Origin of the sequence: Streptomyces sp. NPDC051940 (assembly GCF_040680895.1) — a bacterium.
Lineage (GTDB): Bacteria > Actinomycetota > Actinomycetes > Streptomycetales > Streptomycetaceae > Streptomyces.
Genome location: NZ_JBFAXR010000006.1, coordinates 56,967 through 114,218 on the forward strand (window position 1 = coordinate 56,967; position 57,252 = coordinate 114,218).

Annotated in this window: 47 protein-coding genes and 1 pseudogene (2 of these 48 running past the window's edge); 23 read left to right on the forward strand and 25 right to left on the reverse strand. The window is 73.4% G+C overall.

Annotated features, from left to right (window positions below; all coding sequences use genetic code 11):
* Together AB0M28_RS04540 and AB0M28_RS04545 are read left to right on the forward strand one after the other, a co-directional pair.
* Positions 1-183 carry the 3' end of an AlkA N-terminal domain-containing protein gene (locus AB0M28_RS04540; protein WP_365397606.1) on the forward strand. The gene continues 1,293 nt to the left of window position 1, outside the view, so only the last 183 of its 1,476 coding nucleotides appear in the window; the start codon falls outside the window, past its left edge; its stop codon occupies positions 181-183.
* Between the two features lie 5 nt (positions 184-188).
* Positions 189-701: a methylated-DNA--[protein]-cysteine S-methyltransferase gene (locus AB0M28_RS04545; protein ID WP_365397609.1), complete on the forward strand. Its 513-nt coding sequence runs from the start codon at positions 189-191 to the stop codon at positions 699-701.
* 55 nt (positions 702-756) lie between these two features.
* Here the strand turns inward: AB0M28_RS04545 and AB0M28_RS04550 are convergent, their stop codons facing one another.
* The 3 genes from AB0M28_RS04550 to AB0M28_RS04560 form a co-directional block, all read right to left on the reverse strand.
* Entirely contained in the window at positions 757-2,100 is a 1,344-nt protein-coding gene (locus AB0M28_RS04550) for a hypothetical protein (protein WP_365397794.1), read from the reverse strand.
* 204 nt (positions 2,101-2,304) lie between these two features.
* The gene (locus AB0M28_RS04555; RefSeq protein WP_365397612.1) at positions 2,305-3,117 is read right to left on the reverse strand and encodes a nucleotidyltransferase domain-containing protein; all 813 of its coding nucleotides are present in this window, start codon (positions 3,115-3,117) and stop codon (positions 2,305-2,307) included.
* A 68-nt stretch (positions 3,118-3,185) separates the two neighbouring features.
* The gene (locus AB0M28_RS04560) at positions 3,186-4,928 is read right to left on the reverse strand and encodes a BCCT family transporter (RefSeq protein ID WP_365397615.1); all 1,743 of its coding nucleotides are present in this window, start codon (positions 4,926-4,928) and stop codon (positions 3,186-3,188) included.
* Between the two features lie 123 nt (positions 4,929-5,051).
* Here AB0M28_RS04560 and AB0M28_RS04565 point away from each other — a divergent pair, with 123 nt between their 5' ends.
* Positions 5,052-6,224 carry a glycerate kinase gene (locus AB0M28_RS04565; protein WP_365397618.1) on the forward strand — a complete coding sequence of 391 codons (1,173 nt, stop codon included), beginning with the start codon at positions 5,052-5,054 and terminating at the stop codon, positions 6,222-6,224.
* Positions 6,225-6,792: 568 nt separating this feature from the next.
* Here AB0M28_RS04565 and AB0M28_RS04570 read toward each other — a convergent pair.
* The gene (locus tag AB0M28_RS04570; RefSeq protein ID WP_365397621.1) at positions 6,793-7,986 is read right to left on the reverse strand and encodes a helix-turn-helix domain-containing protein; all 1,194 of its coding nucleotides are present in this window, start codon (positions 7,984-7,986) and stop codon (positions 6,793-6,795) included.
* 192 nt (positions 7,987-8,178) lie between these two features.
* Between AB0M28_RS04570 and AB0M28_RS04575 the strand changes: the two genes are divergently transcribed.
* The 5 genes from AB0M28_RS04575 to AB0M28_RS04595 all read left to right on the forward strand — a co-directional run bounded on the left by AB0M28_RS04575 (position 8,179) and on the right by AB0M28_RS04595 (position 13,366).
* Positions 8,179-8,994, forward strand: a complete 816-nt coding sequence (locus AB0M28_RS04575; RefSeq protein WP_365397623.1) for an ABC transporter ATP-binding protein — start codon at positions 8,179-8,181, stop codon at positions 8,992-8,994.
* 134 nt (positions 8,995-9,128) lie between these two features.
* Positions 9,129-10,013 carry an ABC transporter ATP-binding protein gene (locus AB0M28_RS04580; protein WP_365397797.1) on the forward strand — a complete coding sequence of 295 codons (885 nt, stop codon included), beginning with the start codon at positions 9,129-9,131 and terminating at the stop codon, positions 10,011-10,013.
* Entirely contained in the window at positions 10,010-10,900 is an 891-nt protein-coding gene (locus AB0M28_RS04585; RefSeq protein ID WP_365397627.1) for a branched-chain amino acid ABC transporter permease, read from the forward strand. The genes AB0M28_RS04580 and AB0M28_RS04585 overlap by 4 nt, the downstream gene beginning before the upstream one ends.
* Before the next feature lie 61 nt (positions 10,901-10,961).
* Positions 10,962-12,050 carry a branched-chain amino acid ABC transporter permease gene (locus tag AB0M28_RS04590; RefSeq protein ID WP_365397800.1) on the forward strand — a complete coding sequence of 363 codons (1,089 nt, stop codon included), beginning with the start codon at positions 10,962-10,964 and terminating at the stop codon, positions 12,048-12,050.
* Positions 12,051-12,073: 23 nt separating this feature from the next.
* Complete coding sequence (locus AB0M28_RS04595) at positions 12,074-13,366, forward strand: ABC transporter substrate-binding protein (RefSeq protein WP_365397630.1); 1,293 nt, start codon at positions 12,074-12,076, stop codon at positions 13,364-13,366.
* 392 nt (positions 13,367-13,758) lie between these two features.
* Here AB0M28_RS04595 and AB0M28_RS04600 read toward each other — a convergent pair whose 3' ends face one another.
* Entirely contained in the window at positions 13,759-15,180 is a 1,422-nt protein-coding gene (locus AB0M28_RS04600) for an NAD(P)/FAD-dependent oxidoreductase (protein WP_365397633.1), read from the reverse strand.
* A gap of 222 nt (positions 15,181-15,402) precedes the next feature.
* Positions 15,403-16,575 carry an ROK family protein gene (locus tag AB0M28_RS04605; RefSeq protein WP_365397636.1) on the reverse strand — a complete coding sequence of 391 codons (1,173 nt, stop codon included), beginning with the start codon at positions 16,573-16,575 and terminating at the stop codon, positions 15,403-15,405.
* Between the two features lie 125 nt (positions 16,576-16,700).
* Between AB0M28_RS04605 and AB0M28_RS04610 the strand changes: the two genes are divergently transcribed.
* From AB0M28_RS04610 to AB0M28_RS04635, 6 genes are all read left to right on the forward strand, one after another.
* Positions 16,701-18,059, forward strand: a complete 1,359-nt coding sequence (locus AB0M28_RS04610) for a glycoside hydrolase family 36 protein (RefSeq protein WP_365397639.1) — start codon at positions 16,701-16,703, stop codon at positions 18,057-18,059.
* Positions 18,056-18,994 carry a sugar ABC transporter permease gene (locus AB0M28_RS04615; protein WP_365397642.1) on the forward strand — a complete coding sequence of 313 codons (939 nt, stop codon included), beginning with the start codon at positions 18,056-18,058 and terminating at the stop codon, positions 18,992-18,994. Before AB0M28_RS04610 ends, AB0M28_RS04615 begins: the two co-directional genes overlap by 4 nt.
* Before the next feature lie 9 nt (positions 18,995-19,003).
* Positions 19,004-19,810, forward strand: coding sequence for a carbohydrate ABC transporter permease (locus AB0M28_RS04620; protein ID WP_365397645.1), 807 nt, complete (start codon positions 19,004-19,006; stop codon positions 19,808-19,810).
* A 10-nt stretch (positions 19,811-19,820) separates the two neighbouring features.
* Entirely contained in the window at positions 19,821-21,140 is a 1,320-nt protein-coding gene (locus AB0M28_RS04625) for a sugar ABC transporter substrate-binding protein (protein ID WP_365397648.1), read from the forward strand.
* Between the two features lie 17 nt (positions 21,141-21,157).
* Positions 21,158-22,693, forward strand: coding sequence for an alkaline phosphatase D family protein (locus AB0M28_RS04630; RefSeq protein WP_365397651.1), 1,536 nt, complete (start codon positions 21,158-21,160; stop codon positions 22,691-22,693).
* A gap of 61 nt (positions 22,694-22,754) precedes the next feature.
* Positions 22,755-24,353, forward strand: coding sequence for a beta-N-acetylhexosaminidase (locus AB0M28_RS04635; RefSeq protein WP_365397654.1), 1,599 nt, complete (start codon positions 22,755-22,757; stop codon positions 24,351-24,353).
* 268 nt (positions 24,354-24,621) lie between these two features.
* On the opposite strand, the pseudogene AB0M28_RS04640 reads toward AB0M28_RS04635, so the two are convergent.
* From AB0M28_RS04640 to AB0M28_RS04685, 10 genes and pseudogenes are all read right to left on the reverse strand, one after another.
* A pseudogene (locus AB0M28_RS04640) lies at positions 24,622-24,861 on the reverse strand (LacI family transcriptional regulator); the annotation flags it as partial.
* A 66-nt stretch (positions 24,862-24,927) separates the two neighbouring features.
* Complete coding sequence (locus tag AB0M28_RS04645; protein WP_365397656.1) at positions 24,928-26,268, reverse strand: aldehyde dehydrogenase family protein; 1,341 nt, start codon at positions 26,266-26,268, stop codon at positions 24,928-24,930.
* A gap of 32 nt (positions 26,269-26,300) precedes the next feature.
* Entirely contained in the window at positions 26,301-28,028 is a 1,728-nt protein-coding gene (locus AB0M28_RS04650) for an asparagine synthase-related protein (protein ID WP_365397659.1), read from the reverse strand.
* 81 nt (positions 28,029-28,109) lie between these two features.
* Positions 28,110-28,631 carry a hypothetical protein gene (locus AB0M28_RS04655; protein ID WP_365397662.1) on the reverse strand — a complete coding sequence of 174 codons (522 nt, stop codon included), beginning with the start codon at positions 28,629-28,631 and terminating at the stop codon, positions 28,110-28,112.
* The gene (locus AB0M28_RS04660) at positions 28,631-29,470 is read right to left on the reverse strand and encodes a hypothetical protein (protein WP_365397665.1); all 840 of its coding nucleotides are present in this window, start codon (positions 29,468-29,470) and stop codon (positions 28,631-28,633) included. The genes AB0M28_RS04655 and AB0M28_RS04660 overlap by 1 nt, the downstream gene beginning before the upstream one ends.
* Positions 29,467-30,483, reverse strand: coding sequence for a hypothetical protein (locus AB0M28_RS04665; RefSeq protein ID WP_365397668.1), 1,017 nt, complete (start codon positions 30,481-30,483; stop codon positions 29,467-29,469). Before AB0M28_RS04665 ends, AB0M28_RS04660 begins: the two co-directional genes overlap by 4 nt.
* Positions 30,480-31,145, reverse strand: coding sequence for a cupin domain-containing protein (locus tag AB0M28_RS04670; protein WP_365397671.1), 666 nt, complete (start codon positions 31,143-31,145; stop codon positions 30,480-30,482). Before AB0M28_RS04670 ends, AB0M28_RS04665 begins: the two co-directional genes overlap by 4 nt.
* A gap of 162 nt (positions 31,146-31,307) precedes the next feature.
* The gene (locus AB0M28_RS04675; RefSeq protein WP_365397674.1) at positions 31,308-32,138 is read right to left on the reverse strand and encodes an inositol monophosphatase; all 831 of its coding nucleotides are present in this window, start codon (positions 32,136-32,138) and stop codon (positions 31,308-31,310) included.
* A gap of 76 nt (positions 32,139-32,214) precedes the next feature.
* Positions 32,215-34,014, reverse strand: a complete 1,800-nt coding sequence (locus tag AB0M28_RS04680; RefSeq protein WP_365397677.1) for a gamma-glutamyltransferase — start codon at positions 34,012-34,014, stop codon at positions 32,215-32,217.
* A 22-nt stretch (positions 34,015-34,036) separates the two neighbouring features.
* A complete protein-coding gene (locus AB0M28_RS04685; RefSeq protein WP_365397680.1) occupies positions 34,037-34,669 on the reverse strand; it encodes a hypothetical protein in 633 nt (210 codons plus the stop codon).
* Positions 34,670-34,727: 58 nt separating this feature from the next.
* Between AB0M28_RS04685 and AB0M28_RS04690 the strand changes: the two genes are divergently transcribed.
* The gene (locus AB0M28_RS04690) at positions 34,728-35,804 is read left to right on the forward strand and encodes an ADP-ribosylglycohydrolase family protein (RefSeq protein WP_365397683.1); all 1,077 of its coding nucleotides are present in this window, start codon (positions 34,728-34,730) and stop codon (positions 35,802-35,804) included.
* Positions 35,801-36,334 (forward strand): AAA family ATPase, encoded by a 534-nt coding sequence (locus AB0M28_RS04695; RefSeq protein ID WP_365397686.1) that lies wholly within the window; start codon positions 35,801-35,803, stop codon positions 36,332-36,334. The genes AB0M28_RS04690 and AB0M28_RS04695 overlap by 4 nt, the downstream gene beginning before the upstream one ends.
* Here AB0M28_RS04695 and AB0M28_RS04700 read toward each other — a convergent pair.
* Positions 36,318-36,701: a hypothetical protein gene (locus tag AB0M28_RS04700; protein WP_365397689.1), complete on the reverse strand. Its 384-nt coding sequence runs from the start codon at positions 36,699-36,701 to the stop codon at positions 36,318-36,320. The genes AB0M28_RS04695 and AB0M28_RS04700 overlap by 17 nt on opposite strands.
* A gap of 107 nt (positions 36,702-36,808) precedes the next feature.
* Here AB0M28_RS04700 and AB0M28_RS04705 point away from each other — a divergent pair, with 107 nt between their 5' ends.
* Complete coding sequence (locus tag AB0M28_RS04705) at positions 36,809-37,534, forward strand: Sir2 family NAD-dependent protein deacetylase (protein ID WP_365397692.1); 726 nt, start codon at positions 36,809-36,811, stop codon at positions 37,532-37,534.
* Between the two features lie 130 nt (positions 37,535-37,664).
* Positions 37,665-39,278 carry a hypothetical protein gene (locus AB0M28_RS04710; protein WP_365397695.1) on the forward strand — a complete coding sequence of 538 codons (1,614 nt, stop codon included), beginning with the start codon at positions 37,665-37,667 and terminating at the stop codon, positions 39,276-39,278.
* A gap of 44 nt (positions 39,279-39,322) precedes the next feature.
* On the opposite strand, the gene AB0M28_RS04715 is transcribed toward AB0M28_RS04710, so the two are convergent.
* From AB0M28_RS04715 to AB0M28_RS04735, 5 genes are all read right to left on the reverse strand, one after another.
* Positions 39,323-40,900, reverse strand: coding sequence for an Hsp70 family protein (locus AB0M28_RS04715; protein ID WP_365397698.1), 1,578 nt, complete (start codon positions 40,898-40,900; stop codon positions 39,323-39,325).
* Positions 40,897-43,071 carry a hypothetical protein gene (locus AB0M28_RS04720; protein ID WP_365397701.1) on the reverse strand — a complete coding sequence of 725 codons (2,175 nt, stop codon included), beginning with the start codon at positions 43,069-43,071 and terminating at the stop codon, positions 40,897-40,899. Before AB0M28_RS04720 ends, AB0M28_RS04715 begins: the two co-directional genes overlap by 4 nt.
* On the reverse strand, positions 43,068-45,335 hold the full coding sequence (locus tag AB0M28_RS04725) for a hypothetical protein (RefSeq protein WP_365397704.1): 2,268 nt from the start codon (positions 45,333-45,335) through the stop codon (positions 43,068-43,070). Before AB0M28_RS04725 ends, AB0M28_RS04720 begins: the two co-directional genes overlap by 4 nt.
* 26 nt (positions 45,336-45,361) lie before the next feature.
* Positions 45,362-46,912 carry an NCS1 family nucleobase:cation symporter-1 gene (locus AB0M28_RS04730; RefSeq protein WP_365397707.1) on the reverse strand — a complete coding sequence of 517 codons (1,551 nt, stop codon included), beginning with the start codon at positions 46,910-46,912 and terminating at the stop codon, positions 45,362-45,364.
* A gap of 131 nt (positions 46,913-47,043) precedes the next feature.
* Entirely contained in the window at positions 47,044-48,048 is a 1,005-nt protein-coding gene (locus AB0M28_RS04735; RefSeq protein WP_365397710.1) for a TIGR03842 family LLM class F420-dependent oxidoreductase, read from the reverse strand.
* Between the two features lie 322 nt (positions 48,049-48,370).
* On the opposite strand from AB0M28_RS04735, the gene AB0M28_RS04740 reads away from it, so the two are divergent.
* Positions 48,371-48,856 carry a hypothetical protein gene (locus tag AB0M28_RS04740; RefSeq protein WP_365397712.1) on the forward strand — a complete coding sequence of 162 codons (486 nt, stop codon included), beginning with the start codon at positions 48,371-48,373 and terminating at the stop codon, positions 48,854-48,856.
* Here the strand turns inward: AB0M28_RS04740 and AB0M28_RS04745 are convergent.
* The 3 genes from AB0M28_RS04745 to AB0M28_RS04755 form a co-directional block, all read right to left on the reverse strand.
* Entirely contained in the window at positions 48,840-49,271 is a 432-nt protein-coding gene (locus AB0M28_RS04745; RefSeq protein ID WP_365397715.1) for a hypothetical protein, read from the reverse strand. The genes AB0M28_RS04740 and AB0M28_RS04745 overlap by 17 nt on opposite strands.
* 192 nt (positions 49,272-49,463) lie before the next feature.
* Positions 49,464-50,711 carry a cation:proton antiporter gene (locus AB0M28_RS04750; RefSeq protein WP_365397718.1) on the reverse strand — a complete coding sequence of 416 codons (1,248 nt, stop codon included), beginning with the start codon at positions 50,709-50,711 and terminating at the stop codon, positions 49,464-49,466.
* 213 nt (positions 50,712-50,924) lie between these two features.
* Positions 50,925-51,458 carry a VOC family protein gene (locus AB0M28_RS04755; RefSeq protein ID WP_365397721.1) on the reverse strand — a complete coding sequence of 178 codons (534 nt, stop codon included), beginning with the start codon at positions 51,456-51,458 and terminating at the stop codon, positions 50,925-50,927.
* Positions 51,459-51,500: 42 nt separating this feature from the next.
* On the opposite strand from AB0M28_RS04755, the gene AB0M28_RS04760 reads away from it, so the two are divergent.
* The 4 genes from AB0M28_RS04760 to AB0M28_RS04775 all read left to right on the forward strand — a co-directional run.
* Complete coding sequence (locus AB0M28_RS04760; protein WP_365397724.1) at positions 51,501-52,166, forward strand: helix-turn-helix domain-containing protein; 666 nt, start codon at positions 51,501-51,503, stop codon at positions 52,164-52,166.
* Positions 52,167-52,279: 113 nt separating this feature from the next.
* Entirely contained in the window at positions 52,280-52,918 is a 639-nt protein-coding gene (locus tag AB0M28_RS04765) for a hypothetical protein (RefSeq protein WP_365397727.1), read from the forward strand.
* An 82-nt stretch (positions 52,919-53,000) separates the two neighbouring features.
* A complete protein-coding gene (locus AB0M28_RS04770; RefSeq protein WP_365397730.1) occupies positions 53,001-55,034 on the forward strand; it encodes a flotillin family protein in 2,034 nt (677 codons plus the stop codon).
* Positions 55,035-55,109: 75 nt separating this feature from the next.
* Positions 55,110-57,252, forward strand: partial view of a DNA repair ATPase gene (locus AB0M28_RS04775; protein WP_365397733.1) — the start only. 2,678 nt of this gene lie beyond the right edge of the window; the window shows 2,143 of its 4,821 coding nt (coding positions 1-2,143); the start codon lies at positions 55,110-55,112; its stop codon lies beyond the right edge, outside the window.

The window sequence follows — 57,252 nt, forward strand, 5'->3', positions numbered from 1 at the left end:
GACCCCGACGCGTTCCTGGCCTCCGACCTCGGCGTACGGAAGGCGGCCGGCGCCCTCGGCCTGCCCGCCGCGCCCGCGGCCCTGACCCGCCACGCGGCGGTCTGGCAGCCGTGGCGCGCCTACGCGGTCCAGTACCTCTGGGCCACCGACGACCATCCGATCAACCTCATGCCCCAGGAGTGACCCGCATGCGCACGTACACCGTCATCGACAGCCCCGTCGGCCCGCTGACCATGGTCGCCGTCGACGGCGAGCTCGCCGGCCTGTACATGACCGACCAGAACGGCCGCCCCGCCGACGAGGACTTCGGCGTCGCGGGCGACCCCGCCGACGCGCCCTTCCCCGAGGCCGCGGAGCAGCTGCGCGCGTACTTCGCCGGCGAGCTGACGGAGTTCGACCTGCCGCTGAGGCTCGACGGCACCCCGTTCCAGCAGCGCGTCTGGGCGGAGCTGTGCCGGATCCCGTACGGCGAGACCGTCTCGTACGCCGAACTGGCCGAGCGCATCGGCAAGCCGACCGCGTCGCGCGCGGTCGGCCTGGCCAACGGCCGCAACCCCGTGAGCATCATCGTCCCCTGCCACCGCGTGATCGGCTCGAACGGCAGCCTCACCGGCTACGCGTGGGGCGTCGAGCGCAAGCGCTACCTGCTGGGCTTCGAGGCGACGGGCACGGCCCCGGAGCCGGCCGACGCGCTGTTCTGAGCCGCGACCGCGAGGGACCGCCGGGCATCCTGCCGCCCGGCGGTCCCTGCCACGTTCAGGGGGCGATGCCCACGCCCGCCACACGGCTCCACTCGCGCTCCTGCGCCGCCGTCATGGCCGGCCAGGCGAGCCCACCCGGCCGCGCGGCGACGCGCGAGGCGTACGGGGCCGGGGCGAACCCGGTGTCGTAGAAGCAGCCCGTGCCGTACCCGCGGTCGTACGCCGGGCACCGGGCGGCGACGGACGCCGCGGTGGGCCTGCGCCCGCCGCGCACCCAGGCGTCGAGGGCGGCGATGGAGGCCGCGTACTCGGAGTCGCTGAGCGCGCTGTGCTCGTGCTCGTCGGTGAACGTCTGCACCAGGTGCCGGTCCCGGCCCGCGCCCTCCAGGGCGGCCCGGTAGGCCGCCTCGTGCTCGACGAAAGCCGTCGGGTCGTCCATCGCGTGGAGGGTGAGGACGGGGATGTCCACCTTGCCGGTCAGATCGCTGTCGTACGACAGGTCGCGCACGGCGGCCGGGTCGGCGGCGAAGCGCTCGACGCCCGCGTTGAGCGCGGCGTCGTCGTGGGAGCCCGTGTACTGGACGCCCTCGTTGGAGAAGGGGTTGCGGCCGCCGAGGCGCCCGCTCACGATGTCGCGGAACGTGAAGGTCGCGAACCGCAGATGGGACTCGAGCGTGCGCTCCGGGATCCTCGTCACGGCGAGGATGTCGTCGAGGTTGCGCTGCTGCAGCGCCGTACGATCGCCGGGCGCGGAGGCGAAGCCCGTGCACTCCTGGAGGCGGGCGCGCAGACCGGTGCTCGTCAGGGTGGAGTCCGGGCGCAGGCCCTGCCACAGCGGGTACTGCGGCTCGGTGGGCCGGGGGTGGTTGCGGCAGTAGTACTGGTAGACGACCCGCAGGTCCACCCGGTAGTCGTAGCCGCGCGAACCCCCGCCCAGCACACCGTTGGTGAGCAGCGCCCCGTCGTACGGGCCGGCGTCGCCGCCGTAGACCTCCACGACCTTGGCGGCGACGTTCCCGCCCCACGACTGGCCGTGCACGTAGGTGTGCCCGGGCCGGCCGAACGCCTCGGTGAACACGCGCCGCACGCTCTCCGTGTCCGCCGCGGCCATCCGCGTGCCGTATCCGCCGCGGCGGTACGACGAGCCGGCCCAGGCGTAGCCCTGGTCGACCATGACCGACCAGCGGCCGAGGTCCTCGACGCTGCGCGCCGGATCGGAGGCGTCGCCGAGGTCGGGGCCGCCGTGGGCGTGGACGACGAGGGAGCCGTTCCAGTGGGTGGGGACGGCGATCGCGTAGAAGGCGCCGTTCGCGTCCCGGCCGGTGTAGCAGGTCGCCTTGCCGGTGAGGGTCTCCGGGCAGGCGGCGGCCTCCGGCCCCTGCGGGGCGGCGGGCGTCACGCCGGTGAGGCCGGCGGCGGCGAGTGCGGCGACGCCCGCCGCGATCACCCCGCGCACGGTCCGCCGTCGTCGTGTCCCCGTCTGCCGTGGTGGTGTCGGCCTGTTCAAGGTTCCGCTCCCTTCCCGTCGGCGGCGCGTACTCGCGCCGCGCGCAGGGATGCTAGGAACGGGTCGGCCGGCGGGCCATGGCTGGATCGTTTGTGGTCATAGTGTTCGCGGGTTCCGGTCGGCCGTGGGGGCGCCGAGGGCCTCCACCTCGGCCACGAGGTCCCGGGCCGCGGCCGGCGAGAGGGTGCTGAGGGCCGCGGCGGCGCGGGCGGCGAAGTCCGGTGGGGCGGCGGGCAGGGCGGCCGCGGCCGTCAGCGCGCCCTTCTCGTTGAGGCACCAGACGCCCGCGTGGGCGTGCAGGGCCTGGGTGAGCAGGCCGACGCAGCGCGAGAGGCAGAGGCTGACGTACAGCGTGTCGTGGGGCGCCTTCGCCGCCACGGTGAGGGAGAAGCCGGCCTCCCAGAGCGTGCCGGCGTACAGGCCGGTGCGCAGGGCCTGCGGGTAGTCGGCCGTCTCGGCGCGCAGGGCGGTGAGTTCGCCCGTGGGGTCCGCCAGGATCCGGCCCAGGGCCACCTCGCCGGCGTACACCGGGGAGAAGAAGCCGAGGGGGTGGCCGGGCTGGGTGCCGGTCTCGTAGCGGCCGGCGCGGCAGTCGTCCCAGACGGAGCGGACGCGGTCGGTGTCGCGGAGGATGAAGTCGACCGACTCGCCGTCGCGGGTACGGAGCCAGGCGCCGCCGTTGACCCAGGGGCCCCAGCCGCCGGGGCCGGCGACGTCGGTCTCCTCGCCGGTGATGCTGGTGGCGAGGCGGCGCAGGGCGGCCAGGTCGAGGGGCTCGCGGTAGTAGACGCCGAGGTCCCAGTCGGAGTCCGGGCGGTGGGTGCCCCGGGCGCGGCTGCCGCCGAGCAGGACGGCCACCACGCCGTCCACCTCGACCAGTTCCTGCGCGATGGCGGTGATGTCCGGCATGGCCCGCGAGTCTAGGTGATCACGCCGCGGGGGGCGTGCGCAGGGGGTGCGGGAGGCGTGCCGGGCGCTCAGGTGCGCGGGCCGTCCTGCGGGTCGGGTCCGTTGCCCCGCTCGCGGCTGCCCGCGGCCGCGCGCCGCAGCCGGTAGTGGCGGGAGGTGCCGTTGCCGGTGCCGCCGTGTTCGGACATCGCCTCGCCGACCATCACCCGTACCGCGTCGCGCAGACCGTGCTCCGGGTGCCCGCGCTTCGGGCCCAGGCCCGGGTCCTCGCTCATGTCCTTGAACATGGAGACGCACAGGGCGAGCATCACGAGTACGAAGGGCAGCGCGACCAGGATCGTCGCCGTCTGCAGTCCGGTGAGGCCGCCGGCCACCAGCAGCACCGCGGCCACCGAGCCCATCAGCACGCCCCAGAGGATCGTGATCGACTTCTGCGGGTGCAGCGCGCCGCGGCTGCTCAGGGAACCCATCACCAGCGACGCCGAGTCGGCGCTGGTGACGAAGTACGTCATGACGAGGACCATCGCGATGACCGAGGTGATGGCGCCGAGGGGCAGCGCCTTGAGCAGTTCGAAGAGCGCGGCCTCCGCGCCGTCGTCCACGGCGCTCGCCATGTCCGCCGTGCCCTGCTGGTCCAGCCGGATCGCGCTGCCGCCCATCACGCAGAACCAGATCATCGTCGCCCCGCTGGGCACCAGCAGCACGCCGATCAGGAACTCGCGGATGGACCGGCCGCGGGAGATCCGCGCCAGGAACGTGCCGACGAACGGCGCCCACGACAGCCACCACGCCCAGTAGAAGATCGTCCAGGAGCCCAGCCAGTCCGGGTCGGTGTAGGCGCCGGTCCGGGTGGACATCGGGATCAGCTCGAAGAGGTAGTTGCCGAGCGAGGCCGGGATCGAGTTGAGGACGTACACGGTCGGGCCGAAGAGGAAGACGAAGAGCATCAGCAGGGCGGCGAGCAGGATGTTCAGCGTGCTCAGCCACTTCACGCCCTTGTGCAGGCCGGTGAACGCGGAGACGACGAACGCGGCCGTCAGCGCGATGATGATGATCACCTGGACGGTCGTGCTCGTGTCGATGTCCGCGGTGATGTCCAGCCCCTCGGCGACCTGGAGGGCGCCCAGGCCGAGGCTCGTCGCCGTACCGAAGACGGTGGCGAAGACCGCGAGCAGGTCGATGCAGCGGCCCGGCCAGCCGTCGGCCGCCCTGATGCCGATGAGCGGGGTGAAGGCGGCGCTGAGCCGGTTGCCGCGGCCCTTGCGGAAGCTGGAGTACGCCAGCGCGAGCGCGGCCACGCCGTAGATGGCCCAGGGGTGCAGGGTCCAGTGGAAGAACGAGTACTCCATGGCCGTCGCCGCGGCCGCGTCCGTCTGCGGCTTCGCGCCGGAGGCCGGGGGCGGGTCGACGTAGTGGGTGAGGGGCTCGCCGACGCCGAAGAACATCAGACCGATGCCCATGCCGGCGCTGAACATCATGGCGATCCAGGCCAGATTGCTGAACTCCGGCCGCTCCTCGTCCTTGCCCAGGCGGAGCCTGCCGTAGCGGGAGACGGCGACGACGACGAGGAGGACGAGGAAGATGTCGGCGGCCACGACGAAGAGCCAGCCGAAGTTCCGCAGCACCCAGTCGAGGGCGGTGGACGACGCGCTGTCCAGCGAGTCGTTGGCGAAGGCGCCCCAGGCCACGACGGCCAGGACGGCGACGACGCCGATCGTGAGCACTGCCGTGTCGGGCTGGGCTGGAGGGCCCTCGGGGCTGCCCGGGCCGGGCGTACCGGACCTGGGGGGATCGGTGTCGACGGTGCTCATAGCGGACACAATAGGGGCGCTTGATCACCATCTGTCCGTTTTCTTCGGCCAAGGTGGTGATCACGAGGATGGGCAGCGGGGCGGGTGTGCGGATAGGGTCGCAGCGGCGCGACTGCCTGTTCGATGTGCAAGGGGTACGAAGTGACGGACGGAGCAGTGGATCCGCGGCGTGTGCTGATCGCCGCGGACAAGTTCAAGGGCTCGCTGACGGCGGTGCAGGTCGCCGAGCGGGTGGCAGCGGGGCTGCGGAGCGTACGGCCGGACGTCGTCGTCGAGGCGCTGCCCGTCGCGGACGGCGGCGACGGCACGGTCGCGGCGGCGGTGGCCGCGGGCTTCTCGCGGCGCGAGCTGGTGGTGACCGGGCCGGTCGGTGAGCCGGTGACGGCGGCGTGGGCGCTGCGCGGCGACACGGCGGTGGTGGAGATGGCGGAGGCGTCCGGGCTGCAGCTGCTGCCGCCCGACCGGCTCGCGCCGCTGACGTCCACGACGTACGGCAGCGGGGAGCTGCTGCGGGCCGCGCTCGACGCGGGGGCGCGGACGATCGTCTTCGGCGTGGGGGGCTCCGCGACGACGGACGGGGGCGCGGGCATGCTCTGCGCGCTGGGCGCGCGGCTCCTCTCCTCGGCGGGTGCGCCCGTCGGGCCCGGGGGTGGGGCGCTTTCCTCTTCCTCGCTGGCGTCGGCGGATCTCTCGGGGCTCGATCCCCGGTTCGGCTCGGTGGATCTGATCCTGGCCAGCGATGTCGACAATCCCCTGACGGGGCCGAAGGGGGCGGCCGCGGTGTACGGCCCCCAGAAGGGGGCGACGCCGGCGGACGTCGCCGCGCTGGACGCGGCGCTGGCGCATTACGCGTCGGTGCTCTCGGGGGCTGTCGGCCCCCGGGCGCTGTCCCTGGCCGATCACCCCGGCGCGGGGGCGGCGGGCGGGATCGGCTACGGCGCGCTCGTCGCGCTCGGCGCGCGCTTCCGTCCCGGGATCGAGGTCCTCCTCGAGGTCCTGGGCTTCGCCCCGGCCCTTGCGCGGGCGTCGCTGGTCATCACGGGCGAGGGCTCGCTGGACGCGCAGACCCTGCACGGGAAGGCGCCGGCGGGGGTCGCGGCGGCGGCCCGCGCGGCGGGCAAGCGGGTGGTCGCGGTGTGCGGGCGGCTCGCGCTCTCCCCGGACGCGCTCGCTTCCGCGGGGATCGCTCGGGCGTACGCGCTGGCGGACCTCGAGCCGGACGCGGCTCGGTCGATGGCGTCGGCGGGGCCGCTGCTTGAGCGCGTGGCGGCGCGGCTGGGGAGGGACTGGCTCTGACGTGGTGGGCCCTCGTCACCTGCGGGGGCTGCGCGCGCTTGGCGGGCCTCGTCGCGGGCGGGCGGTTCGGGCCCCTGGCCCTGATGCCTGGTCGCGGTTTGTCGGCGCTGCGCGCCTCGTCCTCAAACGCCGGACGGGCTGCACGTCCCGTCACGCTGCGGGGGCTCCGCCCCCGGCCCCCCTTCGCGGGCTGCGCCCGCATCGCGCCTGCGGCGCTCGTCCTCAAACGCCGGACGGGCTGGCAATGCGACCCCCACCCCCGCGCCTGGCCACCCTCGCATCGGCGCTGCGCGCCTCGTCCTCAAGCGCCGGACGGGCTGGGGTGCGGCCTCGCACCCGGGCGCCAGGGCCCGGCGCAAACCGGTGCCGGCCCCGGGAGCGTCGGCTGCGGTCACCCGGTAGACCCCGCACGGGCGGGTGGGCGGGACATCAACCCGCGCCGAAGGCGCGGGGCCGACGCGGCACGCAACCCAACCGCACGCGCGGGGCCGGCGCGGCGCGCAACCCAACCGCACCGTGGCGCGGCGGCGCGGCGCGAGTGGGCATCCGGGACGTGGCGCGGGAGCGCCTACGTCGTGCCTGGGGGGAGGCGGCTCGCGTCCAGGGCCAGGGTCATTTCCACGAGGTCGCGCGGGCGCGACAGCGAGCGGTGGGTGAGCTGTTCGAGGCGGCGGAGGCGGTTGAAGACCGTGTTGCGGTGGCAGTACAGCCGCGTCGCCGCGCGCGCCGCGGAGCCGCCGCACTCCAGCCACGCGTCCAGCGTCTCCAGCAGGACCGCCCGGTCCATCGCCTCCAGCGCGTCGAGCCCGCGGAACACATCGTCGACGAGGAGCCCCGCCAGCTCCGGCTGGTCGACCACGAGGGCAGCGGGGAGCCGGCGGTCCAGCCGGACCAGCCCCGTCTCACCGGGCCCGAGCGTGCGGAGCGCAAGCTCCGCGAGGCGGCGGGCCCGGCCCAGCTCCGCCAGCCCGCCGACCACCGGGGAGATCCCGCCGGGGCCGCAGCAGCGGGCCGCCACATGGGCCACCAGGTCCGTCAGGCCCGAGGACTCGCCGAGGGCCGCCACGCCGACCTCCCCGTCCGCCCGCATCCGCCACAGCAGCCGCACCCCGTCGCAGTCGGTCACCCGGGTGTGGCCGCGGTCCTCGGCGCGCAGCACGAGCACGGCGTAACGCCCCTGCTCGGGGAGGTCGAGCGCGGCCGCCGCACGGCGGACGAGACCCGCCTCCGACTCCCCCGCGAGCAGCGCGTCGAGCAGCGCCTGGATGCGCTCGTCGGTGCGGCGCAGCAGCTCGCGCTCCGTCGTGCGGTAGGAGTCCGTGACCCGCGCCGTCTGGTCGTCGACACCCGCCCACACCGTCACCGCCGTGTGCCCGAGCAGCGACAGCGCGCCGGGGTCGCGGTCGGCGACGATGTCGAGCAGCTCGTGCCAGACGAGGTAGCCGGCGTGCCGGTACGCGAAGAGCAGGAGGTCCAGGGGCAGCCCCTGTTCCGCGCGCCGGCGGCCGAGTTCGGCCGCGTACGCGAGGTCCCGGCGCTGCGCGTCGCGCGGCGCGGTGAGCGCCGCGATGCCGTGCCGCAGCGCCTCGCAGATCTGCCCCCAGTGCTCCTCGCGGGGCACGGCAAGGTCGTACTGCGGTGAGTGCTCCGCCAGTTCGGCGAGGAGGCGGTCGGCGAGCTCGGGCACGCGGTGCGCCAGCTCCTTGGAGGCGCTGACGAGCACGGCCCATTCCTGGTCCGTACGTGGTCTGTGCAGGGCCATGGCCGTCAAGATGGCAGGCGTTGTGCCCGTGCACAACCGTTTGGTATGCCCGGTGGTCATCGGCAGCGATTCCGGTGCGCGGCGTGGACTGCGCGCCCGCACGGTGCTGTTCTCTGGCCCACGGCACTGCGGACCAGCGCAGGCCGTCATCGACCGTTCACGCGTACAGCACCACCCATGGAAGGAGAGCCGGTGGCGGCTGCCTCGCTCCAGGTGAGTGAACTCACCGTCGGCTACGGCCCAGTTCAGGCTTTGGAGGGCGTGTCGCTCGACGTGCCCGAGGGGACGGTCGTCGCCGTCCTCGGCGGTAACGGGGCCGGAAAGACGACCCTGATGCGCGCCGTCTCGCGCACCCTCGCCTTCCAGGGAGGTTCGATCCGCGGCGGGACGGTGGCCCTCGGCGGCCGCCGGCTCGACCGGCTGTCCCCGGACCAGGTGGTGAAGGCGGGGGTGGTGCAGGTCCCGGAGGGCCGCCGGGTGTTCGCCCGGATGTCCGTCGCCGACAACCTGCGCGCCGGCGCCCTCGGCGCGTCCGGCGGCCGGCGCGCGGCCGCGGCCGCGCTGGACCGGGTGCACGAGCTCTTCCCCGTACTCGAGGAGCGCGCCGGTCAGCCGGCCGGTCTGCTCTCCGGCGGGGAGCAGCAGATGCTGGCGCTCGGCCGGGCCCTGATGGGCCGGCCCCGGCTGCTCCTCCTCGACGAGCCGTCGCTGGGCCTCGCCCCATTGATGGCGGAGCGCATCGCCGGTGCGGTGCGGGAGATCAACGCCCAGGGCACCTCGGTGCTGCTGGTCGAGCAGAACGCCGCGCTGGCGCTGGGCGTGGCGAGCCACGCGTACGTACTGGAGGTGGGCCGGGTGACGCTGGCCGGCTCCGCCGCCGAGCTGACCGGGTCCGACGAGGTACGGCACCGCTATCTCGGTGTCGTGGACGAGACGGCCGCGGCCGACGCGGAGCAGGCGGTCAGCGCCTCCGCCTCGGCACCGGCGCTGCGGAGGTGGGTGCCGTGACCCCGGATCTTCCCCGGGCGGACCACGCCCAGGACCGTCCAGTGCCGGACAAGGCCCAGGATCGTCCGGGGCCGGACAAGGCCCCGGACCACCCCCGCCCGGACGAGCCCCCGCCGCCGCTCGCGGTCGACGGGCTGACCGTGCGGTTCGCCGGACTGCTGGCCCTGGACGACGTGTCGTTCACCGTGGCGCCGGGCAGCCTGCACGCGCTGATCGGCCCGAACGGCGCCGGCAAGTCCACGACGCTGAACGTCCTGTCCGGCGTCTACCGGGCGACCGCCGGCAGCGTACGTCTCGGCAGCGCGGAGCTGACGGGGCTGGCCCCGCACCTCATCGCGGAGCTGGGCCTGGCCCGTACCTTCCAGAACCTGGTGATCTCCCCGTTCGCGACCGTCGAGGACACCCTGCTGCTAGGCCGCCACCGGCTGACCCGCACCGGGTTCGTCGCCGCGGGGCTGCGGCTGCCGTCCGCGGCCCGCGAGGCGCGCCGGCATCGCGAACGCGTCCGGGAGATCGCCGCGTTCACCGGGCTGGAGCCGTATCTGGGGCAGCCCGCGGCGGCCCTGCCGTACGGGCTGCGCAAGCTCGTCGAGCTGGCCCGCGCGCTGTGCATGGAGCCGCGGCTGCTGCTCCTCGACGAGCCGGTGGCGGGCATGACCTCCGCCGAACGGCGGCGCACCGCCTCGGTGATCGCCCGCGTACGCGAGAGCCTCGGCATCTCGATCGTGCTGGTGGAGCACGACATGGGCGTCGTGATGCGGCTGGCCGACGCGGTGACGGTGCTCGACTTCGGGCGCTGCATCGCCGACGGCCCGCCGGCCGCCGTACAGCGGGACCCGGACGTCATCCGGGCGTATCTGGGGTCGTCTCCGGAGCAGACGCCCGGAGCGGATGCCGGTGACGGCGGCGGTGCCGGCGCCCCTGCCGACGCCCCTGCCGGTGACGACACCGCTGACGTACCGAAGCAGTCCGCCCCCTCCACCTCGTCCGCCGACTCGCCCAAGGGGGTGCGTTCATGACCACCTTTCTGGAGCTCCTGATCAACGGGGTCTCCCTGGGCGCCGTCTACGCCCTGATCGCCCTCGGCTTCGTGGTCATCTTCAAGGCCACGGAAGTCGTCAACTTCGCCCACGCCTCGCTGCTGCTGGCCGGCGGCTTCATCGCCGCCACCCTCAGCGACGACCTCGGCTTCTGGGGCGGACTGGCGGTCGGCGTGGCGGGCGCGGCGACGGTGGGGGCGCTCATCGAGTTCCTCGTCATCCGCCGCTACCGGGGCCAGGACCACAGCGTGCTGGCGATCGTCACGATCGGCGTGGACATCCTGCTGCTCACCGAACTCACCCGCCGCATCGGTACGGACGTGCTGACGCTCGGCGACCCGTGGGGCAACAAGGTCGTCACCCTGGGCTCGGTCGCCGTCCCGCAGACCCGGCTGGCGGCGCTGGTCGCCGCCACGCTGATCATCACCCTGTTCCTGCTGGCGTTCACGTACACCTCCTGGGGGGTCGCGATGCGCGCGGCGGCCGAGGACCGGGAGACGGCGGCGCTGATGGGCGTGCGACTCGGCCGGGTGTCGCTGGCGGCGTGGGCCGTGGCCGGTTCGCTGGCGACGGTGGCCGCGCTGTTCCTCACCGTGTTCCCGACGCCGGGGCTCGCCGCGGCGACGTCCTTCGCGGCGTTCAAGGCGTTCCCCGCGGCGATCATCGGCGGTCTGGACTCGACGACGGGCGCGCTCGCCGGCGGGCTGATCGTCGGTGTCACGGAGGCGATGGTGACCGGGTACCAGAGCGATCTGGACTTCCTGGGCCGCGGGATCGGCGAGGTGGCGCCGTATCTGGTGATGCTGCTGGTGCTGCTGTGGCGGCCGGCGGGGTTGTTCGGGACGAGGGAGCTGAGCCGTGTCTGACGTGATCGACTCCCCGGGCGGGGCGGGCTCCCCGAAAGTAGCGACCGACTCCCCCGATGCTGTGACGAAGCGCCGGATTCCCGGCGGGTCGCGGCTGTGGCTGGGCGCGGCGGCGATGCTGGTCCTGCTGGCGCTGCCGTTCTACCTCGACCGGTTCTGGCTGCAGAGCGGGCTGTTCGCGATGGCCGCCGCCATCGGTGCCATCGGGCTGAACATGCTGACCGGCGCCACCGGCCAGCTCTCCCTCGGGCACGCGTTCTTCCTGGCGGTCGGCGCGTACGCCTACTGCGCCCTGTCCGGCACCGGCGACGACGGGCTCACCGGCCTCGGGCTGCCGACCCTCGTCGCGATGGCCGGCGCGGTGCTGGTCGCCGGGGCAGCGGGCGGGCTGCTGAGCCCGATCGCGGGCCGGCTGCGCGGGGCGTACCTGGGCATCGCCACGCTGGCGCTGATCTTCATCGGCCAGCACGTGCTCTTCAACGCCCGCGATCTGACCGGCGGTTACAACGGCCGCGACGTGCCGGCCCTGAACGTCTTCGGGCTGAGGTTCGACGACGAGGAACTGAACGTCCTGGGCATCCCGTTCCAGTCGATGGAGAAGCTCTGGTACGCCGGGCTGGTGCTGCTCGCGCTCAGCGCGGTGTTCGCGCACGGCGTGCTGCGCGACCGGCCGGGACGGGCGATGAACGCCATCCGGGACCACCGGATCGCCGCCGGGGTGATGGGCGTGCCGGTCGCGCGGCTGCGGGCGCAGGTGTTCGTGCTGTCGTCGATGTACGCCGGACTGGCCGGCGTACTGCTCGCGATGGTCTTCCAGCGCACCGTGCCGGAGTACTTCGGTTTCGTCCTGTCGCTGGAGTACCTCGCGATGATCGTCATCGGCGGCCTCGGCTCGGTCGAGGGCGCCGTGCTCGGCGCGGCGTTCGTCTCGCTCATGCCGCAGCTGCTCGACCGCTACAGCGACGCGCTCCCGCTGGTCTCCGCCCCCGGTACGGGCGGCGTGGCCCCGGGCGAGGCGTCCCGCTATCTCTACGGTGCCGCCGTGGTCGCGGTGGTGCTCTTCCTGCCCGGCGGGCTGACCAGGCTGCGGATCGGCGGTCTGCTCCAGAAGGCCCGTGGCCCCCGCCGTCCCGTCGGCGAACCCTCGTAACCCTCGTGAGAAGGAGCACCTCCATGCAGAATCCCTTCCTCTCCGCCACCTCGAGACGTGCGGCGGCGGTGGCGCTGGCCGCGGCGCTCGCGCTGGCCGCGGCCGGCTGCAGCAGCAAGGCCAAGGACGACGACAAGGACTCGGGCGACGGCAAGCAGGGCGCCGCGACGATCAAGACCGACAAGGGTGTCAGCGCCGACACCATCACCGTGGGCGCCCTGACCGACATGACCGGCGTCTACGCGACGCTGGGCAAGAGCGTGACGCAGGCCCAGCAGCTGTACGTCGACGAGGTCAACGCCGCGGGCGGGATCTGCCAGCGGAAGCTGAAGCTGGAGGTGCGCGACCACGGGTACAACCCGCAGAAGGCGGTCGGGTCCTACACCGAACTGGCCCCGACGGTCATCGGGTTCTCGCAGTTCATCGGCTCGCCGTTCGTGGCTGCCGTCAAGCAGCGGATCGACACGCAGGACAAGGCCCTCGTCATCCCGCAGGCCTGGTCGTCGCATCTGCTGGGCAGCGAGTCGATCCGGCAGATCGGCGCCACGTACGACGTGGAGATGATCAACGCGGTCGAGTTCCTCGTCACGGACATGGGCATCAAGGAGAGCGACAAGGTCGGCCACGTCTACTTCGAGGGCGACTACGGCGAGAGCGCCCTCGCCGGTGCGAAGTTCGCGGCGGACAAGCACGGGCTGAGCATCGTCGAGCAGAAGATCAAGCCGACCGACCAGGACATGACGGCGCAGGTCACCGCGCTGAAGAAGGCGGGCGTCAAGGCGATCCTGATCAGCGCGGGCCCGGCCCAGTCGGCCTCGCTGACCGGCGTCGCGGCGGCGGCGAAGCTGCAGGTGCCGGTGGTCGGGTCGAACCCGACGTTCGCCCCGCAGCTGCTGAAGACGCAGGCGGCGCCCGCGCTGCTGGCTATGTTCCACGTCGCGGCCTCGACGCTGCCCATCGGCGACTCCGGGACCGGTCCGGCGAAGCTGGCGGGGGACTACGAGAAGAAGTACCCGGGTCAGCTCCTCGACAACGGTGTGATCGCGGGCTACACGGCCGCGGCCACGTTCGGGGACGCGCTGAAGAAGGCGTGCGAGTCGAAGGACCTGACGCGGGCCGGTGTCACCCAGGCGCTGCTGTCGATGTCGTCGTCCGACATGGGCTTCGGCATCACGCACGACTTCTCCAAGCCGGACCAGCCCTCGACGCGGGAGAGCTTCATCCTGAAGCCGGACGCGAACGCGAAGGGCGGCATGGTGGTCGAGAAGCCGGCGTTCTCGGCGCCCGCGGCGACGGAGTTCACGCCGGCGATGTGAGCGGTGTGGCCCCGGGTGCCTCTCTCCTTGCCGGAGGGTGGGGGTGCCCGGGGCCTCACGCCTTCGCGGGTCCGCCCGGGGGGCACACGCCCTTGCGGGCGCCCGCACTGGGCGGCCCATGCCCGCATCGGTGCTCGCTCGAGAGCCTCACGCCTGCGTCAGGGGCCGCCTTCAGAGCCTCACGCCTGCGTCAGGGGCCGCCTTGAGAGCCTCACGCCTGCGTCGCTCCGGTGCGCCTGGCGGAGTGGGGGCGGGAACCCCCGGCTGACCTGGCCCTGCGGGCCGGGGGTTCGGGGGTCGTCCCCCGGAGAACCGCAGCATTCAGGTTCCGCCTGGCGGGCCACGCACCGGTCACCCCGACTGACCTGCCCTTCCGGCTGGGGGTACGGGGGTCATCCCCCGGTGGAGCCCAGGAGCGCCCGCCATACCGCGCGGGCCGCGTTGTGGCCGCCCATGCCGTGGACGCCGGGGCCCGGCGGGGTGGCCGAGGAGCAGAGGAAGACGCGGGGGTGCGGGGTGGCCCAGGGGACGCGGGCGAGGCGGGGGCGCAGCAGCGACTGCAGCCCGGAGAACGCGCCGCACTGGGTGTCCCCGCCGACGTAGTTGGCGTTGCGCGCGGCCAGCTCGGGCGGGCCCGCCGTCGCGCGGGCGAGGACCAGATCGCGGAAGCCGGGCGCGAAGCGCTCGATCTGCCGCTCGACGAGCTCCGTCGCGTCTCCCCGCCAGCCGTTGGGCACATGGCAGTACGCCCAGAACACGTGCTTGCCGGCCGGGGCCCGGGACGGGTCGATCACCGTCGGCTGGGTCGTGATGAGGAACGGCACGGACGGGTCCCGGCCGGTGGCGGCCGCGGTCTCGGCCGCGTCGATCTCCCCGGCGCTCGCGCCGAGGTGCACGGTCCCGGCCCTGCGGGCGTCCTTCGCGGTCCACGGCACCGGTCCGTCGAGCGCGTAGTCGACCTTGAACACGGACGGTCCGTAGCGATAGCGCCGGTAGGCGTTGCCCAGCCCCGCGATCCGCGCCAGGGCGGTGGGCGAGGTGTCGAAGACGTACGCCCGGGCGGGCGGCAGCTCGTCGAGCCGTCTGACCTCGACACCCGTGTGGATCGTGCCGCCGTGCCGCCGTACGACCGCGCCGAGCGCGTCGGAGATGGCCTGCGAGCCGCCGCGTGCGACGGGCCAGCCCACCTCGTGTCCGGCCAGGGCGAACGCCAGGCCCATCGCCCCGGTGAGGAAGCCGCTCATCGGCGCCGAGGCGTGCGCGGCCATGCCGGCGAAGAGCGCCCGCGCCCGCTCGTCGGCGAAGCGCCGCATCACCACGGACGCCGGGAGCCCGAGCATGCCGAGCCTCGCCAGCAGCACGGGGTCGCGGGGCGGGGTGCTCGCCGACACGGTGAGGAAGTCGGTCGAGAGCCGCTCCCAGCGGCCGAGGAACGGCGCGACCATCCGGCGCCACGCCCCGGCGTCCCGCGCGCCCAGCGACACGGCTGTCTCGGCGACGGAGCGGGAGAGTACGGCGGCCGTACCGTCGGGGAACGGGTGCGCCATCGGCAGCTCGGCGTGCAGCCACTCAAGGCCGTGGTCCTGCAGCCGCATCGCGCGGAACGCGGGCGAGCTGACGCCGAAGGGGTGCGCGGCGGAGCACGGGTCGTGGCGGAAGCCGGGAAGGGTCAGCTCCTCGGTGCGGGCGCCGCCGCCGATGGTGTCCGCGGCCTCGAACACCTCCACCGCGAAGCCGCGGCGTGCCAGTTCGGCGGCGGCGGTGAGGCCGTTGGGCCCCGCCCCCACGACCACCACATCGACCATGGACGTCATGCGCGTCGACTCTCCCCTCGCCGTCGAGGATTCCCGGGCCCCGGGCAGGCTACTGGCCCACCACCGCCAGCCCAAGGATATGCACGCCCCCCGCCAGTCGGCGAAGCCCCCGCCGCGGGGCAGCCCGCGGCTGATCACGTCGTGCTCAACCTCCTCCGGGCGACGGTGACCATCCTCATGATCGCCCGCCCCACCCCAACCCGCGACCCACCCGACGAGGACCTACCCCCGCCCCTCCGCAAACCTCCCGATCTGCCCCGGCCCCGCCCCGAACAGCTCCTCGTCCAACTGCGCCACCGCATGGAGCACCGCCCCCACCGCCACGCACTCCTCCCCCAGCGTCGACCCGCGCAGCTGCGGCATCCGCAGGCAGACCTCCGCCAGTCGGCGCCGCAGGCCGGGCAGCAGGACGTCCGCGGCGCGGGAGAAGCCGCCGCCCAGGACGACGAGTTCGGGGTCGAGGGTCATCACCATCGCGGACGTGCCGAGGGCCAGGTCGTCCAGGTAGCGTTCCACCGCCGACACCGCCACCGGGTTGCCGTCGCGCGCGGCGGCGAACGTGTAGCGGGCGGCGTCGCGCTTGGAGACGCCCGCCGGGACGACCGGGCAGTCGTGGAGGTAGTCCGCCGCCGTCGCCCAGTGCGTCACGGGGTGCAGCCCCACCTCGCCCGCAGCGCCGCCGAAGCCGCGGTGCACCGTGCCGCCGATGATCAGCGCCGCCCCCGTACGCCGCCCCGCGTGCAGGAAGACCACGTCGCCGTGCCCGTGCGCGGTCCCGCGTCGCGCCTCGGCGAGGGCGGCGAGCCGGGCGTCGTTGTCGACGCGGACGGGGCACGGGAAGAACGCGCCCAGCTCGGCCGTGAGGTCCACCCCGGCCCAGCCCGGGATACCCGCGGAGATCAGCACCGAGCCCTGCGGGTCCACGACGCCCGTGGTGCCGGCGGACACCGTCCACAGGTCCTCCCGGGCCAGCCCCGCCGCCGCGAGGCAGCCGGACACCGCCCGGTCGGTCGCCGCGAGCCGGCCGACGCGCGAGGTGTCGGGCGACACCGTCTGCCGGGTCTCGGCCAGCACGTGCCCGTCGAGGTCCGCGACGGCCGCCCGCACCGTGTGCACACCGATGTCGACGCCGGCGACATGCCCGCCGTCGGCGCGGAAGCGGTAGCGGCGCGCGGGCCGGCCGACACTGCCCGGGGCGGGGGCGACCTCGACCACCCAGCCCAGCTCGACGAGTTGGTCCACCACGTCCTTGGTGGAGGGCCGTGAGAGCCCCGTCTGTTCGGCGACGGCGGTCAGCGTCAGCGGCTGGGTACCGCGCAACGCGCGGATCACACCGATCGAGTTGAGGTGGCGCAGCCGGGAGAGGTCACCGCCCAGTGACGCAGCAGACGACATAGTAACGAAGGACTCCTTAAATAAACCCGGTGACAACCGTTGACCGCCGTCGAACACCGCCGCTAATAATAGTGCACTCCTTCATAACTAGCTCCCGGTGCGGCACGCATCTCACAGGAGGGCTCATGCAGTTCGGCGAGATCGCTGAGCTCGGCTTCGACCCGCGGCGGGCCCGGGTCTTCGAACAAGGCTGGCAGTCGTGGAGCCCGTCCGGCAGCTACCGGACCGGCGAGTCGCCGCCCCGGCCGGCCACGGACGTCATCCGGATCCTGGCCTACCGACCGGAGACTCCGATACCCGAAGGGGCCTTCCAGGGCGAGGGGTTGCTCGCGGTCGACCCCGACGACGGCGGCCCCGTCCACCTCTGGTCGGCGCGGGACCTGACCCGTGTCCCCTCGATCCGCGCCCGGACCGCGGGCGACCGCCTCACCGTCGAGGCCGACGGCCCCGTCCGGCACACCCGCCACGACGGCCCGCTCGCCGAGGCGCTCGCCGACTGGGCGGACACGGTGGCCGCCGAGGCGCAGCTGCCGCCCGTGCCGTCCGCCGCTCCCCTGTGGTGCAGCTGGTACGGGTACTGGGACAAGGTCACCGAGGCGGACATCGCCACCGAGCTCGGCCTGATGGAGCAGCACGGTCTCGACGTGGACCTCGTCCTGCTGGACGACGGCTACGAGGCCGGGATCGGCGACTGGCTGGAGACCCGCTCCGGCTTCGGCTCACTGCCCGGCACCGCGCACCGAATCCGCGACACCGGCCGGCGCGCGGGCATCTGGGTGGCGCCCTATCTCGTGGGCCACGGCAGCCGCCTCTTCCGCGAGCACCCGGACTGGCTGGTCGACGGCGCGCACGCGGGCCGGATGTGGGACCAGGACCTCGCCGTGCTGGACGTCACCCATCCGGCCGCCGCCGCCCACCTCGGCCAGGTCTTCCGCGGGTTGGCCGCGCTGGGCTTCGACCACTTCAAGCTCGACTACCTCTACGCCGGCGCCCTGCCCGGCCGCCGCCACGAGGACGCCGACCCCGTCGCCGCCTACCGCCGGGGCCTCGAGCTCATCCGGGAGGCCGCCGGACCGGAGGCGACCCTGCATGGCTGCGGCGCCCCGCTGCTGCCGAGCGTCGGCCTGGTCGACGTGATGCGCGTCGGCCCGGACATGGCCCCCGTGCTGCTCCCCCGCTCCGGCGACATCAGCCAGCCCTCGCAGCTGGGCGCCCGACTCACCAGCCAGGCCCGGGAGTTCCTGCACGGGCGCTGGTGGGTCAACGATCCGGACTGCATCATCCTGCGCCCCGAGGTCGAGGAGCGCGAGCAGTGGGCGGCGTTCATCGACACGACCGGCGGGCTGCGCGGCGCCTCCGACCCGCTGGCCTCCCTCGACGCCTGGGGGCTGGAGACGACGAAGCGTCTGCTGCGCCCGAGCACCCCGGGGCCCATGCGAGCGACCCCCTCGACGACGCCCGCACCAAAGGGCGTCCACCAGTGACCACCGACCTCATGGCCGAGAAGCGCACCGCCCAGGCGGCCACCCCTCCCCGGACAAGGCGCCGCCCCCGGTTCGACCCGACCCCGTACCTCTTCCTCCTCCCCAGCCTCTTCGGCGTCTTCGCCTTCCTCCTGCTCCCCGTCGCCATCGTGGCCGTCGTCAGCCTCTTCCACTGGGAGCTGCTGGACAGCCCCACGTTCATCGGCCTCGACAACTACCGCAAGCTCGCCGGGGACGGCGACGTGGGCCATTCGCTGGTCGTGACCATCACGTACACGCTCCTCAGCATCCCGGCGCAGACCGTCCTCGCCATCGCCCTGGCCCTGCTGCTCAACCAGCGCATCCGCGGAGTGCGGTTCTTCCGGGCGGTGTACGTGGTGCCATGGATGGCCACGCCCATCGCGCTGGGCCTGGTGTGGAGCTGGATCTTCGACCCGGGCAACGGGGCGCTCAACAAGTTCCTCGGCGTCCTCGGCGTCGACGGTCCCGCCTGGCTCAACGACGCGGCCTTCGCCCTGCCGGCCGTCGCCGCCGTGCAGATCTGGCAGTACACGGGCTACAACATGCTCTTCTTCCTCGCCGGGCTGCAGGGCATCCCGGGCGAGCTGTACGACGCAGCGAGCACCGACGGCGCCTCGCCGCTGCAGCAGTTCTTCCGGATCACGCTGCCGCTGCTCAACCCCACCCTGTTCTTCGTCCTGGTGACCAACGTCATCGGCTCGTTCCAGGTCTTCGACACGCTGTACGTGATGACCGCGGGCGGTCCCTCGCAGAGCACCGAGGTGCTCAACTTCCGGATCTACCAGACCGCCTTCCAGGAGTTCGACTTCGGCTACGCCTCCGCGCTGGCGATGCTGCTCTTCGCGCTGATCCTCCTGGTCACGACCGTGCAGGTCCGCTACTTCAACCGGCGCACCACCTACGACGTCTCCTGAGGAGGCACGATGAAGAGGCCTGTGATCTACGCGGTGCTGACCGTCGGGGCCTTCCTCACCCTGTTCCCCTATCTGCTGGTGGTGCTCACCGCCTTCAAGGACCGCGGCCAGCTGTACTCCACCGAGCCGTGGCTGCCGGCGCTGCCGCCCAGCATGGACAGCCTGGATCGGCTGGTCGACTCGGGCTTCCTGACCTACGTCGGCCACACCGCCCTGATGACCGCGCTGCTCACCGCCGGCCAGCTGGTCTTCACCACGTTCGCCGCCTACGCGTTCGCCCGGATGCGGTTCAAGGGGCGCGAGGTGCTGTTCTGGTGCTACCTCGCCACCATGATGGTGCCGAACGTGGTCACCATGATCCCGCTGTTCCTGATCATGCGGGAGCTGGACCTGGTCAACACCTGGTTCGGGCTGCTCGCCCCGTACCTCCTCGGCACCCCGTACGGCATCTTCCTCATGCGGCAGTTCTTCCGCACCATCCCCGCCGACCTCGAGGACGCCGCCCGGATCGACGGGGCCGGGCCGCTGGCCATCCTGTGGCGGATCCTGCTGCCCCTGTCCCGGCCCGCCCTGGGCACGCTGGCGATCATCACCGTGGTCTCGTCCTGGAACAACTTCCTCTGGCCGCTGATCATCACCAGCAGCGACGACACCCGCGTCGCCAGCGTGGCCATCGCCACGCTCAAGCAGAACATCGGCGCCGATCACAACCTGATGATGGCCGGCAGCCTGGTGACGCTGCTGCCGATGGTCGTCGTCTTCCTGCTCTTCCAGCGATTCATCGTCCGCTCCGTGGTTCTCACGGGCCTCAAGTGAGGTGTCCTGAATGAAGAGAACGTTCCTGAGCCGCCGTCTGGTCGCCGCCGCCGGCGTGACCGCCCTGCTGGCCGGAGCCGCCGCCTGCGGCAACGGTTCGGGCTCCGGCGACGGCAGCACGCAGCTCGTCTACCGCACCTGGGACGAGCAGCAGAAGGTCGGCCTGGAGAAGGTGATGGCCGCCTTCCACGCCAAGAACCCGAAGATCTCCGTGAAGGTCGAGCTGCTGCCGTACGACCAGTACTGGACCAAGCTCACCGCGGACGTCGTCGCGGGCACCGCCCCGGACGTGTTCTGGATGAGCGTGCCGTACTTCCCCGAGTTCGTCACCAAGGGCGTGCTCGCCGACGTCTCCGCCGAGGCCGGGGACACCGGGAAGTACGTGAAGAACGTGGTCGACTCCTACACGTACAAGGACAAGCTCTACGCCGTGCCGAAGGACTGGGGCGCCGTCGGCCTGCTCTACAACAAGGACGCCTTCGCACAGGCCGGCGTCACCATGCCGGACAAGCTGACCTGGGCGCCCGACGGCTCGGGCAGCTTCGAGGAGCTGCTGCGCAAGCTCACCGTGGACGAGTCGGGCAAGCATCCCGACCAGGCCGGCTTCAACGCGAAGAAGGTCAAGACCTGGGGCTTCGCCTCCTGGAACCACTCGCAGACGCAGTGGATGAACTGGATGGTCTCCAACGGCGGCAAGCTCGTCGACAAGCCGTTCGGCAAGTTCGCCTTCAACGAGCCCAGCGACGTCGAGGCCATGCAGTGGGCCGTGGACCTCTCGCGCAAGTGGCACGTCTCGCCGCCCGCGACCCAGACCAACCCGCCCACCGGGCAGGCCACCGAGATGTTCCAGCGCGGGCAGATAGCGGTCTTCCCCGCCAACAACGCCCTGCTGCCCTACGTCCAGCCCGAGGCCAACTTCGAGATCGGCGTCGCCGCGCTGCCCGAGGGCCCGCAGGGCCGGTCGGTGAACATCAACGGTCTCGGCGAGGCGGTGTACGCCAAGTCCGACCACCTGGCCGAGGCGAAGCGGCTCGCCGCGTTCCTGGCCACGCCGGACGCCCAGAAGATCATGGGCGACTCCGGCTACGTCTTCCCCGCGCTCACCAGCCTCAGCGCCGGCTACGTCGACTACTGGAAGGGCAAGGGGATCGACATGGCCCCGTATGTCGAGGAGTCGCAGGGGCAGACCTTCAACCTCCCCGTCGTCAGCGGCTACTCGGCCGCCGAGCAGGAGCTCAACCAGACGTTCAACGACATCTACCTCGGCAGGCTCAGCCCGCAGGAGGGGCTGGACAAGGCGGTCGAGGACGGCAACGGGAAGCTCAAGTGAGGGGCGGGGGACGGTCGGTGAGCACCTCGAGACGTACGTTCCTGATCGCCGCGGCGGGAGTCCCGGCCCTGATCAACGCCCCCGCCCTGGCGGCCGACGGCAGCCGGCTCGACTACCCCTTCACCCTGGGCGTCGCGTCCGGCGACCCGACCTCCACCGGGGTCGTGCTGTGGACGCGGCTGGCCGTCGACCCGCTGGCGCCCGACGGGGGCGGCGGGATGCCGGACCGGCTCGTCCCCGTCGAGTGGCAGCTCGCCGCCGACGACGGCTTCCAGCTGGTGCTGCGGGCCGGGGCGGAGGTCGCCCGGCCCGAGGACGGGCACGCGGTGCACGTCGAGGTGGACGGGCTGGCGCCCGGCGGCGAGTACTTCTACCGCTTCCGGGTGGGCCAGGACGTCTCCCCCGTCGGCCGTACGGTCACGGCGCCGCGGCCCGGCACGCTGACGCGGGACCTGCGGCTGGCGTTCACCTCGTGCTCCGACTGGCAGACGGGGTGGTTCACCCCGTACCGGCGGATGGCCGAGGACCAGCCGGACCTGATCGCGTTCCTCGGCGACTACTTCTACGAGTACGGCCGGTACGGCAGCGCGGTCCGCCCCATCGCCGGCGGCGAGTGCTTCACCCTGGGCGACTACCGGCTGCGCTTCGCCCAGCACCACTCGGACCCCGATCTGCAGGCCGCGCACGCCGTGGCGCCCTGGGTGCCGGTGTACGACGACCACGACATCGAGAACGCCTGGGCCGGGGACGTACCCGAGCAGCCCGACCCGCCGTTCCTGCCGCGCCGGGCCGCCGCGTTCCAGGCGTACTACGAGAACATGCCGCTGCGCCCCACCCAGCGGCCGTCCGGCCCGGACATCGCGCTCTACCGCACGCTGCGCTGGGGCTCGGTGGCCAACCTGCACATGCTCGACACCCGGCTCCACCGGGACCGGTACGCCTGCACCGGCCGGTCCGGGATGATCGGCGCGGACTGCGCCGAGCGCCTCGACCCGGCGCGCACCCTGCTGGGCGCCGAGCAGGAGGCGTGGCTCACCGACGGGCTGCGCACCTCCTCGGCGGCCTGGGACCTGCTCGGCCAGCAGGTCTTCTTCATGCAGATGGACTGGTCGAACGGCGCCGGCGTGCAGTACTCCAACGAGGCCTGGGACGGCTACGTGGCCACCCGTAACAAGGTCACGGACGCCATCGCCGAGTACGGCCGCAACGCCGTGGTGCTCACCGGCGACGTGCACTCGCACTGGGCCGGCGAGGTCAAACGGGACTTCGCGGACCCGGAGTCGGAGTCGGTCGCCGTCGAGCTCGTCACCACCTCGGTGACCTCGGCCCGCGACGGCCTGGACTGGTACCCCAACACCCAGGTCCTGCTGGACGAGAACCCGCACGTGAAGTTCTTCAACGGGCGCCGTGGCTATGTCAACGCGCGGGTCTCGGCGGAGCGCGTCGACGTCGACTTCCGCTCGCTGAAGTACGTCTCGACGCCCGGCGCGCCCGTGTACACCTCCGGCTCCTTCGTCATCGAGGCGGGGAGGCCCGAACTCCTTCCGAAGTGACCCCGGTCGGCACACCCCCCCATCGATACATCGACACACCCCCTGTCGGGAAAGAGGTCAGATGCTGATCCCCAAGCCCGTCCGCCACGAACCACAGCCGGGCTCCTTCGAGCTCGCCCGGGACACCCCACTCGCCTACGACCCCGCACTCGAGCGGGTCGCGGACCTGCTGCGGGCGCAGCTCACCCCGGCGACCGGCTGCCGTTTCCCGGACGGGCCCGGGGGCATCGCCCTCGCGCTCGACCCCGCGCTGGGAGAGGAGGCCTACCGGCTCTCGGTCACGGCCGACGGCGTACGCATCACCGGCGGCGACGGGGCCGGCGCCTTCTACGGCGTGCAGAGTCTGCGTCAGCTGCTGCCGCCGCGGGTCTACCGGCGCGCCACGGTCAAGCACGACCCGTGGCTGGTGCCCTGCGCGGAGATCGAGGACCGGCCGCGGTTCGGCTGGCGCGGCTGTCTGCTGGACGTGGCCCGGCACTTCCTGCCCAAGGACGACGTGCTGCGGCTGATCGACCTGCTGGCGCTGCACAAGCTGAACGTGCTCCACCTGCACCTCACCGACGACCAGGGCTGGCGGATCGAGATCCGGCGCTATCCGCTGCTGACGGAGGTCGGCTCCTGGCGCCGCGAGTCCTCACCGGGCTGGAACGCCGAGGGCGACGGCCGCCCGCACGGCGGCTACTACACCCAGGAGGACCTCCGCGAGATCGTGGCCTTCGCCGCCGACCGGCACATCACCGTGATCCCCGAGATCGACCTGCCCGGCCACACGCAGGCTGCGATCGCCGCCTACCCGTGGCTCGGCAACACCGGCGAGCAGCTGGCGGTGCGGACCCGCTGGGGAGTCGGCGTGCACGTGATGAACCCCGGCGACGAGGCGCTCGACTTCTTCCGCCACGTCCTGGACGAGGTGGTCGAGCTGTTCCCGTCGCCGCTGGTCAGCGTAGGCGGCGACGAGTGCCCCAAGGACGAGTGGAAGACCGGCGCGGTGGCGCGGGCGAGGATGGCCGAGCTGGGGCTTCGCAACGAGGACGAGCTGCAGAGCTGGATCATCCGGCAGTTCTCCGCGCATCTGGCCGCGCACGGCCGGCGGCTGCTGGGCTGGGACGAGATCCTCGAGGGCGGGCTGGCGCCGGACGCCACCGTCGTCTCCTGGCGCGACCACCACGGCGCGGTGAAGGCGGCGCGCGCCGGGCACGACGTGGTCACGGCCGCGGCCCGCTCGGTGTACTTCGACTACCGGCAGTCCGCCGACCCCGCGGAGCCGATCCCCGTCGGCACGGTGCTGCCGCTGGAGGAGGTGTACGCGTTCGAGCCCGTGCCCGCGGAGCTGTCCGGCACCGCGGCGGCGGCCCGGGTGCTGGGCTCGCAGTGCGGGCTGTGGACCGAGGCGATGGACTCATCGCGGGTCGTCGACTACCAGGCGTTCCCGCGGATGTCGGCGTTCGCGGAGACGGTGTGGAGCGGCGCCGGGCGGAACTTCGCGGAGTTCGCGGAGCGGCTGGCGCTGCATCTGAGACGGCTCGACGCGCTGGGCGTGGAGTACCGCCGCCCGTCCGGTCCGCTGCCGTGGCAGACCCGGCCTGGGGTGCGGGGGCGGCCGGTGGAGATGGCGGACTATCTGGCGGGGGTGGCTGAGGACACGGGCAACATCCGGTAGGGGGTGGCAGGTCGGGCTCGGTGCGGCCGGGTACGGGCGCGACCGCGCCGGGCTCGACGCCCGGCCATGTGGACTCGCGCACCACCAGCTCGTTCGGCATCACCACCGGCGCCCTCGACCCGCCCTCCACCAGCCAGACCGTCGCCAGCGCCTGGTCGGCCATCGGGCTGCGGACCGTCGTCAGGGGCGGGGCCGTGTACGCCGCGGCCTCGAGCATCAGGTCGTTCGCCGCGAACACCGCGTCCAGCCGCGGCTCGTCCGCCGGCAGCCGGCGCATCGCCTCCGCGCCGGAGATCCGCGTGAAGTCGCCGAGCGCCACGACGGCGCGGCGCCCCGCCGCCTGCACCGCCGCGCGACAGCCCGCGAGCCGCTCCCGCGCGTCGTACAGGTCGAGCGGCCCGGCGATCGTCGCGATCCGCCGCCTCCCGCGCTCCAGCAGATGCCGCACGGCCGGCGTCGCACCGGCCGCGTCGCAGCCGGGCCGCACCAACCCCGAACACCCAGCCACCCCTCCTCCGGGGATCCGGGGGCGCAGCCCCCGAAACCCGCCGGGCCGCGCACCCCGCCGGAGGCGCTAGCGCAGGCGGGCCGTCACCGTCTTCGGGCGCTGGTACTCGTGGAGCGCCGCCGTGCTCAGGTCCGTGCCGTGGCCTGAGGCGCCGCGGCCGCCGTGGGGGAGTTCGGCGGTCTGCACGAGGTGGCAGTTCAGCCAGACCTCGCCCGCGGCGAGCCGGGCCGCCAGGTCCAGCCCCAGGCCCAGGTCGCGGGTCCACACGCTCGCCGCCAGCGCCTGCGGCACGCCGCCCGCGAGGTCGAGCGCGGCGTCGACGGTCGGCGCGTGCTGCACGGTCAGGAGCGGTCCGAAGACCTCCCGCGTCACCGCCGGGTCGTCCAGGGGCAGGTCCGCGAGCACCCGGGCCGGGCGCCAGAACCCGCCCTCCTCGCCGGGCGCCGGTTCCACCGCGCCCGCGGCGTCGTGCTTGGCCTGGCTCGCGGTCACGATCGCGTCGTAACGCGCGGCCTGGTCGGCGTTGTTGAGCGGGCCGAAGTCGCGGCCCGCCACCCGCTCGGCCATCGCGGCGGTCAGGCGCTCCACCGCCGTCTCGTAGTGCTCGGTCAGGGTGATCACCCGGGCGGGGGCGGCGCAGCTCTGCCCGGCGTTGTACGTGCAGGTACGGGCGAGCTCCGGCCAGGTGTCGGCGGGCGCGTCGGGCAGGACGAGCGCCGGCGCGTTGCCGCCCAGTTCCAGGCTGGTACGTCGTACTCCCGCCCGTGCCGCCACGTCCGTCCCGCCGGCCGTGCTGCCGGTGAAGGCCACCATGTCGACGTCCGCCTCCACCAGCAGCCGCCCGGTACGCCGGTCGCCCACGAGCGGCCGCAGCACGTCCGCGCCGAGGGCCTCCGCGGCGTGCGCGGCCAGCAGCAGGAGCGAGTCGGGGGTGCTCTCCGCGGGCTTGACGACGACCGTGTTCCCAGCGGCGAGCGCCGGCGCGCAGCGCCACGCGGCCATCAGCAGCGGATAGTTCCACGGCACGATCACCGCGACGGTACCCACCGGTTCCCACCGCACCCAGCTCTCGTGCCCGGCCACCAGCCGCCCCGCGGCGGGCGCGGGCTGGGCCCGGACGGCGGTGGCGTAGAAGCGGAACAGGTCCGCCGCCTGCTCCACCTCGCCCACCGCCTCCGCCGCCGGCTTCCCCGTACCGGCCTGCTCGGCGGCGGTGTACGCGGCGGCGTGCTCCTCGACGAGCCCCGCGAGCCGCTCCAGCCGCCGCGCCCGCTCCCGGGGCGTCAGGGCGCTCCAGCCGGGCCGGGCGGACCGGGCGCCGGCCACGGCCCGCCGTACGGCGTCCTCGCGGGCGGGGTCGACGCTGTCGCGTATCCGGCCGGTACGGGGGTCGACGAGGTCGGTCACGGGGCCTCCTCCAGAGGTGTGCACGGCAGTGGTCACAAGTCGTAGGCCCGCAGCCACAGTTCCAGCGTGAGGACCAGCCACAGCTTGCCGCCCTGGCGCGGCAGGACGCTGCCCTCGCCGCGCATCCACGTCCGCACGGCGGCGGGGCGGAACAGCCCGCGGCGCCGGGCCGCGGCGCCGAGCAGCAGCTCGCCGGCGAGGTCCCGCAGCGGGCCGGTCAGCCACTGCTGGACGGGGACGCGCATCCCGCTCTTCGGCCGGTCCACGACCGTGTCCGGGAGCAGGTCCCGTACGGCCTCCTTCAGCACCCATTTCTCCACCGTGCCGCGCAGTTTGAGCGCGGGCGGCGTGGCGAAGGCGTGGTCGACGACGCGGCGGTCGAAGAGCGGGGAGCGGCCCTGCAGGCCCTGGGAGGCGGTGAGGCGCTCGACCTTGGTGAGGATGTGGTGGGCGCCCTTGGTGCGGAGGTTGCAGTGCAGCAGCTGGTTCAGCAGCAGGGACATCCGGTCGGGGCCCTCGAGATACGGCTCGACGAACCGTTCGGGGCGGGGCGCGTCCGCCAGCGCGCGCAGGGCGTCGCGGGTGAGCAGGTCCGGCAGGTCGGCCCAGCACTTGCGGTACGAGCGCAGATACGCCGTGCTGCGGGGCTCCCCCTCGCCGGTGGCGGCGCGGTGCTGTTCGTGGACGAGCATCGGGAGGTTCTTCGGCCCGCCGAACACCGGGTCGCCGCCCTCCCCGTTGAGCACCACGCGGTGGCTGTCCGCGGCGACGGCCTCCGCGAGCAGGAGGTTGGGCACGGTCAGTGGGTCGCCGACGGGCGAGTCGAGCAGCGCCGCGGCGTCGGCGAGCCGGGACGCCACGTCCTCGCCGGAGACGTCCAGTACCCGGTGCCCGGTCTGGCAGTGGGCGGCGACGAGACCCGAGTAGCCCAGTTCGTTGGGCAGTTCGCGGCCGAAGCTGATGGAGTACGTGTGTACGGGGTGGGTGTGGAGTTTGGCGGCCAGCGCGGTCACCAGCGAACTGTCGACGCCGCCGGAGAGCAGGACGGCGACGGGCTCCGCGTCCGGCAGGCGGCGGGCGGTGGCCTGCTCCAGCAGGAGCCGCAGCTCGGCGGGCCGGTCGCGGTGCTCGTCGCCGCTCTCCTCCCGCGGCTCCCAGAAGACGGCGGCCCCGGCCGTACCGTCGCCGCGCAGCCGCAGGATCCGGCCGGGCAGCACCTCGTACACGCCGCGGAGCAGGGTCTTCTCGCCGGGGAGGTAGGCGAAGGTCAGGAACGAGCGTACGGCGGGCAGGTTGAGGCCGGTGTCCAGCGCGGGCCAGCGGCGCAGGGCGCGCAGCGAGGAGGACGCGGCCCAGGCGCCGGCGGCCCGGGCGTAGTACAGGGTGCGGGCGCCGACGTGGTCGCGGATCAGCACGAGGTCGTCGCCGTCGAGGACGGCGAGGGCGAACATCCCCTCGGCCAGCCGGATCCCCCGCTCGCCGAGTCCGAGCCAGGCCCGCACCAGCAGCTCGCCGTCGGGGCAGCCGTCAGGCGCGGGGGTGCGGCGGGCGGCGAGGGCGTCGAACAGGACGGCGCGGTTGTGCAGGGTGACCTCGCCGACGGCGGTGCGGCCGGCGACGGTGAACGGGGCGGTGGCGTGGCCGGGTTCGGCGGGGACGAGCCCGGCGGGGTCCTCCGTCGGCCCGGTCGCACCCAGCGCGTCGAGGTGGGCGCGTGCCTCGGCCCGTCCTGGTGCCAGGACGGCGGCGAAGCGTGGCATGGGTCCCTCCTCGGGGCGGCGCGACGTGGGTGGCGGGGCGCGTGGGTGGCGAGACGCGGGGGTGGCGTGGCTGGCGGGTCGTTATCCGAAGTCGTCGTCGCTCCAGTCCCCGTCGTCGTGCCAGCCGCCGTCGTCCCCGCCACCGCTGTCGGCTCCGCCCCCGTCGGAGCCGGAGCCCTGCGCCTGCTGTTGCTGGGCGAGCTGCTGCCGCAGCTCCTCCTCCTCGGCCTCGCTGAGGCTGACCGGCGGCAGCTGGGCCGCGGTCACCGCCAGGCTCGTCACGCCGATCGCGGCGAGGATCGCGCCCGTACGGCCGCCGAAGGACGTGCGGTTGACCATGACGTACTCGCCCTGGCCCCACACGGTGCGCCCGTAGCCGAGGTCCCGGCCGTAGCGGACGCCGCCCGCCGCGTAGGTGCGCTTGACGATGCGTCTCGCGAACGCCTCGTCCGTACCGGAGCCGCCGTGGTTGTCGCGCCAGTGCACGAGGTTGGGGTTGGCCCCGTCGCGGCGGCGCCACTCCTCGCGGCCGTCGTCGTAACGCCGGTGGGCGCTGCGGTCGGCGAGCAGCTCGTCGGTGTACGTGGTCTGCGGTGGCCGCATCACTCACTCCCCGGCCAGGTCATGAACCCGGCGTCGCGCCGTTCCCGGAACCCGCTCCACGCGGAGGTCCGCGGCGGCCGCGGTCCCCGGGTGAGTCTGATGACGCCGCGCAGCAGCCGGTCCGGCGGGAGCGCCGCGACCTCCGCGAACCGGCCCTGGGCGAGCCAGTCCCGCTCGCGCGGCCGCAGGCCGGCGGGCAGCGCGGGCAGCGGCCGTCCGGCGGGCGCGCGCCCGGCGACGAGCCCCAGCGCGGCGGCGTGCCGCGGCACCAGGCCGAGGGACACCACGCCGACGCCCGGCACCGGCCCCACCGCCTCCCGTACCCGCGCGGGCAGCCCGACGCCGGCCGGGCTGGCGTCGTGCAGCACGTACACGACGGCCCCCTCGGCCCGCTCCAGCGCGGCCAGCAGCCGGGTGTCGGGCGCCGCGTGCAGGACGGGGCACGCGGCCTCCAGATGAACGTGGTTGGCGAGCAGCATCCGGGCGATGGCACGGTCCTGGCAGACGAGCACGCGGGGCAGGCCGTAGTCGTACAGGTCGGGCTCGGCGGGCCCGGGCACGGGCCCCGCGGGGAGCCCGGGTTCCGGCAGCAGTCCGGGCACCCCCGCCGTACGCGCCCGCAGCGCCCGGGAGAAGACCGGCAGCCGCAGCGGCGGCGCCGGGCGGCCGGTGTGGCGCCGCAGCCGTTCCGGCACCGGGCGCAGCAGCCGGCAGACGGCGTAGTACAACTGGCGCTCGGTGAACCGGATCTCGCCGGGCGCGCCCGCCCGAGCGGCCGCCGCGGTGATGAGCCGGTCGAGCAGCGGGGCGGTGAGCCGCTCGTCCAACCGCCCGCTCACGCCGCGCCCCCGGGCTCGGGCCAGCTGAGGAAGCCGAGCGCGGCCGCGTCGCGGCGGTCCGGGTCGGTGAGCTCCGCGAGCCGTTCGACGGCCCGCTCGGCGTGCTCCAGCAGCTTCGCCGGCGGCACCGACACCAGCGGGTACGACCAGCCCTTGGCCAGCCATCCGAGCTCGTCGTCGGTGCAGGTGCCGGTGCGGGTCAGCTCGTCCATGACGTCCTGGCCGGGCCGGTCCTCCCGCACCGGTACGGCGCCGCGCAGCGAGCGCATGGTCCGCAGCGGCATCCCCGCGTCGACCACCGGCCGCGGCGGCTGCGCCTGCCGGACGTGTGCCACGAGGAGCAGACCGGCGGCGCTCGCGTCGTGCAGCACCACCACCGGCCCGCGGTGCCGCAGCGCCTCCTGAGGGTCGAGGGCGACCGCCAGGCCGTGCCGCCGGGGCAGCCCGGCCTCCGCCAGGAACAGGGCCGCCGAGTAGTCGTGGCACAGCAGGACGCCCTTGTCCCCCCGGGGCAGTTGCCGCCGGGGAGGGCCGTCGTCCACGAGGCCCGTCGGCAGCGATCCGTACGTACGCCGCCAGGGGTCCAGCACGGCGGAGGCGAAGGCGGCGCGCCTGATCGGCGGGACTCCCTTGTGGAAGGGCGTCGCTGTCGTCAGCGCGACCACGATCGCCGCCACGGTGAAGACGCCGCCCAGCACGGCCGGCACCGCGTTACCGGTGCTCGCGGCCACGACCAGTAGCAAAACGCCGACGATCAACGGCATGACGCACCCGGAGCCTGAGCCCGCCCGCGCCGACAGTTTCCGCCGGCTGAGCGCGTACCACAGCTGTCCGGGCGTGACCGCGAGGCGCCCCTGTTCGGTGAGCTTGTCCATGAACCGGCGCACGCGCAGGTCGTTGAGCCCGAGCGCGTTGGTCTTCGGGTCCATGGCGTAGCTCCGCTTGCAGTACGAGCAGACGTTGCCGGTGCGCTCCCGGCGCAGCAGCGACTTCGCGCAGTGGGGGCAGATCACGGCCGGGCCTCCAGCGTGTGGGCGAGGCGCCGCAGCCGGGCGGCCAGCCGCTCGCGGACGGTGAGCGCGTCCCGGGCGGGGGCGGCGGCCTCGATGGCGCGCAGGGCCGCCGCCAGCGTCCGGTAGTCGGTGGCCTGTCCGGTGGCGAGTACGCCGGTACGCCCCGCGGCCGCCCGGTGCTCGGCCTCCGGCGCGGTGACCGCGTAGTCCTCGTGGTCGATGCCGTAGCCGGTGTTGGCGGCGAGGATCACCAGCGGGCCGGCGCCGCGGTTGGCGAAGGAGTGCGGCATCATCGCCGGGATGCGGATCAGCTCGCCGGGTGCCAGCGGGATCCGGCGTACCCGGTCCGCGGTCTCGTCGTACAGTCCGCAGGCCGCGTGTCCGAGGCTGAGCACGAAGTGCTCGCCGCGGTGGGCGTGCGGGGTGAACGCGCTGTGCGGGCGCATCAGTCCGAGCTTGACCGTCGCGTTGGACGGGCGGTCGGGGGACGTGGCGGCGTCGCCGATCAGATAGTGGGCGAACTGCCCGTCGTCGATGAACGGCAGCAGCCCTCCGAGGTCGCGGGTGCCGTCCCGGCCGGCGAGTTCCACCTGGCCGTGGGACGAGATCCGGTACAGCTGCACTCCGGCCGGCAGCGCGCGCCGCCGTGACGTACCCACCATCGAACCCCCCTTGCCCCGCGGACCTCCCCGGGGTCCTCGCGCGCAAGGGCATCGTAGGGTCGCGGCGGGCGCCGACGGCAGTGCCGCAGCAGCCCTGTTGCGGTTCGGGACGCGTTGTTCACCTCCGCGTCACCTGGTGACGGCTGACGTTCGCCGGAGGGGCTACGACTGCCCGTTCAGCAGCCCCAGCAGCAGCCGCAGCGTCTCCTCGTCCCGCGCCGCCACGAACGGCAGTTCGTTCCCGCCGCCGATCCGGAACGGCTCCCCCGCCACCGTGGCGTTGCCCCCGCCCGCCTCGGCGACCAGCAGCAGGCCGGCCGCGTGGTCCCAGGCGTTCTCCCAGGTGTACGCGACGGCGTCCAGTTCGCCGCTCGCGATGCGCAGGTACTCCAGGCCCGCGGAGCCGGTGTCGCGCCGGGCGACGCCGGGAACCTCCAGCTCCAGCAGCCGGCGCTGCTCGGTGTCGGTGGTCCAGCGGGGGCTGGAGGTGGCCACGGTGATGTCCGCGCCCGGGGTGCGGGTGCCGCCCGTGAGGCGGACGCCCTCTGCCCACGCGCCCCGGCCGCGGGCGGCGACCGCCATCACGTCGCGGACCGGCGCGTACGTCCAGGAGGCGAGCAGCTCGCCGTGGTGCGCGAGGGCGACCATCATGGCGAAGCCCGGCTCGCCGTGCGCGAAGTACCAGGTGCCGTCGACGGGGTCGACGATCCAGACGGGGGCGTCGCCGTTGATCTCGTCCAGCAGCGCCGGATCCTCCGACACACCCTCCTCGCCGACCAGCACCAAGCCGGGCAGCAGGGCGGTCAGCGTACGGCCCAGATGCCGCTCCGCCTCCCGGTCGGCGACCGTGACCAGATCGTACGGACCGCGCTTCTCGGCGATCTCGTGGGTCTCGAGCTGCCGGAACCGCGGCATCACCTCGTCGGCGGACGCCTGACGCACCGCCTGCCCGACCTTGGCGAGTCCGTCCCCGGCGAGAAATTCCTCGATCATGTGTCCCATCGAACCACGCGCCTGCGACAGCCGGTGAACGGACGGCGGCTCCCGGGCCACGCCGGGGCGAACAGGTTCACCGCCCCACCGCGTACCCCTGCATCCCCCGCGCGTTGGCCGCCGCCGACAGCAGTCCCGTCTCCGGGTCGCGGGCCACGGCACAGAGCCGTCCCTCCGACCACGGATGCGCCACGGTCACGTCGTGTCCGCGCCGGCGCAGACCGTCGAGGACGTCCGGGCCGATCCGGGACTCGACGGTCACGCTGCCGGGGCGCATGCCGCGCGGGTAGAAGGAGCTGGGGAAGCTGTCGGTGTGCCAGTTCGGCGCGTCGATCGCGCCCTGCAGGTCGAGGCCGCCGCGTACCGGTCCGCGCAGTGCGACGGCGAGGAAGAAGTGTGCCTGCCACTGGTCCTGCTGGTCGCCGCCGGGCGTGCCGAAGGCGAGCACCGGTACGCCGTCGCGCAGGGCGAGCGACGGGGTGAGGGTGGTGCGGGGGCGGCGGCCGGGGGTGAGGGAGTTCGGCAGTCCGGGCTCCAGCCAGGTCATCTGCAGCCGGGTGCCGAGGGGGAAGCCGAGACCGGCGACGACGGGGTTGGACTGCAGCCAGCCGCCGGACGGGGTGGCGCTGATCATGTTGCCCCAGCGGTCCACGACGTCGATGTGGCAGGTGTCCCCGCGGCGGTGGGCGCTGTCGCGGCCCTTCTCTCCGGGGACGGCCAGAGGGTCGTGCATCGTGGGCTCCCCCACGCCCATCGGGCTGAACTCCTCCGGGCCGGGCGCCGTCGACACCTTCGGCAGCCGCGGGCTGCGGCCGCCGGGGCTGCCGGGGCGCAGCTCGTACGACGCCTTGTCGCCGATGAGCGCCCGCCGGCCGGCGTTGTAGTCCGCCGACAGCAGCTCCGCCAGCGGTACGTCCGCCGCGTCGCCGTACCACGCCTCGCGGTCCGCCATCGCGAGCTTCGTGCCCTCGACGAGGGTGTGGACGTACTCCGGTGTCCCGTACTCCAGCCCCTCCTGCGGCAGCAGGGCGAGCTGCTGCAGAAGCGCGGGCCCCTGCGACCACGGGCCGGCCTTGCAGACGGTCCAGCCGTTCCAGTCGTACGTGACGGGGTCCTCGTACGTCGCCTCCCAGCGGGCGAGGTCGTCGCCGGTGAGGGTGCCGGCGTGGCGTTCGCCGGAGGTGTCCATCGCGGGCTCGGCGGCGGAGCGGACGAGCGCCTCGCCGATGAAGCCCTCGCGCCAGATCCGCCGGGCGGCGTCGATGCGGGCCTCCCGCGTCGGGCCGGTGGCTTCCGCCAGCAGCCGGCGCCAGGTGGCGGCGAGCGGGCGGTTGTACATCAGGGCGCCGGGGCGCGCGGCGGGGAGGTAGAGCTCGGCGGACGTCGTCCACTCGGTCTCGAACAGCTCCCGTACGGAGTCGACGGTCTCGCCGATCTTCTCGACGGGCGGATGGCCGTTCTCGGCGTACCCGACGGCGTACTTCAGCACCTCGTCCAGCGGTTTGGTGCCGTAGTCCCGCAGCAGCGTCATCCAGGCGTCGAACGCGCCGGGGACGGGCGCCGCGAGCGGGCCGGTGCCGGGGACCAGGTCGAGGCCCAGGGACGTGTAGTGCGCGATGCCCGCCCCCGCGGGCGCGGGTCCCTGACCGCACAGCACGCGCACGGGACCGCCGGCCGGGGCGATGACCGCCGGGACGTCGCCGGCGGGCCCGTTCAGGTGCGGTTCGACGACGTGCAGCACGAAGGCCGCCGCGACGGCGGCGTCGTAGGCGTTGCCGCCGTCCTCCAGCACGGCCATGGCCGACTGCGACGCGAGCCAGTGCGTACTGGCGCACATCCCGAAGGTCCCCTGCAGCGTGGGCCTGGTGGTGAACATGCGGTCACCCTATGCCCAGCGGTCAGCGGGCCTCCGGCCACAGGGGGACGGCCCGGTCCGCCGCCTGCGCGATCGCCGCGCCGTCCAGCGTGGCGAACGTCAGCGGGACGCCGAAGTGCGGCCACTCCCAGCCCAGTTCGAAGGGCTCGGGCGGCGGCAGCGGCCACAGCCACAGGCGGCGGGCGAGAGCGACGTGGTCCTGGTCGCCGCCTCCGCCGCGGCGCGTCATGTGCAGCACGGGCGGCGTCGGTTCGACGCCCTCGTCGAGGGGCCGGTGGCGGTGGTCCAGCGTCGTCGCCTTGCGGCCGTCGGGGAAGCGCACGCCGAAGCGCAGCAGCTTGTCGGGGTGGCGGCCGGGGACCTCGTCGCCGGGTTGCAGCGTGCCGTAGAAGAGGTCGTGGTCGCGCAGGAACTCCTCGGGCTTGACGTCCGGCGCGCGGCGCGCCTCGACGCGGACCGACAGCCGCACGCCGGCCGGGAAGGCCAGCACCTTCTGCAGGGCCAGCACCAGGTGCTCGGAGCGGTACAGCACGCGCTCCATCGGTATGTGGGCGCCCAGCAGGTGCCCGGGCGGGCCGAGCCAGGGCGGCTTCTCGTACGCGGGCCCCGGATCCGCGAGGGTCTCCGGGAGAGCCGGAAGGGGGAAGAAATCCATGGCCGAACGCTAGGCCAGGAACCGGCCATTCGGGACCCTTCCGACGTAACGTGGCCGTATGGACCTCCTCGACAGGGTGTACGGGGGCTGGCTCGGGCGGATCGCCGGGAACATGCTCGGCAAGCCCGTCGAGAACGGCGACCACTGGACCCGGGACCGCATCGACCGCTACCTGCGCCGCGCGAACGCCCTCCCCCTCGACGACTACCTCCCCGCGCTGCACCCGCCGCCCGACCCGGTGGAGTTCGAGCTGCGCCCCGAGTGGCCGCTGTGCGTGCGCGGGCAGATCCGGGGGAGCTGCCGGGACGACGACGTCGACTACGCGGTGCTCGGGCTGGAGCTGCTGGAGCGGTACGGCTTCGGCTTCACGACCGCGCAGGTGGGCGAGCTGTGGCTGGAGCGGCTGCCGTATCTGCAGACGTTCACGGCGGAGCGGGTGGCGTACCGCAATCTGGTCGACGGGCTCGCGCCGCCCGCCACGGCGACCACCGGCAACCCGTACCAGGACTGGATCGGTGCCCTGATCCGCGCCGACATCCACGGCTGGGTCTGCCCCGGCGATCCGGTGTCGGCGGCGGGTCTCGCCCGCCGGGACGCGCTCGTCTCCCACACGGGGGCGGGCGCCGACGGCGCGATGTGGGCGGCGGCGCTGATCGCGGCGGCGTTCACGGCGTCGTCGGCCCGCGAGGCGCTGTTCACGTCGCTGACGGTGCTGCCGTCCGGCGCGGTCCGGGAGGTGGTGGCACGGACGGCGGAGCTGCACGACAAGGGCGTGCCGTGGGCCCAGGCGCTGGCGGAGACCGCCCCGGAGCCCGGCCGCCACCACTGGATCCACGTGGTCCCGAACGCCGCCGTCATCACCGCCGGCCTCCTGTACGGCGAGGGCGACTTCACCCGCACCATCGCCCTCACCGTCCGCGGCGGCCTGGACACGGACTCCAACGGCGCGACGGCCGGCTCGGTGGCGGGCGTCCTGTGCGGGGCCCCGCACATCCCGCCGCAGTGGACGGAGCCGCTGCAGGACACCGTCCGCAGCGCGGTCTTCGGTTACGACGGCTCCCGGATCTCCGCCCTGGCGTCCCGCACGCTGCGCCTGGCGCGCTCCACCGCGCCCCGGCTAGGGTCGGGCGGATGATCGTCTGGCTGAACGGAACCTTCGGGGCGGGGAAGACCACGACGTCCAAGGAGCTGGTCGGGCTCCTGCCGGACGCGCGGATCTTCGACGCGGAGTACGTGGGCTACATGCTCTGCGGCGGGGTCACGGGCCTGCCGGCGCTGGGCGACTTCCAGCACTGGCCGCCGTGGCGGCGGCTGGTGGTGGAGACGGCGACGCAGCTCCTGGAGTACGTCGGCGGCACCCTCGTCGTCCCGCAGACGGTGCTCGACGAGCCGTACTGGACGGAGATCAGCGAGGGCCTGGCGAAGGCGTCCGTCCCGGTCCACCACTTCGTCCTGCACGCGGACCCGGCCACGATCCGCCATCGCATCGAGACGGACCCGGACAACGCGGACCCGCACGGCTTCCGGATGCAGCACGTCGAGGTGTACGAGCGGTCGGTGCCCTGGCTGCACGCCGCGGCGCGGGTCGTCGACACGACGGACGTGGCGCCGCGGGAGGTGGCCCGCCGGATCGCCGCCGGGGTCGGGGTCACCCCAGCCGGTTGAACCCCGCCTGCAGGGTGTGGAGGGTGACGGTGCCTCCGCCGAGCATCTCGGCCTTCTCCCGGAGCTGCGCCACGACCCCGGCGCCCGGCCGCCCGTACACGTCGATGGACCGCATGCGGATGAGGGCGGCGAACTCGCGGAACTTCGGCCCGCCGAGCTGCAGATGGACCTCCATCGACGCGGAGTCGGGGTGGACGGCCAGCACGGTCATCGTGGAGTCGGACTCGTCGATGTAGAAGTCGTAGGCGATCAGCTGCGGCTCGCGCGCCTCGACGAACAGCGCCAGATCGCGCATGCCCTCCCGGACCTCGCCGATCCTCCCCTCGCGGATGTCGGAGTGGTCGACGTAGTAAATGGGTTCCGCCATGCCACCGGACCCTAGCCCCACCCACCCACCACCCCCCGCCCGGCGCGCGGCACCCACCCCTGATATCCCCTCGCCCGGAAGCACCGGGGCACCCTAACCTCGGGGCCATGAACAGGCCCCTCGTTGCGATCCTGTCCGGCGCCGGGATCTCCACCGACTCCGGTATCCCCGACTACCGCGGTCCGAAGGGGCTGTGGCGGCGGGATCCCGAGGCCGAGAAGCTCGTGACGTACGACTACTACATGGCCGATCCCGAGATCCGCCGGCGGTCGTGGCTGATGCGGCGCGACAGTGAGCTGTGGGACGCGCGGCCCAACGCCGCGCACCTCGCCATCGCCGAGCTGGAGCGGTCCGGTGTGGCGGTGCGGGTGCTGACGCAGAACGTGGACGGGCTGCACCAGCTGGCGGGTGTGTCCGCCCGCAAGGTGCTGGAGCTGCACGGCACCTCCCGCGAGGTCGAGTGCACGCGGTGCCACGCCCGTACGCCGACCGCGCAGGCGCTCGAGCGGGTGGCGGGGGGCGAGGACGATCCGCCGTGCCGGGCCTGCGGGGGCATCCTCAAGACGGCCACCGTGATGTTCGGCCAGCGCCTCGACCCGGTGGTCATCGGTGAGGCGATGGGCATCGCGAAGGCCTGCACCCTCTTCATCGCCGTGGGCAGCAGCCTGCAGGTCCAGCCCGCCGCCTCCCTGGCGGGTCTCGCCGCGGAGCACGGCGCCCGGCTGGTCATCGTCAACGCCGAGCCCACGCCGTACGACGCGCTCGCCGCCGAGGTGATCCGCGAGCCGATCGGCAGCGCGCTGCCGGAGCTTTTGCAGGGGTTGGGCGGGTAATTCCCCTAAGTGGCCGGCGACTTGCCGGGCCGGTCGTCCTTGCGTCGTCGACAGATGATCTGAAAGCCTCCGTTCGATTCATGTGTCGCACATGAATCACCTGTCACAGGAGTAACGGAGGCATCCCCACATGTCCCACAGCCGAATACGCCACGCCTGGCTCACGGCGGCAGCCGTGGCCGTGCTGGCGTTCACCGGCCTGTCCGCACCGGCTCAGGCGGACGAACAGCCCGACCCGGCCTCGTCCCGGCAGCAGGACCCCCAGGCCACGGAGGGCACGCCCTCGCCGTACAGCACCCGGGCGTGGACCAGCCCGGGCGGGGCCGCCGCTCCCGGCGACTTCACGCTGTCGCCCGGCGCGCTGAACGACACCACGACCGCGCGGGTGGCGCGGCTGGACGCCGTGCTGCCCAAGTCGGGCGTGCAGAACCTGCTCACCGACGCCAACCGCACCATCACCACCGGCACCGCCTGCACCCGCAATCCCTTCGTCGGCGCCCCGGCGCCCGCGCTCAAGTACTGCCTGCAGAACGACGACTCCGTCTCCCGCGAGTGGGTCCCCCAGGGCATGACCGGCGTCTCGGACGCCCGCGACGAGGAGGACTGGGGCACCGCCCGCGACATCCAGCTCGTCGCCTCGTACGACAACTGGGACCCGGGACGCAGCGACGACCCGCTGCCCGGCGTGGGCGACTGCACGAGCGCCGAGCTGGAGGCGAACGACGCCTGCAACCAGAAGGGCGTGCGGGTCACGTTCGTGCAGAAGCGGGCCAACCCCACCACGGGCGCGACCGAGGTCAAGTACCGGCACGTGCTGCTGGCCTGGACGTACGAGAACTCCGCCGACCACGTGTCCTTCGACGGGGTGCACGCCTCCGAGAACCCGCAGCAGAACGGCGTCCACGCCGGGGGCATCGTCTGGTACGGCAACTACCTGTACGTCGCCGACACCCGCAACGGACTGCGGGTCTTCGACATGCGCTACATCATGGACCTGGATCCCGACAACGACCCGAGCACCCATGACGCGATGGGCGCCGACACCGACGGCGTGCAGACCACGGCCGACGTGCAGGACAAGACGAAGGTCGGCCGGCACGACAACGTCTGGTACAGCTTCGGCTACCGCTATGTGATGCCGCAGGTCGCGGCCTGGAAGTTCAAGGCCACGCAGAGCAACCCGACGGGCTCGTACGCGTGCGTCTCCACCGGTGCGCCGAAGGCCTCGTACATCTCCCTGGACCGCAGCACCGTGCCGGACCGCCTGGTCATGGGCGAGTACTGCCGCCCCGAGTCGGGCTACCCCTCGACCGGCCGGATCGCCTCGTACCCGATCGCCTCCCTGGAGGGTCGCACCAGCGACGTGGCCGCCGAGGGCTGGGCGAACTACCTGCCCCTGCCCGGCGACTCCACCCACGCGGCGGGCGGCGCCCAGGGCGCTCTCGCGTACAACGGCAAGCTGTACGTGAACGCCAGCACGGGCAAGGACGAGCCGGCCCGGCTCTACCGCCTGACCTGGAGCAGCGGCCAACTGGTCACGGCCGGCGGCTATGTCCTGACCGCGACCGGCGCGGAGGACCTGTACTACGAACGCGGCGCCGACCGCCTGTGGTCGGTCTCGGAGCACTCCCAGGAGGTCGACCAGCAGGAGGCGGCCGAGGCGGGCACGACGCCCCAGTGCGACTCCCGCTGCCAGCGCGTCCTGTTCGCTCACGACCTGAGCTGGGTGGACTCCCAGCCGTAGCCGACCGGGTGGCGGCGCACCCGCGCAACGGGCGCGCCGCCGCCTCACGACAGCCGCACCACCGGCAGCCCCTCCACCGCCCACCGATGGCGGAGCAGGTCGTACGCCCGGACCGTGAGGCGTTTCTGCGCGTCGATGTGGAAGTCGACGCGGAAGCGGTCCTCGCCCGCCCGGGCCGGCGGGGTCGCGGTGAGGAACGTGGGGCTGTGTTCGTTGAGCCAGAGTGTCGCGCGGTCCGTGCGCTGTTCCGGGGTGACCGGGAGCGCGCGGACCCCGCCCGAGGGGTCGTAGACCAGCTCGAGGCCCGCGTCCGCGTCGCGGCCCGTGGCGTGGGTGAGTTCGAAGACGGCGAGGCCGAGGCGGGTCTGGCCGTCGTGTACGGCGGTGAGGGTCAGGGTCTTCACCGGGGCGTCCGTGGGGTACGGCGTACCGGCCCGCACGACCGTCTCGTACGCGAACCCGCCGGTCGCCGGGTCCAGATGGCGGATCGCGTAGTCGTGCTGCACGTGGTCGCTCAGCTCCCGGCCGCCCGCGATCGCCGCGGCCCCGGCGGCGACGGCCTCCAGCGGCCGGTCCACGCGCACCGCGTCCGGGGCGAACTGCAGGGTGACGGCGTCCCGTACGGCCGGCAGGAGGCAGCTGCCGCCCACCAGGAACACCTGGTCGATCGCGGCGGCCGGGCAGCCGTGGTCGGCGGACGCGTCCAGCGCGCGGCGCAGCACGCGCGCGAAGCGGCCGATGACGTCGGCGTCGCGCAGCAGGGCGTCGAGGCAGCCACGGGTCACCTCGTGGCGTACCGAGCCGTCCGCCGTACGGATCACCGCCCGGTCCGCGCCGGAGGACAGCGCGATCTTCGCGTCCTCGGCCGACGAGGTCAGCAGCCGGAAGACCCGGTTGTACGCGACGGCGTCCCCGCGCGGCACCCCCGCCGCCGCCTGTTGCGCGAGCAGGGCGTCGATGTGCGTGCCCCCGAGAGCGGCACCGGCCTTGGCCACGGTCCGCACCCCGGGACCGGCGGGGCCGTCCCCCTCGACCCGTACGACGGACACGTCCAGCGTCCCCGCCCCGAAGTCCACCACGCAGAACACCGCGCCGGGCCCGAGCCGGGCCCCGTACCCCGCGGCGGCGGCGCTCGCCTCGTCCACGACACGCAGCCGGGTCCCCGCGAAGCCGCCGCCCGCGGCGACCTCTCCCACCAGCCAGTCGCGGTACGGGTCGAACGACTCCACCGGCGCGGTCGCCACGATCTCCAGGTCACCGGCGCCGACGGCGAGCACGGTGAGCGCCATCAGGTCGGTGAGGTAGTCGGTGGCGGCGCCGCGCGCGGTGATGCGGCGAGCGCCGACGCGGCGCGGGATGTCGGCGGTGCGTCCGGCGACATAGTTCTTCATCGACTGGAAGACACCCGCCCCCTCGCCGTCCGCCCGCGCCCCGATCAGCCGCCGCTCGCCGTGCGGTTCGTACGCGATACGGGACGGTACGACGCGCTGCAGCACCCCCGCCGCGTCCCGTACCCGCTCGACACCGCCGAGCGGCACGGGCAGCGCCTCGCCGCGGCCGGCGTCCCAGTGCGCCACGACGGTGTTGGCGGTGCCGAAGTCCAGGCCGATCCGGACGGTCACGGGCGGTCCTCCGCGGGGCGGACGGCGACGTCGTACGGGCCGCTTGCCGTATGCGCCCGCGACAGCGCCACGGCATCCCCCGTCCGCGCCAGGGCGCAGTCCCGCAGGAGCCGCAGGAAGGCGCGGACGTCGGTGTCGCGGCCCGCCCGCCCGGCCAGCGCGGCGTCGATCTCGCGCACGTGGCGCGGCGCGAGGTCGGCGAGCGGTACGACGGCCAGGGCGGCGGATCCAACGTCGTACGGGGCGGCGGATCCGCCGTCGTACGGCGCGTACACCCGCAGCCCGCCGTGACCGCCGACGGCCAGCCGCGTGCCGGAGGGGTCGGCCCACAATCCGGTGACGGAGGCGAACCCGTCCGGCAGGGCGGGCGGTTCGGCGTCCTGGAGGGTGACGGGGTCGAACGCCCGCAGACGCCGCCGGTCGGTCGTGACCAGCAGTCCGTCGAAGAGGACCAGGTCGCCCACCGCCTCGACCGCGAGCGCCCGCTCGGCGCGGGGCCGGGCGCCGGCCGAGGTGAGGGTGTACGTGCGCAGACCGCCGGTGTGCAGACAGGCCACGGTGTGGCGGTCGGTGAAGCACACCGACCGCGGCGGCTCCGCCCGGCCGGTGAGGTGGGCGGTCAGCTCCGTACGCCCGGTGGCGGGGTCGTGGATGAGGACGCCGTGGTCGGGCCCGGGCCAGACCCAGGCCAGGAGGGAGGCGTCGGCGTTCGCCGCCGCGGCGTTCTCGCCGTCCGGCTCGGCGTACAGGCCGTACGGTCTGCCGCTCCACTCGCCGGAGCGGACCGCGCGCCGGCCGCGTTCGCGCCAGGCGTCGTCGAAGCGCACCAGCCCGTGGTGGGCGAGGTGCGTCTCATGGGTGCCGCCCCGGGCACGCTGCAGTACGCGGCAGCCGCCGGGGGCGGGGAACGCCAGCGGCATGAGCGGGGACAGGCCGTACAGCGACCGGTGTTCGGCCGTGTTCCACAGGTCGACGACCGGAGCGGCGCCCAGCTCCGGGGCGTGCACCGGCCGGCCTTCCAGGTCGTACACGCTGATGCCGAGCAGGTCCGCCAGCGCCACGCTCCGGCCGGTGTGCAGCACCGACGCCTCCCCCGGCACCGCCTGCCCGCGGCGCAGCGCGAGCGTGACCGGTCGGCCTGTGGGGAGCGGGAAGTGCCGCAGCACGAGCCCCGACAACTGCCCCGGGTCCCGGCCCTCGTCGTCGTACTCACCGGCAAGCACCGCGATGCCCGATCCGTCCGGGGCGAAGGACGCGCTGTGCGGCCGGCCGGGGACGGGGAGGTCGGTGCCGCCGCCCGTCAGCCGACGCCGGGCGCGCCGTACGGCGGACGGGTCGGCGGCGCGCAGCAGCCGGTACCGGGGGTCGTCGTGGGCAGCGGGCGGGCTGCTCCCCTGTACGGCCTCGACCGCCGCGTCCAGCGGCAGGCGCAGGGCCAGGCCCAGCAGCCCGTCGGTGTCCCCCACCGCGCGCAGCCGCGACGCCAGATGGCGGGTCTCCGCGGAGCCGGGGGCGGGCCGCGGGTCCGCGGCGGCGAGGGTGCGCAGCAGATCGCCGCGCCCGGTCTCGGCGAGGGCCTCGCGCACCCGGCGCCGCTCGTCGGCGAGGGCCGCCGCGTAGCCCGCGGCGAGAAGAGCGCCGTCCGGATCCCCCGCCTCGTACTGCGCCAACTGCCCGGTGAGCAGGGCGAACACCGCGCGCCGTGCCGGGTCGGCGGGGAACACGCCCTCGGCGACGCACAGCCCGGTCAGCCCGGGGATGCCCAGCGCCGCCTCGCACACGGCGTCCCGCAGCTCGTCGGGGCCGTCGGCGATGAGACGGCGGGCGGCCCGCGCCACCGGGTGCGCGCCGCGGACCGCGCACGCCAGGACCTCGCCGCGGTGGGCGGGTCGCAGGGCGTCGGGGTGACGCAGCGCGATGAGCGACGCCGGCCGGGCGGAGCCGGCCCGGGCGGGCTCCGCGAACCGCCGCAGGATCAGCCACGCCTCCGCGTCGCCCTCGGGCGCCGCCAGCCACACGCGCCACAGCTGCTCGCGCGCCTCGCCGCCCCACCGGGGGCTGCGCGCCCGGCGCAGCAGCGCCGCCCGGGCGGCACGGGCGCGGCCCTCGCCCACGCCGTTGCGGCGGTACGACTCCAGGTCGTCGTAGAGGCGCGCGGAGCTACGGATCATGCGGGGGGCTCCTCGTACGGCACGGGGCGGGCGTCGCTGTCGTACGGCACGGAGTCGGAGGCCATGTCGTACGGCACGGAGCCGGAAGCCACGTCGTACAGCACGGAGCCGGAAGCCACGTCGTACGGCACCGGGCGGACGGCCACATCGTGCGGGCCCGCGACGGCCGTGCCGGCGCCCAGGGCGACGGCGTCGCCGGTGCGCAGCAGGACGCAGTCGCGCAGGAGCTGCAGGAAGGCGGCCACGTCGGGATCGGCCGCGGCAGACCGGGCCGCCTCGATCACCCGCAGATGGCGGGGCGCCAGCTCGTCCAGCGGTACGGCGGCCGGAAGCTCCCCGGCACGGTCGTGCGGCAGCTGGATCCGCAGCCGGCCGGGTCCCGCGACGGCCAGCCAGGTCCCCGCGGGGTCGGTCCACAGCCCGCTGAGCCGCGTGGTGTCCTCCGGCAGCGCGGGCGGTTCCGCGTCCTCCAGGGTGACGGCGTCGTAGGCGCCGAGGGTGTGCGCTCCGCGGATGCCGTCCGGGGCCAGGTTCGCCAGCAGGAGGCCGCCCCAGTGGACGAGATGGGAGTCCTCGTGCACCCCCGCGAGGTCGCGCCGCGCATGGACCGCCGAGTCCGTCCAGGGATCGGTGTCGACCCTCAGGGCACCGCCCGCGTACAGCCCGGCGACGGTGCCCGCGTCCCTGAAGCACAACGCCTGCACCCCACGCGTACCCTCCTTCACCGCGGTGCGCCCACCGACGACGTCGTGGAACCGGACGAGGCCGAGCTTCGACACGGACTGGTACGCCAGCGTGGATCCGTCGGCGTTCACGGCGACGGTCCTGGCCGGCAGCGGTGTGGTCGGATCGCTCCCCTCGTACGTCCTGCCGTACCACGAGTCCGCCGCGATCTCGCGGCGGGCGGTCTCGTTCCAGCGGCGGTCGTAGAAGGCGAGTTCGTCCCGTGCGACGTGGCGGCTGTTGAGCCGGCGGCTGACCGCCCGCAGGAGGAGCAGCGGGGCGTCGGCGCCGGGGAGAACCGTGACGGGCCAGATCTCGTCGACGACCTCGGAGTCCCCCATGGCGTAGACCGATCCGGTGTCCGCCCTCTTCTGCGGCACGGTGAGCCTGCCCACCCGGCGGCAGCTCAGGCTGAACAGCTTGATGTGCTGATCCGCCCCGAGGGCTATCCGCCGGCCGCTGTGGTGCACCCTCGTCCCCGCGTTCAGCTGGAACGAGTCGAGCGTCACCGAGGCCGGTTCGCCGCCGGACAGCGGGACGTGCGTCAGCGTCACCGGACAGGGCCCGCGCCCCGGACGGTCGGGCGGGGCGGTGAGGACCGCGACCCCCACGCCGTTCGGCGCGACCGACGCGGTCAACGGCACACCCGACAGCTCGACTTCCCGGCCCGCGCCGTCCATACGGCGGCGGGCACGGCGTACGGCACGGAGGTCGGCGCCGCGCAGCAGCCCGTACAGCGGATCGCCGTTCGGCCCTGCGGGCCCCTGGTGTACGGCGTCGACGGCCTCGGCCAGCGGCAGCCGCCGGGCGAGCGCGACGAGCCCGGCGACATCCCGCGACGCGCCGAGCTGCACGGCCAGGTGCCGGATCCCGGCGGCGGTCGGCACGGGCAGCGGGGCGCCCGACGCGAGCAGACGCAGCAGATCGCCGCGCCCGCCCTCGACGAGGGCCTCGCGCACCCGCCGCCGCCCGGCGCCGTCCGCGGCGGTGTAACCCGCCACCAGCAGGGTCCCGTCCGGGTCCCCCGCCTCGTACTGCTCGAACTGCCCGGTGAGCAGCGCGAACACCGCACGCCGCGCCGGGTCCGAGGGGAACGCGCCCGCGGCCACGCACGCCTCGGCCACGTCCGCTTCGCCCAGGGCCTCCTCGCAGAGCGCGTCGCGGAAGGCGGCCGGCGCGTCCCTGATCAGGCTGCGCGCGGCCTCGGCCACCGGATGGCCGTCGTCGCGCCGCGCGCACTCGAGCAGCTCCCGGCGGTGCTTCGGTTCCAGCGCGTCCGGGTGCCCGAGAGCGATCAGCGGCAGGCCGATGGTGTCGGCGTACCGCACACGGGTCCCGAACCGGGAGAGCACGGGCCACACCTTGTCGTCGGGCCGCTCCGACCACAGGAGCCACAGGTAGAAGCGGGCCGTGGCCCCCCACCAACGGGACCGGGCCCGCCACCGCAGCAGCCACCAGGCGGCGCCGCCACGCCACCCCGCGCGTCCGGTCTCACGCTCCCAGAGCACCCGGTGGAACAATCCGCTGGAACCGAGGAACACCCGCCCGCCTCCCCCGCCGACCGGAACTACCCCGTCATCGCCACCGGCTCACGCCCGCGCCGTACGACAGACCGCATCAACAGCGTATACAGCACCAGTGACGCGCCGAGGCCCACCGCCCACCCGTAGTCCGACAGCGGCTTCAGGAACGGGATCAGCCCGTCCTCCGGGAACGGCCCCTGCACGCCGGCGTCCGTGTGCGAGCCGCCCACGGCGAGCACCCCGCCGACCAGGAACGCCGCCAGCGCCCGCCAGTTCCAGCCGTTCGCGTACCAGTAGCGGCCGCCCGCGCGGTACAGGTCGGGGAGGTCGAGCACCGTGCGGCGCAGGATCCAGTAGTCGGCGATGAGGATGCCGGCGACCGTGCCGAGGAGCCCGCCGACCGTGCCGAGCCAGGTGAAGATGTAGACGTCTGGGGACTCGATCAGCTTCCACGGGAAGATGACGATGCCCACGACGCCGGTGATCAGCGCGCCCGTGCGGAAGTTGACGTACTTCGGCACCAGATGCGACAGGTCGTACGCCGGGGAGACGACGTTCGCCGCCAGGTTCACGGAGATCGTCGCGATCAGCACGGTGACCAGGGCGTAGAGCAGACCGATCTTGCTGTCCGCCTTCCCCGCCAGCTGCACCGGGTCCCAGACCGCCTCGCCGTACACGGCCTGCGAACCGGACGTCACCAGCACGGACAGCACCGCGAACAGCGTCATGGTGGTGGGCAGTCCGAGCGTCTGGCCCCAGACCTGGGCGCGCTGGCCGCGGCCGAAGCGGGTGAAGTCGGGGATGTTCAGCGAGAGCGTGGACCAGAAGCCGATCATGCCCATCAGGGCGGGGAAGAAGACCGGCCAGAAGTCGGCGCCCCAGCCCAGCTGGGACGGCTGGTCGAGGAGCGGGCCGAGACCGCCGGCCTTGTCGGCCATCCAGACCAGCAGCACGATCGCGCCGACGATCACGAAGGGCGCGGCCCAGTTCTCGAAGCGCCGCAGGGTCTGCATACCGCGGTAGATGATGGCTATCTGCAGCACCCAGAACAGCAGGAAGCACACCCACAGCGGCCACGGCTGGCCGCCGATCTTCTCGTACGAGGCCCAGTCGGCACCGAAGACGCCGCCGAGCAGGACGAAGATGCCCTGCCCGCCGATCCAGGTCTGGATCCCGAACCAGCCGCAGGCCACCGCGGCGCGGATCATCGCGGGCAGGTTGGCGCCGCGCAGCCCGAAGGACGCGCGGGCCAGCACCGGGAACGGGATACCGTACTTGGGCCCGGCGTGCCCGGTGAGCAGCATCGGCAGCAGGACGAGGACGTTGGCCAGGGCGATGGTGAACACCGCCTGGCGCCAGTCCATGCCGAGGGCCACCAGCCCGGAGGCCAGCGTCCAGGACGGGATGCAGTGGGCCATGCCGACCCACAGGGCCATGAAGTTGTACGTCCGCCAGGTGCGTTCGGCGGACGGGACGGGCCGCAGGTCGTCGTTGTAGAAGCGCTCGTCGGAGGGGATGGCGCCGGGAGCCAGTTCGACGCGGCCCTCCGCGTCGGTGATCTGGCCGCCGGCCGGGGGCGGGGCTGTCGCGGTCATACGTCGGTCCTCTTTCGCTTCAGCGGGCAGGGCTGGGGTCGGCCGCGGGCGGACGGGAGCCTGGCGGCCGGCCCCGGGGACGGTGGCCGTGCGGGTCGTCGAGCGAAGGACGTACTGGCTTCGGGCGGTTCTCAGGTGGTGCGCAGGGCCGGGATCACCTGGCTGCCGTACGCGTCGATGGTCTCCTCCTTCGTGTCGTGCATCGCGTACACGGCGAACTGGTCCACGCCCAGCTCGCGCAGGGCCTGCAGCTTCTCGATGTGCGCCTCCGCCGGCCCCAGCAGACAGAACCGGTCGACGATGTCGTCGGGCACGAAGTCCGTGGAGGGGTTCCCGGCGCGCCCGTGGTGCGAGTAGTCGTACCCGTGCCGCTCCTTGATGTACGCCGTCAGCGCCTCGGGGACGACCGCCGAGTGCTCGCCGTACCGGCCGACCAGGTCGGCGACGTGGTTGCCGACCATCCCGCCGAACCAGCGGCACTGCTCGCGCGCGTGGTCGAGGTCGTCGCCGACGTACGCCGGGGCCGCGACGCAGATCGTCAGCGAGGCGGGGTCGCGGCCGGCGGCAGCGGCGGCGTCGCGGACGGCCTTGACCATGTACTCGGTGAGGTACAGGTCGGCGAGCTGGAGGATGAACCCGTCGGCCTCACGGCCCGCCATCTCCAGCGCCTTGGGCCCGTACGCGGCCATCCAGACCGGCAGCCGGCCGTCCTTGACCCAGGGCAGCCGCAGCGGTGTGCCGTCGACCACGGCCTCCCGCCCCTCGGCGAGATCCCGGATCACCCGCATGGCCTCGCTCAGCCGGGCCAGCGTGTTGGGCCGGCGCCCGGCCACCCGCATGGCGGAGTCGCCGCGGCCGATGCCGCAGACGGTGCGGTTGCCGTACATCTCGTTGAGGGTGGCGAAGGCGGAGGCGGTGACCTCCCAGGCGCGGGTGCCCGGGTTGGTGACCATCGTGCCGACCTTGAGCTTGGTGGTGTGCTCCAGGATGCGGCTGTAGATGACGAACGGCTCCTGCCACAGAACGGTGGAGTCGAAGGTCCAGCCGTTGCTGAAGCCGTTGCGTTCGGCGCGGCGCATCAGGCCGACGACGGCCGATGCGGGCGGGTCGGTCTGCAGGACGAGTCCGAAGTCCACTCCGGTCTCCTTTGTTCGGTCCAGGTACGGGCGGATGCTGACGCGCGGCGCCGTGCCCGGCGCCCCGCGCGCACCCTGTGAACCGCCTCCGGCCGGTCGCGGTTGCGCCGCCGTTCGGGCGGTCCGATCGCGTCCGGCCGGAGACCCCCTCGCCTCGGTGCGCGGCGGTGGGGGTCGCTTGAAAGGGACAATCGTGGACTTGTTCGCGGGGGTTGGCAAGACGGTCTACACGGGTTGACCCGTAGTGAAGTCAAGGGAAAACACCGATGCGGGGGCGGGGTGCGGCCCCGGAACATGGGAGGTGGGGAGCCGAGGGGGGAAGATGAAGAAACTTCTGGAACTGATCGCCGCGCTGATCGTCGCGTTCTTCGGGCTGCAGGTGGCGAACAACCAGTTCGATCTGAACATCAACATGCCGCAGGTGGTCGGCGACGGCGGCGGCGATTCGTCGTCGGGCGGGGACAACTCGGGGACCGGCGAGCCGAACCCGGGCGGCACGGCCCCGTCGACGGGTCCGACGGACCCCGAGAAGGTCGAGACGTGGGGGCCGGCCGCGCTGAACTCCTGCGGCGAGGTGTCCAACGGCCAGCCGTGCCGGGTCCACGGCTCGGGCTTCAAGCCCGGCGAGGCGGTGGAGTTCACCGCGCCGGAGACGGGCCAGCAGCAGGGCGGCGAGACGGCGGACGACAACGGGGAGTTCGACCACGACTTCGCGGTCCTGTCGGCTCCGGGCCGGACGTACACGGTGCAGGCGAAGGGCACGGACTCGGGCCTGACGGCGACGGTGTCGTTCACGCTGACGGAGTAGCGGGGGCGGGGGCGGCGTCGAGCGCAGAGGCGATCTGCCGGGCCATGGCGGCGAGGACGGGACCGGACCGCCCCTTGGAGGCCAGGGTGGCGCTCTCGACGGCGAGGTCGACGATGCCGCGGAAGTCGTCGGCCAGGGCCGGATCCCGCTCCCGGAGCAGGGCCATGGCATCGGTCAGGCAGGGCAGCACCCGATCGGCGAGCTCGGCAACGGACTTGCCACGCAACCCGACGACCTTGGCCCGCTCGGCGAGCACGTGCCCGACGGGCCCGGTGGCACAGGCCAGGGCAATGGCCCCCCGACTGGCAACCTTGCCCGGCGCCCCGGCGGCATCGGCGGCGGCCAGCAGGGCGACGGCGCCGTACGCGGCGGTGCGCAGGGTGTCCTTGTCGTGGCTGGTGAGGGCGAGAGACATGGTCGCTGCTCCTTGGGTTCGTTCGCGGCCCCACTACTCGGCCGCGTCGCCTTCTCGGTGAGGCCAACCCTGCGCCCGTCCGGTTTTACGCCGACCTCAGGGCGGTTTCAGCGCGGGTGTCGCCAAGGGGCCGCACTGAAAGCAGACGGCCGCCGCCCGGCGATGTCAGTGGTCGGACACTCCTCGGCCAGGTCAGGCGCGCGCATGGCTGACTCCCTTCTGCTCGGGCAGGTCCCTGTTCGCAGCGTCCTCGCCGTCGTCGAAGCCGACCAGGTCGTCGACGTGGAAGGCCCGTGCGACGGGGACGTCGCTGCTGGAGTGCGCCACGATCGAGAACGCGATGCACACCGCGATCAGCGTGTAGGCGCTCTCCGCCTGCGGGATGCCGGACTGCAGCACCAGCAGCCCGTACACGACCGAGGCGAAGCCCTTCGGGCCGAACCAGGCCGCCGCCAGCTTCTCCCTCCGGTCGAACCGGGTCCGCCACAGCGACAGCAGCAGCGACGCGGGCCTGATCACCACGATCGCCAGCGCCACCGTTACATACCCGCCCGCCGACAGGTCCCCGAACAACTGCGGGGTCAGCAGCGCCCCGAACACCAGCAGCGCGGCGAACTTCGCCAGCTCCGCGAGCGACTCGCCCAGCGGCCCGAACGCCTCCGCCGCCCGCGGCGAGACCGAGGCCAGCACCGCGCCGGCGGAGAAGGCCGCCAGGTAGGGGTTGGCGTGGGTGAGGTGGCAGGCCGCGTACAGGATGATCCCGGTGGCCAGCGGCAGCAGCGGCTGCAGCTTGGGTTCCGCGCCCAGCAGCGGCAGTCGCACCAGCGCGGCCACCGCCAGTGGTAGCACGACGCCGAACGCCAGGCCGAGCGCCAGCTCCAGGATGATCCTCGTCGCGGACGCCTCGCCGTGCCCGGCGGCCGGCCCGGCCGCGGCGATCAGCAGCAGCACCACCGGCAGCGCCAGCCCGTCGTTGATGCCGCTCTCGACGTTCAGCAGCTGACGCAGCCGGGCCGGTACCTCCTTGCGGCCCACGATCGCCGAGGCGAACACCGGGTCCGTCGGTGCCAGCACCGCTCCCACCAGGAACGACGTCGTCCAGTCCAGCCGTACCAGATAGTGCGTGGCCACCGCCGTTCCCACGCACGCCAGCGGCATGCCGAGCCCCAGCGCCCGCGCCGGGTTGCGCCAGGCCCTCTTCAGCTCCGGGAAGGACACGTGCATGCCGTCGGTGAACAACACCGCGAACAGCGCCAGATCCGCGGTCACCGCGACGACCTCGCTGCGCGGCGTGATGTGGATCAGCCCGAGGAAGCCGTCGCTGACCAGCGCCCCGCCGACCAGGAACAGGAAGGAGGTGGACAGGATCGTGCGGGCGGCAAGCCCCGAGAGCAGCACCGCCACCAGCAGGGCGATCCCGAAGACACTGACGAGCACCATGACGACCGCCCCCGATCAGCGAAGAGAACAATCCCTCAACTCGCCGACCAGGCTTCCCGGCACACCGCCGGTGACCTTACTGGATCCTGACGCGATCCTTACAGAACCTGAACGGGCAATGTGGCGGGGCGCTGTCTGCCGACATCGTCCGCGATCCCGGCCGGGTCCGGCTGCCAGGCGGCACCATGACGTCGCGCCCACGGCTCCGTGCGGTCAGGGCGTGCCGCCGTGACCGTCGCCGCTCTGCGATCGATACGCCTGCTCGCGTTCGGCTTCCGTGCCGATCGGGTCCTCCACCACCAGAGGCTTGCCGTCGGCGGGGAGCCGGGTGTGGTGGTCGGTGCTGTAGAAGCGGACCTCGTGTCCGTCCGGGTCGTGCGTGCCGGGCAGGATCCAGCCGATGGTGGCGAAGTGGACGCCCGCGTGCTTCTCGCCGAGAGCCGCCAGCCGAGCGGCCAGGTCCTCGAGCTCCGCCTTGCCCGGAACGCCGATCGAGAAGTAGTCGAAGCCGCTCGCGCGTCGGGCGCGGTCGGGATCGAGAACGAATCCGATCATCGGCCCACCGTTCGGGTGGACCATGGAGATGCCGGTGGTCCGGCCGTCCTTGGTGAACTCGATCAGCGGCACGTAGCCGAGCCGGGATGCGTACCACGACCGCGAGCGTCCGATGTCGCCGACCGGCAGCTTGACATGGTGTACGCCGTCCAGCACTGGAGCATGGTCGGTGGCCATGAAGATGCCTCCCATTCATTGCAGTCTCACTGCATTGTTGCAGTTAAACTGCAATCCATGAGCGATCCTGTCAAGGGGCTCCGCGCTGCGCGGGTGGCCGAGACGAAGCAGCGCATCCTTGATTCCGCCCGCGAGCTGTTCGTGCGCGACGGCTACCACGCGACCACCCTCACCGCAGTCGCGGAGGGCGCCCAGCTCGCACCCCGGACCGTCTACGTTCGGTTCGGCACCAAGGCGGCGCTGCTGCGGAGCGTCGTCGATGCGGCCGTGGCAGGGGATACGGCGGAACAGGCCGTGCGCGACAGCGACTGGTACCGAGCAGCGTTGACCGCCGGCACCCTCGCCGACCGGATCACGGCGCTGGTCACGGGAACCACCGACCTGATGGAACGCGCCGCCGACCTGTTCGAAGTGGTCCTGCAGGCTCAGGCCGCCGAACCCGAGCTGGCGGACGCCTTCCAGGCCGGCCGCACCGCCACCCGCGAGCTGCTGCTCCAGTTCGTCCGGACCGCCCGAGCCGATGGCTTGCTCACCGAGCCAGCGGACCCCGAGTGGCAGGCAGAGACGGTGGCACTGGCGGGGCAGGCGGAGACCTACCTGCTGCTGCGCCGCACGACGAGGTGGACACCACAGCAGTACGGCCGCTGGCTGCACAGCACCCTGTCGGAGGTACTGCGGGAAGTGGCCGCCCCGTCAGGCGAGATGGAGCAGCCGTGCGTATGAGCAGGGCGTAAAGATTGCCGGGATCTGGCAATGAACGGGCGCATGCTCCCGTGCCACGATCGGCATCACAGCGCGCCGGGCGGCGACGCTGGGCCGCTGAACGGGGGTGGGCGATGGGCGCGTTCGTCGAGGCGGCGTTCGCCTTTCCTGCCGTGGTCTTCTCGTTCGCGCTCATCGTCGTCGTCGCCTACTGGCTGTTCGCCGCGATCTCCGGCGGGCTCGGCGAGGTGTTGGACGCCGAGGCGCCCGGCGACGTGGCCGCCGACGCCGGAGGGGACGCCGGCGGCTTTTTCGGTCTGACCGCGGCCCTCGGGCTCGGGGGGATCCCGTTGACGGTCGCCGTGTCGCTGGTGATCGCCGTGGCGTGGTTCGTGTCGCTCACGGCCGTCGTACTGATCGACGGGCTGGGGCTGGGCGGGCTGCTCGCCTGGATGGCGGGGGTGGCCGGGCTCGTGGCGGCCTCGGTGGCCGGATGGGGTGCGACCTGGCTGGTGGCCAGGCCGTTGCGCCGGCTGACCGGTTCGGCGCCCGCTGCCAGCCGCTTCGATTTCGTGGGCCTGGTCTGCACCGTACGCACCGGGGCCGTCGGCCCCGATTTCGGGCAGGCCGAGGTGACGGCGGGCGATGGATCGAGCGCCATCGTGCAGGTTCGCGCGGAGCCCGATACCGGGCTGGCCGCCGGTGCCAGCGCCCTGATCTTCGACTACGACGCCGAGGGCGAGTTCTTCCGCATCGCGCCCTTCGAGCTCTGACCGGTCCGTCCGGCTTCGGGGCGGGCACCGCGTGCGCGCGCGTGCTGCCGACTTCACGCTTCTCACGACAAGGAATCTCTCGATGGATGCCATCACCACGGGCATCGGCGTCCTGTTCGCCGTGCTCCTGCTCATCGCCATCGCGGTGCTGTTCATGCTCAGCCGCCTCTTCCGCAAGGTGCAGCAGGGCCATGCGCTGATCGTGTCGAAGATGCGGCGGGTGGATGTGACCTTCACCGGCACCGTGGTGCTGCCGGTGCTGCACAAGGCCGAGCTGATGGACATCTCGGTGAAGACGATGGAGATCACCCGGACCGGCAAGGAGGGGCTGATCTGCCGGGACAACATCCGCGCCGACATCCGGATCTCGTTCTTCGTACGGGTCAACAAGACCGTCGAGGACGTCATCAAGGTCGCCCAGGCCATCGGCACCCAGCGGGCCAGCGACCAGGACACGCTGCAGGAGCTGTTCAACGCGAAGTTCTCCGAGGGGCTCAAGACGGTCGGCAAGCAACTGGACTTCGCCGACCTGTACACCAAGCGGGACGAGTTCCGCGACCGGATCATCGCCGTCATCGGCACCGACCTCAACGGCTACAGCCTGGAGGACGCGGCGATCGACTTCCTGGAGCAGACGCCGCTGGTGCAGCTGGATGCGCAGAACATCCTGGACGCCCAGGGCATCCGTAAGATCACCGAGCTGACGGCCGCGGAGAACGTCCGTACCAACGAGCTCAAGCGCAACGAGGAGAAGGAGATCACCCGGCAGAACGTGGACGCCCGCGAGGCGGTGCTGGAGCTGGAGCGCCGGCAGGCCGACGCGGAGTCCAAGCAGGCCCGGGAGGTCAACACCGTGCGGGCGCGGGAGGAGGCCGAGACCGCCCGGGTGCAGGCGGAGGAGCGGCTGAAGTCCTCGACGGCGTACATCAGGACCGAGGAGCAGATCGGCGTCCAGGAGGAGAACCGCGAGCGGGAGGTCGCCGTGGCCCGGCTGAACCGGGACCGGGTGGTGGCGATCGAGAGCGAGCGGATCGAGAAGGACCGGGTGCTGGAGGTCATCGCCCGCGAACGGGAGACCGAGCTGCGCCGTATCGCCAAGGACAAGGAGCTGGAGGGCGAGCGCCGGGACATCGCGGACGTGATCCGGGAGCGGATCGCGGTGGAGAAGACCGTGGCGCAGCAGGAGGAGGAGATCAAGAAGCTGCGTACGGTCGAGGAGGCCGAGCGCGAGCGCCAGGCTCTGATCATCGCGGCGGAGGCGCAGGCCCAGGAGCGCCTCGTCAAGGACATCAAGGCGGCCGAGGCGGCCGAGGCGGCGGCGCGGCACTGGGCGGCCGAGGCGCTGACGAAGGCGGAGGCGCGGCGCAAGGCCGCGGACCTGGACGCGGCTGCCGCGATCCGGCTGGCAGAGGGCAAGCAGGCGGACGCGGCGGCGGCCGGGCTCGCCGAGGCGCACGTCAAGGAGCGCAGCGCGGAGGCGATCGCCAAGGTCGGCACGGCCGAGGCGGCCGTCGAGCGGGAGAAGGCCCTCGCCGCGGCCACCGGGCTGCGGGAGAAGATGCAGGCGGAGGCCGACGGGATCAAGGAGAAGGCCGCCGCGATGGCGGAGCTGGACGCCACCGGCCGGGAACACGAGGAGTACCGGCTGCGGCTCGCGGCGGAGAAGGACATCCGGCTGGCCGGCATCGACGTACACGCGAAGATCGCCGAGGCGCAGGCGACGGTGCTCGCCACCGGGCTGGAGAACGCCGACATCAACATCGTCGGCGGGGACAGCGTCTTCTTCGACAAGCTGGTCGGCGCCGTGTCCGCGGGCAGGGCGGTCGACGGGTTCGTGAACAACTCCGCGGCCGTGCAGGCCATGGCCGGTCCCTGGCTGGACGCACAGGACTCCACCTTCACCCGGGACCTGGCCGCGATGGCCTCCGGCCTGGGTGCGGGCGGGCTGCGCGATGTGACCCTCGCCGGCCTGCTGACCCGGCTCATCGCCGCGGGCGGCCCGAACACCCCTGCGCTGACCGAACTGCTGGAGGCGATCCGCGGCTCGGGCGCGGCCGAGCTGCCGCTGGCGGCGCTGGCCGGCCCCGCGGTGAACGGCATCCCGGCCCAGCACTGACCCACCCACGCGTGGGGGCGGAGTCCCCGTCCCGCCCCCACGCCGACCGCACCACCACCAAGGAGCTGAAGAGCGGTGACCACCGACACCGGAACCGGGCTGGAGGCCGGCACCTACGAGGTTCTGCGCGACCGCCTGCGCGCGGCCGCCCAAGACCTCGCCGAGCGTGCGACGGCCCTCAACGAGCAGCGCGTCGCCACCTTCGGCGGCACGGCGGCGCAACTGGTGGGCACCGAGCGGATCCGCACCGAGCACAACTGCGTCCCGCGCGACATCGTCGAGGCCGGCGGGCAGCTGCTGTTCGGCTACAACGTCTTCCTGGGCCTCAAGTCCGAGACCGAGGTCGGCGACGTCCTGTCCCTGGTCCGTCCCGAGCCGGCCGAGACCGACGAGGCGGAGTCGGTCCGCTTCACCCCCGGCCACCTGCCAGGCCTGCTCGACGACCCGGAGTTCGTACGGGACTTCGCCGAGCTGTACCGCTACTACAAGGACAGCCGGCTACTGCAGCTGCGCCGCCTCGGACCGCTGCTGCTGGCGGTCTTCCAGACCGGCGCGAAGCCGGCCGACATCCGGGTGCTGCGCTGGCGTATCACTCCGGACGGCGCGGTGAGCTACGTCGACAGCCGCGGTGAGCGCGACCATGTCTTCCCCGCCGCCCACGACTTCACCTGGGCCGTAGCCACCCGCGAGGACCACGTACCGGGGCGCCACCCGCACGTGAACATCCAGGACGCCGTGTTCGTGGAGTGCGTCGGCGGCACCCTGACGGTGAAGGTGGAGGACAACACCGAGACCGGCGAGGGCATCTACGGCGAGCCCGTCGACGAGCCCCTGCAGTCCCTCGCCGACGCCGAGATCGAGCACGCCCGCGTCGGCCCGCTGGTGCTGCTGCGCATCCTCCCCTACGGCGAGAGCGTCCGCCGCCACCTGGTCTTCAACACCCGCAGCCGCGAAGTCGTCCGCCTGGACGGCATCGGCCAGGCGTGCCGCCGCCTGCCGGACGACCAGGGCATCATCTTCCCCGGCGGCTACTACCTCACCGACGTGCCCGCCGGCCACGCCGCCAAGACCTTCGACACCGACACCGCGGACCTGGAGTACGAGCGCGCCGTCCGCTCACCCAACGGCGAGGACGTGCTGTACGTCTTCCACGCCCGCGCCGACGGCCGCACCCTGCTGCTGCCCTACAACGTCATCCGCAAAGAAGTCGCCACCCCCTGGCAGACCCACGGCTGGTCGCTCTTCGACGACGGCACACTGATCGTCTTCAGGGCAGTCGGTGACGAGCCCACCCGGGTGCACCCGATGCAGGTCTGGCGCACGCCGTTCTGCTCCGACGCCCACGCCGCCGCCCGCCCCGCCGGCACCGGGCCGCTCGCCCGCATCGGCAACGCCGACCTGGTGCGCGGCATCTCCGACTGCCTCTCCGTCGCCCGGACGGCCGACGAGATGGCACCCAGCGCCGCCGTGTTCGAGGCGATCACCGCTGCCGCCGTGCGGGTCGCGGACAGCTACCACTGGCTGGACCAGGAGCTGGGCGCGGGCGCCGGGGCGCTCGCCGAGCCGCTGGAGACCGTACGCTCCACCGCCGAACAGGTCATCGACGAGTTCGAGCGGGTCGAGCAGCTGCGCCGCCAGGCCGACGCCGCTCTCGGCGAGGCCGCCATGAGGGCCGCCACCCTGGTACGCCGGATCCGCGGCGAGCAGCCGCACACCGCCGACGGCTGGGTCCGCCAGATCGCCGAACTCCGCCACGCCCAAGGTCACCTGGAGACCCTGCGCGACATCCGCTACATCGACGCCCCGCGCATCGACGACCTCGTCGCCGCCCTGGACGACGACCTGGCCGCCGCCGGCCGCCGCGCGGTGGCCTTCCTCAGCGCAGCGCACGCCTTCGACGCCAGCCACGAGACCGTGGCGGCTCTCGCCGACGAGGCGGCGGCGCTGACGACCGTCGCCGAGACCGCACCGCTGGTGGCGCGCATCGCCGAGCAGGCCGACGCCCTCGGCGTCGTCACCGACGTCGTCGGCAGCCTGGAGCCGGCCGACGCCACCGTCCGCACCTCCATCCTGGCCAGCATCGGCGAGGTCCTGGGCGCCGTCAACCGGGTCCGCGCCATCCTCGACGCCCGGCGCCGCGAGCTGCTCCAGAGCGAGGGACTGGCGGCGTTCACCGCGGAGTTCGCCCTGCTCGGCCAAGCCACCACCGGCGCGCTCG

What these genes read in the sequence shown, in the direction of transcription:
- AB0M28_RS04545 (WP_365397609.1), top strand. Translation starts at nt 189, where the DNA reads ATGCGCACGTACACCGTCATCGACAGCCCCGTCGGCCCGCTGACCATG.
- AB0M28_RS04555 (WP_365397612.1), bottom strand. Translation starts at nt 3,117, where the DNA reads ATGCCGGACATCACCGCCATCGCGCAGGAACTGGTCGAGGTGGACGGC.
- AB0M28_RS04560 (WP_365397615.1), bottom strand. Translation starts at nt 4,928, where the DNA reads ATGAGCACCGTCGACACCGATCCCCCCAGGTCCGGTACGCCCGGCCCG.
- AB0M28_RS04565 (WP_365397618.1), top strand. Translation starts at nt 5,052, where the DNA reads ATGTGCAAGGGGTACGAAGTGACGGACGGAGCAGTGGATCCGCGGCGT.
- AB0M28_RS04570 (WP_365397621.1), bottom strand. Translation starts at nt 7,986, where the DNA reads ATGGCCCTGCACAGACCACGTACGGACCAGGAATGGGCCGTGCTCGTC.
- AB0M28_RS04585 (WP_365397627.1), top strand. Translation starts at nt 10,010, where the DNA reads ATGACCACCTTTCTGGAGCTCCTGATCAACGGGGTCTCCCTGGGCGCC.
- AB0M28_RS04595 (WP_365397630.1), top strand. Translation starts at nt 12,074, where the DNA reads ATGCAGAATCCCTTCCTCTCCGCCACCTCGAGACGTGCGGCGGCGGTG.
- AB0M28_RS04600 (WP_365397633.1), bottom strand. Translation starts at nt 15,180, where the DNA reads ATGACGTCCATGGTCGATGTGGTGGTCGTGGGGGCGGGGCCCAACGGC.
- AB0M28_RS04605 (WP_365397636.1), bottom strand. Translation starts at nt 16,575, where the DNA reads ATGTCGTCTGCTGCGTCACTGGGCGGTGACCTCTCCCGGCTGCGCCAC.
- AB0M28_RS04610 (WP_365397639.1), top strand. Translation starts at nt 16,701, where the DNA reads ATGCAGTTCGGCGAGATCGCTGAGCTCGGCTTCGACCCGCGGCGGGCC.
- AB0M28_RS04620 (WP_365397645.1), top strand. Translation starts at nt 19,004, where the DNA reads ATGAAGAGGCCTGTGATCTACGCGGTGCTGACCGTCGGGGCCTTCCTC.
- AB0M28_RS04625 (WP_365397648.1), top strand. Translation starts at nt 19,821, where the DNA reads ATGAAGAGAACGTTCCTGAGCCGCCGTCTGGTCGCCGCCGCCGGCGTG.
- AB0M28_RS04635 (WP_365397654.1), top strand. Translation starts at nt 22,755, where the DNA reads ATGCTGATCCCCAAGCCCGTCCGCCACGAACCACAGCCGGGCTCCTTC.
- AB0M28_RS04650 (WP_365397659.1), bottom strand. Translation starts at nt 28,028, where the DNA reads ATGCCACGCTTCGCCGCCGTCCTGGCACCAGGACGGGCCGAGGCACGC.
- AB0M28_RS04655 (WP_365397662.1), bottom strand. Translation starts at nt 28,631, where the DNA reads ATGCGGCCACCGCAGACCACGTACACCGACGAGCTGCTCGCCGACCGC.
- AB0M28_RS04670 (WP_365397671.1), bottom strand. Translation starts at nt 31,145, where the DNA reads ATGGTGGGTACGTCACGGCGGCGCGCGCTGCCGGCCGGAGTGCAGCTG.
- AB0M28_RS04675 (WP_365397674.1), bottom strand. Translation starts at nt 32,138, where the DNA reads ATGATCGAGGAATTTCTCGCCGGGGACGGACTCGCCAAGGTCGGGCAG.
- AB0M28_RS04680 (WP_365397677.1), bottom strand. Translation starts at nt 34,014, where the DNA reads ATGTTCACCACCAGGCCCACGCTGCAGGGGACCTTCGGGATGTGCGCC.
- AB0M28_RS04685 (WP_365397680.1), bottom strand. Translation starts at nt 34,669, where the DNA reads ATGGATTTCTTCCCCCTTCCGGCTCTCCCGGAGACCCTCGCGGATCCG.
- AB0M28_RS04690 (WP_365397683.1), top strand. Translation starts at nt 34,728, where the DNA reads ATGGACCTCCTCGACAGGGTGTACGGGGGCTGGCTCGGGCGGATCGCC.
- AB0M28_RS04695 (WP_365397686.1), top strand. Translation starts at nt 35,801, where the DNA reads ATGATCGTCTGGCTGAACGGAACCTTCGGGGCGGGGAAGACCACGACG.
- AB0M28_RS04700 (WP_365397689.1), bottom strand. Translation starts at nt 36,701, where the DNA reads ATGGCGGAACCCATTTACTACGTCGACCACTCCGACATCCGCGAGGGG.
- AB0M28_RS04705 (WP_365397692.1), top strand. Translation starts at nt 36,809, where the DNA reads ATGAACAGGCCCCTCGTTGCGATCCTGTCCGGCGCCGGGATCTCCACC.
- AB0M28_RS04710 (WP_365397695.1), top strand. Translation starts at nt 37,665, where the DNA reads ATGTCCCACAGCCGAATACGCCACGCCTGGCTCACGGCGGCAGCCGTG.
- AB0M28_RS04720 (WP_365397701.1), bottom strand. Translation starts at nt 43,071, where the DNA reads ATGATCCGTAGCTCCGCGCGCCTCTACGACGACCTGGAGTCGTACCGC.
- AB0M28_RS04730 (WP_365397707.1), bottom strand. Translation starts at nt 46,912, where the DNA reads ATGACCGCGACAGCCCCGCCCCCGGCCGGCGGCCAGATCACCGACGCG.
- AB0M28_RS04740 (WP_365397712.1), top strand. Translation starts at nt 48,371, where the DNA reads ATGAAGAAACTTCTGGAACTGATCGCCGCGCTGATCGTCGCGTTCTTC.
- AB0M28_RS04745 (WP_365397715.1), bottom strand. Translation starts at nt 49,271, where the DNA reads ATGTCTCTCGCCCTCACCAGCCACGACAAGGACACCCTGCGCACCGCC.
- AB0M28_RS04750 (WP_365397718.1), bottom strand. Translation starts at nt 50,711, where the DNA reads ATGGTGCTCGTCAGTGTCTTCGGGATCGCCCTGCTGGTGGCGGTGCTG.
- AB0M28_RS04755 (WP_365397721.1), bottom strand. Translation starts at nt 51,458, where the DNA reads ATGGGAGGCATCTTCATGGCCACCGACCATGCTCCAGTGCTGGACGGC.
- AB0M28_RS04760 (WP_365397724.1), top strand. Translation starts at nt 51,501, where the DNA reads ATGAGCGATCCTGTCAAGGGGCTCCGCGCTGCGCGGGTGGCCGAGACG.
- AB0M28_RS04765 (WP_365397727.1), top strand. Translation starts at nt 52,280, where the DNA reads ATGGGCGCGTTCGTCGAGGCGGCGTTCGCCTTTCCTGCCGTGGTCTTC.
- AB0M28_RS04770 (WP_365397730.1), top strand. Translation starts at nt 53,001, where the DNA reads ATGGATGCCATCACCACGGGCATCGGCGTCCTGTTCGCCGTGCTCCTG.